The following is a 57,671-nucleotide window of genomic DNA, read 5'->3' on the forward strand; positions in this document are numbered from 1 at the left end:
TTGTTCAGTGGTTTCCTATTCCTTGGGTGGCGCTCGGGGGGCCGGGGGGGGGGGGGGGGGGCGGGGGGGGGGGCCCCCCCCCCCCGCGGCCCGCCGTCCGTGCCGGTCCGGCGGCGGGGGATGGTGCCGGACCGGCGGGCCGACCGGGGCGGGAACGCCCCTGGATCAGTCGGCCGTCAGCGGGGTGAGCAGATCGCCGATGATCCGCACACCGTCCTCGGTCAGGATCGATTCCGGGTGGAACTGCACCGAGCGGAACCCCGGTCCGCGCAGTCCGTGCACCTCGCCGGTCACCGCGTCCCGGCTCACTCCCACCGGTGCCCCGATGAGCTCGGACCGCACGGTGTCGGTGGCACTGCGTGCGGCGAACGTGTTGTAGAAGCCCACCTGTTCGGGCTTGCCGAACAGGTCGATCTTCCGCTGCACGCCCTGGTTGGGCCTGTCCCTGCGGACCAGGTCGAGCCCCAGGACGGTGCTGAGCACCTGGTGGCTCAGGCACACCGAGAGGAACGGGATGCCCCGCGCCAGCAGTTCGCGGGTCGCGCCGTGCAGGTGGGCGATCTTCGGGTGGTCCACATCGCGCGGATCGCCGGGGCCGGGCCCGAGCACGACCAGGTCGCAGCCGTCGAAGGTGTACTCCTGGTCGAAGCGGCGGACCGTCACCTCCATGCCCAGTGACCGCAGTTGGTGCGCCAGCATGCCCGTGAAGGTGTCCTCGGCGTCCACGACGAGGACCTTCCGGCCGGCCAGCGCGGGCACCGCGCGGTGGCGCGCGCCCGGCTCCTGGAGCCAGTACGCAGAGATCGACCGGTTGCGCTGGTCCAGCGCGGCCAGGACGTCGGGGTGCCGGGCCAGCCCGGACTCCGTCGCGCCGAGCGCGGCGAGCAGCCCGGACGCCTTGGCCCGCGTCTCGGCCACCTCGGACTCGGGCCGGGAGTCCCTGACCAGGGTGGCGCCCACGCCGATGGTGACCCGCCCGGTGGCGGAGATCTCCGCCGTCCTGATCATGATGGCCGAGTCCAGGGTCGGGCCGCCCTCCGCGTCCCGGCCGATGAGGGCCAGCACGCCGCTGTAGTAACCGCGGCCCTGGGGCTCGTACTTGGCGATCACCTTCGCCGCGCTCTCCAGCGGGCTGCCGGTGACCGTGGGGGCGAACATGGTCTCGCGCAGGATCTCCCGCGGGTCGCGGGTGCTGTGGCCCTCGATGAAGTACTCCGTGTGCGCGAGGCGCGCCATCTCCTTGAGGTACGGGCCCACCACGCGCCCGCCGCCGTCGCAGATCCCGGCCATCATCTTGAGCTCTTCGTCGACCACCATGTAGAGCTCGTCGGCCTCCTTGGGGTCGGCGAGGAAGGCGGTCACGCCCTCCAGCGTCGGCCCGGTCGGGGGATAGCGGTAGGTGCCGCTGATCGGGTTCATCACGGCGGTGCCGCCGTGCAGGCTCACATGCCGCTCCGGGCTGGCGCCGACGAACGTGCGGTCGCCGGTGTGCACGACGAACGTCCAGTACGCGCCGCGCTCGCCCACCAGAAGCCGCCGGAAGAAGGTCAGCGCCGCGTCCGGCGACCAGTCGCTGATGTCGGCCACGAAGGACCTGCGGATGACGAAGTTGGCGCCCTCGCCGGTGCCGATCTCGTCGGCGAGGATCTCCCGCACGGTCTGCGCGTAGTCGTCGTCGCCGACGTCGAAGCGGCCTTCCGACACCGCGATGGGCCGGTCCGGCAGCCGGTCCAGCAACTCGCCCAGGCTCACCGAGTCCTGGTCGCTCACGGACAGGGTGATCAGCGGGGCGCCGTCGTCGGCCGCCGCGTACCCGCGCTCGGTGATCTGCCGGTAGGGGACGACCACCAGCACCTCGTGCTCGGCGCGCCCGGTGCCGGCCGTCCGCACGCCCCCGCTGGAGGGCACGTCCGCGAGAACGGCCGGGGTGGCCAGCTCTCCGACGATCACGTCGACCCGGTCGGCGCCCGCCGCCTCGGGGCGGTGCAGCAGGGCGAAGGGGGGCGGGTCCGCGGCGAGGACCAGATCCAGCAGTCCGTGGTCGGTCATCGCGTCCCTCGGCTCTCCGCCGGAGCCAGCTGGTCCAGCACGGTCTTGGTGGTCACGGTCATGGCGCAGCGCTGCGCCGCGTACTCCAGCGCCATCCGGTGGTACTCGAGCGAGAAGTCCGCGATGGCGTCGCCCACGAGGAAGGGCTGGATGTCGTGGGTGAAGGCGTCCGTGATCGTCATGAGGACGCCGACGTGCGCGTACACACCGCAGACGATGAGCTGGTCGCGTCCGCTGCTGCGCAGCAGGTCGAGCAGTCCGGTGCGGAAGAAGGCGCTGTAGCGCCACTTGGTGAAGACGGTGTCCCCCTCGGCGGGGACGAGTCCGTCGACGACCTTCTTGTGCTCCGGCTCCACGGTCATGCCCGGACCCCAGAAGTCCTTGAGCAGGCCGCGCTCCTCGTCGGTCATACCGCCCGGCTGGGCGGTGTACGTCACCGGGATGCCGAGCTCCGCGCAGCGCTCCCGCAGGGCGGTGGCGTTGCGGACCAGGTCGGTCACCGGTGACTCCCCGGCCGCGAACGGCCGCAGGAAGTACTTCTGCATGTCGTGGACCAGCAGGACCGCTCGTCTCGGGTCCACGGTCCACTGCGCGATGTTCTCCGGCATGTCCCCCTGACCGGGCATCGGGTAGGGGCTGATCGTGGGCAGAGCCATCCGGGATCTTCCTCTCGGCTGATGGGTACGGGGCGGTCAGTGGCCGAGCGAGGCACCGCCGTCCACAGTGAGGTCGTGCATGGTGATGTGCGCTGCCCGGTCGGACAGGAGGAACAGCACGGCGTCGGCGATGTGCGAGGGCTGGGCCAGCCGTCCCATCGGGATGCCGACGCGGAAGGCGCCGGCAACGCCGTCGATCGAGGAGCGCGCCGCGCTGCCGTCGTCCCACAGGGAGGTCAGCATCGGGGTGTCGGTTGAACCGGGCGCCACCACGTTGCAGCGGATGCCGTACCGCGCGACCTCGAGGCCGAGGACCTTGGTGAACATGGTGGACGCGGCCTTGGACGCGGAGTATGCGGACATGTCCACGCGGGCCGTGCCGGCGGCGTTGGAGGCGATCGTGACGATCGCACCGGAGCCGCGCTCGACCATGCGGTTGACGACCGCGCGGGACATGAAGAACACGCCGCTGGTGTTCACCGCGAAGGTCGTGGCCCAGTCCTGGTCGGTGAGGGCCTTCGCCTTGCCGAGGCGGAGCACGCCGGCGCCGTTCACCAGGTACTGGATGCCGCCGAGCTGCTGCTCGACCGCGTCCACCACGGCATCGACGTCCGCGCTGTCCGTGACATCCGCGGGGTAGGCCTCGGCCACCTGCCCCACCGCGCGCAGTTCCTTGGCCAGTTCCTCCAGTGGCTCCAGATTGCGGTCGACCATGGCGACAGCGGCGCCGTCGGCCGCCAGAGCACGCACCACTGCTTCGCCGATGCCGCCGGCCGCACCGGTGACGAGGGCTACCTTCTTTTCCGTCTTGTCGACATTCATCGTGGTCCCAAAGCTCGGGGATTGCGGCGGCCGGGGCCGCCGGGATTCCGTGGGCTGTATTGCCGCACCACGAAATCCCGGCGGCTCGCCGCCATTTCCTGCTGCGGATGTACGGGTGTGGCTGCCGCACGAATTCCGGACCCGTGCGGTTTCTCGTGAGGCGTGTCGGCCGTTTCCGTCACGTCGTGCGGGTCGCGCCGTTCCTCGTGCCGTTCGCCTAGACGTGCCAGGCGGCGGCGACCTCCAGGGCCTGTCGGGGGTTGAGCCGCGGGTCGCACAGGCTCGTGTACTTGTCCCCGACCCGGTCCAGCAGCGAGGCATCGTGGACGCACTCGGAGACCGCGTCGGGTGTGGTCTCCAGATGCAGTCCGCCCGCCGTGCCGCCGGCGTCGGTGACGGCCTTCTGGAACTCCTCGACCTCATGGATCACCGTGGTGACGAGGCGGGTCTTGAAGCCGCCGGGCGATCCGAACGTGTTGCCGTGCATCGGGTCGCACAGCCAGATGACCGGGTGTCCGGCCTCCCGCACCGCGGAGACGAATGCGGGGAGCCGCTCGGCGACCCGGTCGGCGCCCATCCGGGAGATGAGCGTCAGCCGGCCCGGCGTACGGTCCGGGTCGAGCCGCTCGCACAGCGCGAGCAGCCCGTCGCGGTCCATGCTGGGACCGACCTTGCACGCCACCGGGTTGGCGACGGAGGCCAGCAGGTCGACATGTGCGCCGTCCAGCTGCCTGGTCCGGTCGCCGATCCACGGCCAGTGCGTCGAGGTGAGGACCAGGCGGCCCTCCTCGTCGCGGCGCAGCTGCGGGAGCTCGTAGTCGAGCACCAGCGCCTCGTGGCTCGTCCACACCGGTGCGTCGACCGGCGAGAGCGAGCGCACGGACCGCGACCGCAGGGCGTCCATCGCCGTCGCCGCCGCGTCGTGCCCGGACAGCAGCCGGCCCGGGTCGGGCCTGCGCAGTTCCGGGTCGGCCTCCGGGCTGTTGACCAGGTGGCCGCGGTAGACCGGCAGTTCGACCCCGCCGACGACCTCGGTCGAGCTGGAGCGCGGCTTGCCGAACTGCCCCGCCATCCGGCCCACCTGAAGGACCGGACGCAGCGAGTTCAGCGACATGACGCCGGCGAGGGCGTCCAGCAGCGCCGTCTTGCGTATGACGTGCTCGGGCTGGCATTCGAGCGGGTCCTCGGCGCAGTCGCCCGCCTGGACCACCTGGAGCAGCCCCTCGGCCACCTCTGCCAGCAGATAGCCGAGGGTCCGTATCTCCTCCACCGCGACGAGTGGTGGTCGGAGGGAGAGCTCGCGCACGGCCTGGGCAGCAGCCCCGGCGTCCTCCCATTCGGGCTGCTGCAGAGCCGGCAGCCTGCGCCAGCGCTGCGTTTCGCTCTCAGGAAGCACTTCTCCGAATCCGGTCGGCCTTTCCGAGATTGTTTGACTCGTCACCCAGGACCTCCATCGTGAGAATTTTCCATCATTGCTACGGCTCCGGCGTATCGACTCCCATCCCGTCCCGGATTTCCGAGAATCGAACCCCAACTCGAGTTTCGGGGTGGGAATTTGATGGGTCAAAACCGACCTTCGCACTTCGTCACGTGATGCAGGCGCCCTATTTTCACGACAAAGTCGGCCCTTTTTTGTGTCAGGTGGCGGCGAATCCAGAAAGTATCGGCACTACCTGGTCAGGTCGCGCGGACACAAAAAAGCCGCCCGTCCTTTTTCCTTCGGGAAAGAGGACGGGCGGTATTTTTCGCCGGAGAGCGGGTCAGGCCACCGGCACCGTGGTGCGGCGCATGCGCAGCGCGCCCTGGCCGAGGACGACCCGGTCGGCCGGCAGCACCAGCAGCATCTGGTCGGTGATATGGCCCGTGAGCGTCACACCGATGCGCTCCAGTTCGAGCACCGGCACCTGGCCGCGCAGACCGAAGCGGGCCCGCTCCTGGGCGTACGGCATCCGGCAGCGCAGGTCGTCGACCAGCTGGAGCGGCTCCTCCCAGCGGCGCAGCGGCCACAGGGCCGGGACCTGCGGCACGGACACCGCCCGCGGCAGCCAGATCCGCGCAGTGCACAGCAGGGTGCCGCCGATCCGGTAGCCGAGGCCCAGCCGCAGGCCGAGTCCGCCCCCGCTGCCGTCCTCGTCGTCGCCGACGGCCCACTCGGGCGCCGGGCCGACCTCGGCGTCCAGCGCGTCGACGGACACGTCGTACCCGGCCGACTCCAGCGCCTCGGCGACCGGGTCCGTCCGTACGGCGCGGATCCACGCCGCCTCGTCGAGCGGCAGCCGGACCGTGCTCTCTTCCATCCGCATCATGTTCTTCTTCCCCGTGGACGCGCGGCGGCTGCCGGACGTACCGGAGCCCGGCCGCCCCCGCAGGACGGCCGGACCCCGCGGCCACAATTGGTGACGAACGATCAACATACTGTGGAGCGAGGCGTGTTGGCGAGGAGGATCGACATCCCCTGAGGGCCTGGTCGGTCAGGCCCCGGCCCGCCCACGGAAATCGGCGGTGCTTCGTGCGCAGCGACTCTGCCGGTGGCCGCGCGCCGCGGACAACACACGGCGGCCGACCTTGTCATATGCCCGGGGGCGCGGGCGGTCCGCACGCGCCCCCGGGCGGCCGTCACCCCCGCGGCAGCCACTTCTCGTCGAGCGCGATGGCCCTGAGCTGCTCCATCGTCAGCGCCGGCAGTTCACGGCCGGCGTCCTGTCCCTGACCGGGCGCGTTGAACGCCATGATCACGACGCGGAACCCGTCGGGCCGCAGCGTGTCGACGGTCCAGCCGACCGTCCCCCCGCCGCCCTTCCCGTCGGGATCGGCCTCCTTGCTCTCCAGCACCCGCGTGCCGTCCGGCAGGGGCGTCGCATCGGCGAAGTGCGAGGAGAGGTCGCCCATGCCCGGCTGGACGTTGATCTGGACGAAACTCCTGCCCCTGCCGTCGTCCACGACGACGAAGCCGTACCCCGCGTCACCGTCCTCGTCGGTGACCTCCAGGCCCTTCGGCAGCAGCTCGGTGAGCGTCCTGGTCACCTCTTGGCCGGAGGGCTCCCCGGGCCTGGTCTCCTCGGGCCGCGCGGCGCCCGCCTCGGCACGGTAGTCCTTCATCAGCGGCTGCCAGGAGGCGTCCGTGACCAGGGCCTTCATCTGCTCGGCGGTGAGCGGCGGCGCCGACCGGGTGATCTCGCCGCCCTTCTCGGCCGGCGAGTCGTACTCGCTCGCGTCGACCAGGACCCCCTGCGGGGTGATCATGGTCGCCCGCCACTGCTTCGCGCCCTCGTCCCTGCCGGACACGAAGCCCTTGAGCACCATGTACCGGGAGCCGTCCGCGAGGGTCCCGGCCGTGCAGGAGTCGTGGTCGACGAGAGCCGTGGAGGGGCAGGTCACGTAGTCCTCCTCGCCGCCCTTCGGGTCGACGGTGTTCAGGCTGAGCGAGATCCGCGCCTCGCCCTTCCCGTCGTCGAGGACGACGGCGGCGTACGGCATCGAGCCCGGGCCCTTGCTGCTGCCGCGGCCTCCCTCCTGGACGACGTCTCCCTCGGGCAGCAGCGCCTTGAGCGCGGCGATCATCTCCTCGGCGCTGATCACGCCGTCGGTCTTCTCGACCGTCAGGCCGGTCGCCTCCCCCGCTGAGGCGACCGAGCCCTTTCCGCCGCCGGTGTCCCGCTCCCCGAGCACACCGGTGGCGTACGTGCCGGCCAGGCCGACCGCCGCCAGCGCCAGCGCGCCGCCGGCCACGGCCGCGCGGCGCACGACCAGGCCGCGGCGGCCCCGGCGCAGTCCGCCCTCGACCAGCGCGGGCCGGTCGGCGGGCCGGATGCCCTCACAGGCGCGATGCATCGCATCGCCGAGTTCGTCCTCGAAAGGCATGGGGAACCACACTCTCTGCTCGACGGTGGGGAGGAAGTGTTCGGGGAGTGCGCCCGCACGTGCGGCGCACCGGTGCTCAGCGGGCGGCGAGGTCCACGAGGCTGCCGCCCAGGTGTCCACGGAGCTTGGCGAGCGCGCGCACCGCCCGGGTGCGTACCGCTGCCGGGCTGACGTTCATGGCGTCCGCGGTCTCCTCGATGCTGCGGTCCTCCCAGTACCGCAGCACCACCACCGCGCGGTCCTTCGGGGACAGCCGGCCGAGCGCGCCGAGCAGGGCGAGCCGCAGCTCGGGATCGTCACCGGACGGGCGTGCGCTGTCGGGGAGTTCGCCGACGGGACGCTCGGCGGCGGAGCGCCGGCGCTTGTGCGTGAGGAAGCAGCGCACGAGCACGGTCTGCGCGTAGGCGGCCGGATTGTCGATGCGCGAGACGCGTCCCCAGAGCATGTACATCCGGCCGAGCGTCTCCTGCACCAGATCCTCGGCGAGGTGGCTGTCACCGCTGGTCAGCAGGCACGCGGAACGGTAGAGGTGCGTGGCGCGACTCGCCGCGAACTCTCTGTACCCGTCCGCTCGCGACGCCCTCATGTCCCTGACCACTCCCCCTCGGTGACGCCTTCACACTCCACTGACGCGACGGCACACGGGATATGTTTCACCGGAGATCTCAGGCCCCGTCCGCGAAGCGGTGGTCGGCCTCCGGCTGCGGGGCCCACGGTGCGGGCGCGTCGGGCTCCGACGCCGTCAGGCGCAGCAGTTCGCGCAGTTCGGCGAGTGTCTTCTGGTGCGCGCCGTCGAACGCCTCCAGCGTTTGCACCGCGGCCCGCCACTGCTCCCGTGCCTCGCCCACGCGCCCCGCCGACCGCAGCAGCAGCCCCCGCTGGTGCCGGGCGAGGCCCACCATCTGCGCGTCGGCCCGCGCCTGCGCGCTCTCCAGCAGGCGCGCGCACTCCACCGCCGCCTCGTCGTCGCGCCCGAGCCCCCGCAGGGCCCGGACGAGTCCCACACGGCCCTGGGACTCGCCGTGCCAGGGCCCGTCGTCGCCGAGGATGCGCAGGCACTCCTCGAAGTGGCGCAGGGCGGCAGCCGGTTCGCCGAGCGTGAGATGCGCGTAGCCGATGTTGCAGTGCGAGGTCTGGACGAGCACGTCGCCGCCGAGCCGCACGCCGATCTCCAGCGCCCGCTCGTGGTGGCCGATGGCGGCCCGGGCGTCCGTGTGCTCGTAGAGGTTGCCGAGCGCGATGAGGACGATTCCCTCGGCGTACGCGTCGTCCATGCGGTGGACGATCTCCAGGCTCTCCCGCAGGACCTCGGCCGCCTCCTCGTACCGTCCCAGGGCCTCCAGCAGGAGCCCCTGGTTGCTGAGGCTGCGCTGCATGCGGCGCTCGTTGCCGAGTGCGCGCCAGGCCGCGAGCGCTCCCTCGTTGAGCGGCAGGGCACGGTCCGGACGGCCGCTGAGGAAGTGCAGTCCGGCGAGGTCGCTCAGCGCGTTCGCCTCCGACTCGGCGTCGCCGTGGGCGCGGGCCGCGTCGAGGGCGATCCGGCCCACGACGGCCAGCTCCTGGAGCCGGCCGCGGTGCCGCAGCAGGAGGGACCAGGCGCGGACCAGGAGGGGGACGGTCCGCGAGGCGAAGGCGTACCGCTCGGTCAGCGCGACCGCGTTCGCCACTTCGGAGTCGCACCAGGCCAGCGCCGTGTCGCCGCAGGAGAAAGGTTCCGCCTCGCCGATCGCCTCGGGCAGGCGCAGTTCGGTGTCCGAGCCGACCGGGGACAGCGTCAGCGCCGCCTGCCGGGCCCGTTCGCCGTACCAGCGCAGCACGCGCTCGACCGCCGCCTCCGTACCGCCGGCCCGCTCGGCCAGCTCTCGGGCGTAGTCCCGTACGAGGTCGTGCGGGACGAACCGGCCGTACGACACCTCCTGGAGCAGTGCCACCTCGACCAGCCGGTCCAGGGCCGCCGCCGCCCGCGGCTCGTCGGTGTCCATCAGCCGGGCCACGGCGGGCACGCCGTACTCCGGCAGGTCCACGGCGCCCAGGCCGCGCAGTGCGAGCGCCGCGTCGGGGTCCAGGCCGTCGTGGGCGACGGCGAGCGAGCCGCGCACGCTCAGGTCGTCGTAGTCGAGGTGGTCGAGCCGCCCGGCCTCCGCGTCCAGCAGCCCGGCGAGTACGTCGGGGGTGAGCGCGCTGCGGGCGGCGAGCCGGGCGCCGACGACCCGCAGCGCCAGCGGCAGCCGCCCGCACAGCTCGACCAGCCGGTCCAGCCGCTCGCCCGGACCGCGCCCGGAGACCGCCCGCACCAGCTGCTCGCTGTCGCCGGCGCTCAGCGGAGCGAGGGGGAAGCGCTGGGCGCCGTCCAGCGCGGTCAGCGGGGAACGGCTGGTGACGACGACCGCACACCCCGGCCCCGCGGGCAGCAGCGGCCGCACCTGCGCGGCGGACGCCGCGTCGTCGAGCACGAGGAGCGTGCGGGTGGGCGCGAGGACCGAACGCAGCAGTGCGGTCGCCGCATCGGGCGCCTCCGGCATCTGACCCGGTCCGACGCCCAGGTCCCTGAGCAGCGCGGCAACGGCCTGGGGCGCCGCCAGCGGAGTCATGCCGGGGGTCGCGCCGTGCAGATTCAGGTACAGCTGCCCGTCGGGGAACTCCTCGCGGAGCGTGTGCGCGACATGGGCGGCGAGCGCGGACTTGCCGACCCCCGCCATACCGGAGACGACGACGACAGCTCCGCCGCCGGCGAGCGCGGTGCGCAGAGACGCGACGGTCTCCGCGCGACCGGTGAAGTGGGCGGGGCCGGGCGGCAGTTGTGCGGGCGGCCGCCGCTCGGGGACCTGGGGCGGGATCGACTGCGGGGGCGGGGACTCCGCGACCGGGCCGCGCAGCACCTCCTCGTGCGCCTGCCGCACCGCCGGTCCGGGCTCCACGCCCAGCTCCTCCACCAGCGTGCGGCGCAGCGCGCGGTACACGTCGAGCGCCTCGGCCTGCCGGCCCGTGCGGTGCAGCACCAGCATCAGCTGCCGGTGGAACGCCTCCCGCAGCGGGAACTCCCCGACCAGTGCCGCAAGTTCCGGCCCCAGCCCGTCGTGCCGGCCGAGCGCCAGCTCGGCGTCGTAGCGCCACTCCAGGAGCAGCAGCCGCGACTCCCGCAGCCGCCGCACGAGCGCGGGCTCGGCCTCGTCGGGACCGTAGACGCCGGCCAGCGGACTGCCCCGCCACAGCGCGAGGCCGTCCCGCGCGGCAGCCACGACAGCGGCCCATTCCCCGCGGCCGTACGCGGCACGCGCGGTACGCACCTGCTCCTCGAACACCTCGGTGTCCAGCTCTCCGGGCGCCACCCGCAGCACGTACCCGGGCGCCACGGCCCGCAGGCGGCCCTCCTCGGCGAGGATGCGGCGCAGCCGGGTCACGTGGTTGTGCAGGGAGGCGTGGGCGGACGCGGGAGGTTCGTCGCCCCACAGCGCTGCCTTCAACTCGTCGACGGGGACGACCTTGTTCGGGCGCAGCAGCAAGGTGGCGAGCAGCGCGCGGATCTTGGCGCTGCCCAGGTGCTGCGGCTCACCCGCGGCATCGTGCACGGCGGGCGCGCCGAGCAGGCCGAACCGCATCGTCTTCCTCCCCGTACCCGCCCGTCCGTGGGCGCCGGGCCCATGTTAGCGATCTGTTGGAGAGGGCTGTTTGGATCGGTTCATCGGATCCGGCCCGCTGGTGCTCGGCGTGGGGAAGCCACACTCGGGGGAGTGTCGCCGCCGCGGCCGGATTCGCGGACAGAGAGAGCCCCGGTCACCTCGGGTGCCGGGGCTCTCGTCCGTTCGTCCTCGGCTCAGGGGGACGCCGGGCCGGGCGGATCGCCCGCGGTCCTCATGAGTTCCGCGACGAAGAGCAGGCTCCTGGCGGCGAAGTACCCGCCACGGTCGTCGTGCCACGCCGCGGGCAGCGTCCTCGGCTCCAGCCGTTCCACGCACGACGCGAGCACCGCACGGCGGTGCGGGTCCAGCTCACCCCCGGCCGCCACGCACTCCGCGGCCAGCCGGTCCATCTCCCGTACCAGCCCCTCGCGTCGGGTCCCGCCCCGTCGCAGCCCGCGCCGCCAGTGGTCCAGCGCGTGCAGAGCGGCCTCGCGTGGGGCGCCGTACCAGTAAGCGGGTACGAGGGGATTCACCTCGCCGGGCCGGGGACTGCGCAGTCCCCGGCGCTTGGCCTCGCCCCGCTTCTCCGCGTACGCCCGCACATCCGCCTGCCACAGCGACCTGCTGCCTCGGATGACGCCGAGGGCCCGCAGCAGCGCCGCCTCGTCGTGCCGGAACGGCCCGGCCTTCGCCTCCAGGTAACTGACCGTCGCCTGGAAGCCGATCGGCCGGTACAGCTGCGCGCACGACCGCAGGGACACGACCCGGTGCCCGTACGGCAGCGACGCGTCACGGACCTTGCGCGCGAAGTCGTTGAATCCCCTGGAGCCGCCCCCCTTGTGCCACGTGGCCGCCTCACGGCAACAGCTCCAGCGGTTCGTACTGGTGCGGCCTGCCACCCGTCCATTCCACCCACGTCGGGTCCTCCAGCACCACCGCCCCGGTCTCCCCCGAGCGGCGGACGAGCTCCAGGACCTCCTCGTCGGAGTGGGCCAGACCCATGATCCGTCCGCGCACGGTGACACGCCGGCCGCCCGAGGGGGAGATCCGGTGCACGACGATCGGCGGGTTCCCGGCCATGGCTCCAGCGTGCTCCGACCGCCGCGCCCACGCCAGGTCCGCGCCCACGCCAGGTCCGCGGCACCGCGCGCGACTACCGTGGACAGGGGGCCGCCGCTGCCGTTGACAGGGGTGGCCGCCGTTGCTTGGATGCGCGGCAAGCGCTTTCCCGGCTGACCCTGGAGCCCAGGTGCATCTTTCGCGTCGCGCCCTGTTGTCGGTGTTCCCCGCGGTGGCCCTGCCGGCCGCGGCACAGTCCCGGGCGTCGGCCGCGCCTCGCCGGGCCCCGGGAAGCGCCGATGCCGTCTCCGACCACGCCACGCTGCTCCGCAACACCGCCGCGGTGTTCGCCGGAACCGCCGAGTCCAACGCCCGGCCGGAGGTCGCCCCGAAACTCGCCTCCATCGAGTCCACGGCGCGGGCCCGGCTCGCCGCCATGGACGACGCCGGACCGGGCGAGCTCTTCAAGGGCGTCCCGCTCGGCACGAGCGACCCGAACCTGAACAGGTCGTTCCAGTACCTGTACGAGATCGCGCTCGCCACCCGCACCCCCGGCCCAGCCGCCTCGGACCTGCGGGACGATCCGGCGGTGCGGCGGCGGGTGGTCGACGGCCTGGTCCACCTCCACGAGAGGTACTACGGCGACCAGTCGACGGGCTACTACGGCAACTGGTTCACCTGGGAGATCGGCATCTCCGCCCATGTGAGCAAGATCCTCGTCCTCCTCGGTGACCACATCACGGCCCTCGCCCCCGGTCTCCCGGCCGCCTACGTCGCCTCGATGGACGCCTACCTGCGCAACGGCAAGGACGGCGACGTCGACCTCGACTCGCGGTTCCACACCGGCGCCAACCTGGCCGACATCACGACGAACCGGATCCTCCAGGGCGCCGTCCTCGGCGACGACGCACGCATCCGCAAGGCCGTCGCCGACCAGCTGACCGTCTTCGCGACGATCGACCCGTACGACCTGCGGCACGGCGTCACCGACGGGTTCTACGCGGACGGCTCCTTCGTCCAGCACGACTCCGTCGCCTACACCGGCTCGTACGGCAAGGGCCTGCTCACCCGTGTCGTCCAGACCGTCAAGATCCTCGACGGCACGGCCTACGCGCCCGGCGAGGACCTCACCGGCACGGTCCGGCGCTGGGTGACCGACGGCTTCGCCCCGGTGATCTTCGAGGGCTGGATGATAGAGATCGTCAAGGGCCGCGGGGTCTCCCGGACCACGACCGGCTACAGCGACGTCGCCGCGGTCGTCGAGGCCGTCGTCGACCTCTCCTCGTACGCCACCGGTGCCGACGCCGCCGCGCTCGCGGCCTACGTCAAGCACGTCCACCGGTCCTCCAAGTCCCCCCTGGACCCCACGAGTTTCGTGTCGCCCGTCAGCATCGCCCGTCACGCGGACATCCTCGCCTCACCGGTCCCCCCGAAGGACCTGACCCCCGCCGCGCACCACACCGCCTTCAACGCGATGGACCGGACCGTCCACCGCCGGCCCGGCTACGCCTTCGCCCTCGCGCGCAGTTCGGCGCGCATCAGCAAGTACGAGTACATGAGCGGCGAGAACCTGATGCCCTGGTTCCAGGGCGACGGCGCCCACTACCTCTACCTCTCGGGCGAGGACCAGACCGGGGCGTACGGCGTCGACTACTACACCGCCGTCTCCCCCTACCGCCTCGCCGGTGTCACCGCCCCCGTGGAGGCCCGCCGTACGGTCCCCGAGCTCTACGGCGGCCTCTGGTACGACAACCCGGCCCGCGGCTTCACCGCGTCGTCGACGTCGCAGAACACCTACGTCTACTTCCCCCGCGCCACGAACGCCTTCTCCGGCGGCACCCGCCTCGGCGCCTACGGCACGGCCGGCATGGTCCTGGCCGACGACGTCCCGTGGACCGCGAAGCAGGCCGGCGCCCTCCCCGACGACTTCGTGGCCTATCGCGGCGCCCGCGCCACGAAGTCGTGGTTCCTGCTCGACGACGAGATCGTGGTGCTCGCGGCGGGCGTGGGCGACCCGGCGGGCCGCGCGGTGACGACCACGGTCGACGCCCGGATCGCGGCCCCGTCGGACACCGTCACCCTCACCGGCGGCCTCCGCGACGGCGCCCCGTGGTCGGGCGCCGGCACGGCGCCCCTGGCCTGGCTGCGGTACGCCAACACCACCCGCGGCACCGCGATCGGCTACGCCCTCCTCGACGGCCCCGACCCCACGGCAGCCCTGGAGCCGGTGACCCGCAGCCGCCGCGTGGTCCGCCAGGCGAATCCGGCGGCTCCGGTGACGAAGCAGGTCTTCACGCTCTCGCTCGACCTGCCCGCCGGGGCCCCGCCCACGGCGATGGCCTACGCCATCCTCCCCAACGCCACCGCCCGCCGGACGGCCTCCTGGGCGAGGGGTCCCCTGACCGTCCTGGCCAACACACCCGAGGCCCAGGCGGTCAAACACGCGCACCTGGGCCTCGTCGCCGCGAACACCTTCGCCCCGGGCACCCACCACGTGGAACACCTCGCGATCGACGGCCCGGCCTCGGTGCTCGTCCGCAGGAACCCGGACGGCACCACGGCGCTCGCGGTCTCCGACCCGACGACCGAGCGCCGGACGATCACGCTGACACTCCGCGGCCGCACTCTGCGACCGGTCAGCGCGGACGAGGGCATCCGGGTCGCCCCCGCCCCCGGCGGAACCCGCGTCGAGGTGACGACACATCAGGCGTACGGGCGCAGCTTCGTGGCGACGCTGCGGTGAGCGGCGCCGGGGGCGCTACGGGATCCTCCGGGACCGGCCGTCGCCGTCGGGACCGACGAGCGCCGCGATGTCCTCGGCCGCCCAGTGGCCGGCCGCACCGGGACCTGCGTACTGGTGAAGAGGCAGGGTTCAAACCCTGCGCAATTCGCTGGTGTGGGGCCCGTGTGACGCCTGCCTCGCCCCGCATTGCCCTCGGGTGCCCCCGTGCGTGCGGCTGCTGCGACGGATGGAAACAGCGTGCTGCAACGACGCGCTGTTGCTACTCTCGGACGCATGATCACGCCTTCGCCTCAGCACCGGATGATGCCCCGTCGACGGGGCTGCTGAGTACGGACGCGTACCGAATCCGAGGCCCCGGGACGGGGCCTCGATGGTTGTGCGATCAGGCCTCGCTACCCGGTAGGAGGACCGATGAGCGCACGACGGCACTACATCACCACGACCATTCCGTACGTCAACGCCCGCCCTCACCTGGGCTTCGCCCTGGAGCTCGTCCAAGCGGACACGTTGGCCCGTCACCACCGCCGCCGAGGCAAGCAGGTCCGGCTGCTCACCGGAACCGACGACAACTCTTTGAAAAACGTCCTGGCCGCCGAAGCAGCCGGCGTCGACGTGCAGTCGTTCGTCGACCGCAACGCCGACGCGTTCGCCGCGTTGCGTGGTCCCCTGGCGCTCTCATTCGACGACTTCATCCGCACCAGCAGCGACCCGCGTCACCGCGTCGGAGTCGAACGACTGTGGCGCCGGTGCGCCGCGTCCGGCGACCTCTATCGCAAAGAGTACGAAGGCCTGTACTGCGTTGGCTGCGAGCAGTTCTACACCCCCGACGAACTGATCGATGGACGGTGTGGCGAGCACGGCACCGAACCTCAACTCGTCGCGGAGGAGAACTGGTTCTTCCGGCTGTCTCGCTACGCCGACCGCCTCCATCAGCTGATCTCGAGCGGTGACCTGCGCATCGAGCCTGTCGCCCGCCGCAACGAGGTCCTCGCCCTCATCGAAACCGGCCTGCACGACTTCTCCGTCTCCCGTTCCCACACTCGCGCCCGAGGCTGGGGCATCCCCGTGCCGGACGACCCGAGCCAGGTCGTCTACGTGTGGTGGGACGCCCTTGGTAACTACGTCACCAGCCTTGGATACGGCACCGGTGACACCGCCTACGACCAGTGGTGGGCAACCGGCGAGCGCCGCGTCCACCTGGTCGGCAAGGGAGTTGTGCGCTTCCACGCCGTGTACTGGCCGGCCATGCTGCTGTCGGCCGGACTCCCACTGCCCACCGACATCCTGGTCCACGACTACCTCACCGTCGACGGGCGCAAGATCAGCAAGTCCGCCGGAACCGCCGTCGACCCGGCTGCGCTGGCCGCGACCTATGGCACCGACGCGGTGCGCTGGTGGCTCCTGCGCGATGTACCCCGGCTCGGGGACGCCGACTTCACACCCGACCGCCTGACCACCCGCGCGGATGCGGACTTCGCCGGAGGCCTGGGCAACCTCGTCCACCGCATCGTGACCATGGTTCACCGCTTTCGCGGCGGAACTCTCCCCGCCTCGGCCACTGCACCTTCCAGTGGGCCGGCGCTGGTGGAGATCTACCGGAAGGTGCCTGGCCTCGTCGATGCCGCCTTGGCCGACTTCGACTTCCGGCGCGCCATTCGCGCCGTCTGGAACATCGTGGAGGAAACCAACCGATGCATCGATGCCACCCGGCCATGGGAACTGGCTCGGGAAGAGCGGCAGGGCGACGGTGAAGCAGCGAAGCGGCTCGACACTGTCCTCGTCACGCTGGTCACCGCATGCCGCGTGCTGGCCGATGAACTACGCCCGTTCATCCCTGATGCCGCGACGCGCATCACCGGACAGCTGACACCGGTCGAGGGGCGTCTGCCCGCAGCACAGCCGCTTTTCCCGCGCCTGCAGGAGGGCACGCAGCCAGCATGACACCGGTGCTGCATGAACCTGGCCGCCCACCTCTCGATCTTTGTGCAGCTTCGAGAGATGGGCGCCCAGGGCGCTGGTCGGTGGGGTCGTCCTGGCGGCACGGTTGGTGACTCAGGCGCCGCGACGGATGAGCAGGGACACTCTCGCAAAGTCACGGGGACGGAGCGCAGGTGCGCGGCCGTGTCCCGGCATCCCGGGTACGTACGCGCGCCCCCGGGAGTTCACCCACCCGCGAGGTAGCAGTGGAGGCGGACACCGCATCGGTCGTGCGGTGACCCAGGACTCTCGCGACCCGTTTCCGGCGTCCTCACGGTCGTCCGACATGTCGGGCCGCGACAGGCCGCATCACCGGCCACCCCCGCGCGCGACCACGCCGAAGCGTCCATCGGCGCAGGGGCGTTGACGCTGCCCGGGACACGGTGACGAGGGTTCGCTGCCGCCTGCTCACCCGAAAGGCCATCAGCCGGTGAGCCGATTCAGCAGGTGCTGTGTTTCCTTGATGCGCTCGACGCACAGCACGTGAAACGTGTCCACGGAACGTCCCGCGGCCGACTGGAACAGGTCGACGGCCAGTTTCAGCCAGCTCGGCTTGCCTTCCGGCTTCCACGCCAGGGGATTGGCCGTTCCGGCCAGCCGGGCGGCCTGCCGGATGGCCTCGGCCCGCTGGAAGCAGTTCACCAGGTGCTCCTTGCCGAACCGCGCCTCCAGCAGCACCCGGCACGCGTCGAAGCAGTCGTACGCCCGCCGCGCGGCCACGGCGGCTTCGTGCTGCGCATCCGGGGCGCCTTCGGGGTCCCACAGCTCGGCCTGCCGCAGATAGAGCTGCCCGAGCCCGTCGATGAGGTCGATGTCGGTGAAGTTGTCGTAGAGCAGTCGCGTGAGGTCCTGCGGCTCGTCGTCCCGTCCGCTCTCCCCGTCTTCGGCGGCCGGTTCCGTGCGCGTGTAGCGCCTGCTGTGCAGGTATCTGCCGATGCTCGTCGCGTAGTCGAGACCGATGAGCTCCTCGAACGCCGCGTCGATGCGCTCCTGGTCGACCGACGCGCCGGACTCCAGACGGACGCGCTCGCGCAGCACAGCCACCCGCTGTGACTGGAAGCGATGGTCGAGCGGCTCGACCAGGTGCGCGGCGGCCCGCTCGAGCGCGGCCTCGCGCTCTGACGGATCCGGCGATCCGTGGCGGACGTAGCGGAGCAGGACATCCGCCATGTCTATCTGCGCCTGGCGCCGCTCCTGCCCGCTGCGAGTGCTGCGGATCACCGATTCCAGGATCGCGGCCGCCTCGGCGTACTCCCACAGGTAGCGGTGGAGCCGCGCCCGGGCCAGCCGGATCTCGGTGCTGTGCGGCCACAGGCTCTCCGCCCGGTCGAGGACCGCCCAGGTCGGTCCGTTGTCGACGCGGCGTCCCGCCTTGCCGGCTCCGGGCTGGTGCGCCGTCAGGAGGCGCCGGTACTCGCGTTCCAGGTCGCAGCGCAGCACAGCCGTGCCGATGGTCGGCCCGTACCGCTTCTCGTGGCCCTCGAGAGTCCGGAGCCGCTCCGCGTACACCCGCCGCAGCAGATCGAGCCGGACGATGGGGTTCCCGTCGTTCGCCTCCACTGCCGCCCTCCACAGGCTGCGCCCGCGCAGGTGCCACTCCTCCACGATGCACAGCCGGGCCAGCTGGGCGTGCTGCGCGGTCCTGGCCTCCTGGGTGGCGAGCCACTCCTCGGTCCTGTTGACCGCGCGGCGCAGGTCCCGTCGCGTGGCCGAGTCCTCCGGGCCGTACTCCAGCTGCTCGCGATGGCGCAGGCACTCCAGCCACACGCGGTAGGCGTGGGCACTCGGGGCACTGTCCACGGCCCGGACTGCGTACCGCTCGGCTCTCCTGGCCTCCACCGCGGCTTCACGCAGACGCTCGTTCTCCTCCAGCGCCCACGCCGTGAACCCGGCCGTCCGGGCGAGCTCCAGCAGCCCGCCGGTGTCGCCGGCGTCGGCCTGCTGCACGAGGGCGTCACCGTACGGCAGGAGCAGGTCCATCGCAGCCTTCGCGCCCTCCAGCCGGAGAGCCGGATCGGCCTGACGCCGGTGGACGCTGCGCAGAAACCTGGCGACGGTCAGGCGAACGGGCAACCCCCAGGCCGTCACCGGCCCGTACGAGCCGGTGAGGCTGTCCATGACGAGATCCACCAGGGCGGACCGCTCCTCGTCCGTCCGCAGCTCGAACGCGTGGTGCTTCGCCGCCTCAAGGAACCGCCGGGTCCACAGATGCCGGAGTGAAGTGGTGGGCGCGCAGCGCTCGAGGGCCACGCGGCCGAGGCGCACGGCCTCCGCCAACGCCTCCAGCCGCTCCGGCCCGTTGTCGACTGCCCTCGCCCGCGCCCGGCTGGCGCGCATGCGCAGGCCCAGCTGCGTGGCCTCACCACCGGTCGTGTTCGGCGGGGGCAGCAGCTCCAGCAGGTCGTGGACGAGTCCGACACTGGACTGGCCTTCGGAGATCTGCTGTCCGTCCAGTTGCAGATCCGCGGTGTTGAGCAGCCATGAGATGGTCCAGGCGAGCCGGCTCACCCGCCCCTTGGCGATCAGTTGGGCGTCCTCGCTCAGCATCCCGGCGGCACCGGCGCGGATCCGCAGCATGTCGGCGTCGCACCCGTAGCGGCGTCCCCCGAAGTACAGGGCGCTGTCGATCGACCGCAGCATCTGCGGGGGCAGGCCGGGCGCGCAGCCGCGCAGGGCGTCCACGGCCTGCGCGCAGGCCGCGACGAACCGGGCCTCGGCCTGTGCCGTCACCGGCTCGCGCATCCTCACGTTCAGCTGCGACACGGCCCGGTACAGGGCCTCGTAGCCGTCGTTCGGACGACTGTCGCCGTCACTGCCGACGACGGAGGCGACTTCGCGCTTCGGCTCCTCCTCCCGCTGCGCGCTCGGCTCCACCGGCAGGACGATCGCTTCCATGTCCAGCGTGTTGGCGATCTCCTCCACCTGCAGGCTCAGCCGTGGCAGCAGGCCGCCGGCCCGGGCCCGCAGCCAGCTGGCCGTGCACTCCACGGCGAACAGGAGCGACCGGTGTTTCTCGTCGCTCTCCTCGTCCTCGAAATGGGAGCGTGCGGCATCGAAGACCCCGAGCGCCCCTCCTTGCAGCGTCCTGTCCAGCAGCTCCGCGTCACGGGCGGCCGGACCGAGCGCGACGGCCTCCGCCGGCTTGAGACGCCGTCCCACGTCAATGCCCAGGGCAACCAGCGTCATGTTCCGCAGCGCCTCCCGGGTGGCACGGCTCAGTTCGTAGCGCGGCGGCCCCGGTGGATCCACCGACGGCTGCCGCTCCAGGAGCACGCCGTGGGCGGCGAGCCGCCGGAGCAGTGCCGGGCCGACCCCGGCGGCGACGAGGACGTCATGCGGCAGCGGGAGGCGCTCGGCCATCGCCCAGACGATGAGCGGGGCGAGGGCACCGGGAGAGGCCGAGTCGTCGAGCAGCCGGCATTCGGCTTCCTCGAACACCTTGGTGATGGTCACGCGGCAGGCGTCGAGAAGGTCCACGGCGACCGCCATCGGTTCCGGGTCGTGCGGGCCGTCGTCGCCGTACTGGCTCACGTGCTGGTCGACGCCGAACAGAAGGATCACGGGCCGTTGGACGAAACTGTCGTCGGCCTCGTCGATGACCCGGTGGGCATCCACGCGGACCTCGCGCTCGCCCAGCTCGTACGAGAGGAGCTCGGCAGCCTCCTCCCGGGTGAGCGGGCCGAGCCGGACCGGGGGCATGTGGCGCAGTTGCTGGCCCCCGTCGGCCGGCAGATGTGTCGCGCTGGCGATCAGGACCACCGACCGCCGGAACGCGGAGTTGCCGAGGACCTCGTCGAGATCCGCCTCGAGATCGGCGGTGTCCTCCCCGAAACGGGCGCAGTCGATGACGGTCACGATGTCGTGCCCGCGCGCGGCGCCCGAGAGAGTACCCAGCATGTGCTTGATCTTGCGTTCGGTCGATGTCGTGTCCTCGCCGTACTCCTCCTCCGTGAACAGGTTGACGTTGAGCTGCGTGGCCAGCGCCCGGGACACGGGGTACCGGCTGCTGCACCCGGGCACGTCGAGTTCCAGCAGCCCCCAAGGGCGGTTGTCCCCCAGTGCGCGGCGGAAGTCGTCGTCCCCGACCAGCCGCCCGATGAAGGCGGACTTGCCCGTGTGCTCGGGCCCGACGACCGAGAGGACCCTCCCTCCCGAGACCAGGGAGCGCGCGTTCCGCAGCTCCGCCTCGCGCCCCACGAACCTGCCCGAGGGGCCGGCCGGAAGCGGGGAGAGCCAGGAGGGCAGGGCCGGCCGCGGCGCCGCCTCCGGCGCCGGACGGGCCTCGATCACTCTGAGGGTGGCCGGTGGCACCACGCCGTGCTCGCGCAGGAGCTCCGTGAAGTCGCGGTCCGTTACGAAGGTGTGGGTGGGGCAGGCATGCAGGCGATGGTTCCGGAACGCCTCGTCGTCGTGGATGACCACACCGACCAGGTGGTCGTCGCAGAAGACGGCGGCGCCGGAGGCACCGGCCCACGCCTGTTTGCCGTCCTCGCGTTCCCCCGGGGCGACGGCCTGGTTCAGGACGTACAGGTCATGGACACCGCGACCGCCGGCCAGCGGGGGCAGGGTTCCGTACAGCTGCTCGACCTTGCGGTGCCCGTCGGCCGTCCGCGTCGCGAACGGGAAGGCGAGACCGCCGTAGGACAGCACGGACGTTCCACCGGCGCGGCCCCACAGCACCTGTCCGGGCACGTCCACAGCGGAGTTGAGCTCCAGCAGGGCGACGTCCCGCCCACCGGGATGCGTCCAGCGGACTTCTGCCGTCCGGTGCTCGACGGGGCCGGAGGAAGGAAGGCCGACATGCACGTTGATACGCGGCCACAGCAGTCCCGAGCCTTGTTGCCTGGTGACGTGCCAGGCGGTGAGCACCAGGCGGGGCGCAATCAGGTAGCCGCTGCCGTACCCCTGCGTCTGTTCGGCGTCCCCGGCACGGACGTCGACCAGCCTCAGCGGGTCCATCTCAGTGGTAGTCCCAGGAGCCGGCTTCCTCGTGGCTGATCTCTGGGTTGCTGCCGCCGGCCGCCTTGTCCTTGATCTTGAGGTTCAGGGTCAGCCTGTGCGTCCGGGCGGAGGTGGTCGTCCGGTCGAGGCCGGCGTCGGCCACCCCGAAGCGGAGCTTTCCGCCGAGCTTGTCGTCCTTGCGCAGTTCCAGCAGCAGCTCCAGCTGCGCCTCTTCGATCTCGAAGCGGAACTGCTGACCGGCCCCCTTGTCCTGCGCGGCGTACAGCTCCTCGCGCAGCTCCTCGATCGCCGCGGCCAGCCCCATCTCGGCCTTGTCCGCCATCCCCGCCCCCAGCTTCGCCACCGGCTCCGGACCCTCCGAACCCGAAGGGTCAGTAGTGTGCCAACTGCCCACGGGTTTGCCAAAACCCTGCGCGCAGAAGGGTGTTGCTGGTTCAACGGGATTCGGGGGGCGGCAGTTCCCGTGTCTCCGTCGACGAGGGCTACGTCGTCCGCATCGAACGGGCTCATGCCCGTGCGGTCCGTCGATGGACGTGACGGCACGTCCCCCCATGGGACGCGTCACGGAAGTGAAGTGGTCACAGCGGGAAGGCCCATGCGCCGCGCAACAGAAAACCCCAGGTCGGAGCGGATCCGACCTGGGGTTTCGATGGAGCCGCCTTCGGGATTCGAACCCGAGACCTACGCATTACGAGTGCGTTGCTCTGGCCAACTGAGCTAAGGCGGCGCGCTACGGGACGATATACCCGTCCCCGCGGGGACACGCTCTCATCAGCAGCGGCGCCAAGTCTACAGGGTTCTTCGGGGTGCCCCGAACCACCTCCTGCCGCACCCCGGACCGGCGCCCGTCCGCGGGCTCAGCAGCGCTTGCCGTCGGTCGGCGGTGTGCCCTCCAGGAGGTAGGTGTTGATCGCCGTGTCGATGCAGTCGCTGCCCCGGCCGAACGCGGTGTGGCCGTCGCCGTCGTAGGTCAGCAGCCGGCCCGAGGAGAGCTGGTCGGCGAGGCTCCTGGCCCACTTGTACGGGGTGGCCGGGTCGCGGGTCGTGCCGACCACCACGATCGGGGCCGCGCCCTTCGCCTCGATGCGATGGGGCTTGCCGGTGGCCTTCTCGGGCCAGTAGCCGCAGTTCAGAGAGGCCCAGGCGAAGCCCTCGCCGAAGACCGGGGAGGCCTTCTCGAACTCCGGGACGGCCGGTTCGACGGCCTCGGGTGTGCGGAAGGCAGCCGGGAGGTCGAGGCAGTTCACGGCGGCGTTGGCGAACATCAGGTTCGCGTACGAGCCGTCCGCCTCCCGCTCGTAGTACATGTCGGCCATCGCCAGCAGCGAGGCGCCGTCCCCCTCCTGGGCCGCGGCCAGCGCCCCCCGGAGCTGGGGCCACACGCCCTCGTCGTACATGGCCGCGATGACGCCCGTGGTGGCCAGCGACTCGGTGAGCTTGCGGCTCTCGCCGGTCGGGGCGGGGGTGGCGTCCAGCTTCTCGAACAGGGCCTTGAGGCGTGCGGAGGCGTCCGCGGCGGACTTCCGGCCCAGGGGGCAGTCGGCCCGCTTGACGCAGTCCGCGGCGAAGGACTGGAACGCGGTCTCGAAACCGGCCGTCTGGTCGCGGTTCATCTCGCGGGCGGGCAGCGAGGGGTCCATCGCGCCGTCCAGGACGAGCCGGCCGGTCCGGTCGGGGAACAGCTCGGCGTACGTCGCGCCGAGGAAGGTGCCGTACGAGGCGCCGACGTAGTTCAGCTTCTCGTCGCCCAGTACGGCGCGGACGAGGTCCATGTCCCGCGCCGCCTCGACCGTGGAGACATGCGGCAGGATCGTGCCGGAGCGCTTCTCGCAACCCGCGGCGAAGTCCTGGTAGGCCGCCGCCAGCTTCGCCGTCTCGCCGGCGTCGTCCGGGGTCTGGTCGGTCTGCGTGAAGGCGTCCATCTCCCGGCCGGAGAGGCACTCGACCGGTGCGCTGCGGGCGACGCCGCGCGGGTCGACGGCGACCATGTCGTAGCGGGCGCGGACCGGCGCGGGGTAGCCGATGCCCGCGTAGCTCTGGAGGTAGCCGATGGCCGAGGCGCCGGGCCCGCCCGGGTTGACCAGGAGGGAGCCGAGCCGCTTGCCCGGGCCCGTGGCCTTCTTGCGGGCGACCGCGAGGTCGACGGACTCGCCCTCGGGGTCCGCGTAGTCGAGCGGGGCCTTCACCGTCGCGCACTGGAAGCCGGGGACGCCGCAGGAGCGCCAGGCCGGCTTCTGCGTGTAGTACCGCTCGAGGTCGGCGGAGGGCGCCGCCCGGCCAGACGGCGAGGAACCGGGAGACGAACCGCCGCCGCCGCTGCTGCAGCCGGAGACGAGCAGGCCGAGCGCGGCCAGGGGGAGGGCGAAGGTACGGAGCAGGCGCCTGGAGTCCATCCCCGGAGCGTAATTCCAGCAGAGCGCCGATGCCCGTCCCTGCTCGTACGGGTGACCTGGTCAACCCACCGTGGAGGTGACGCCCCGGCGCCCGGTCGGCCCACGGCGTCAGCCCGCGCGCAGCGCCATCGTCATCGCCTCGACCGCCAGCAGCGGGGCCACATTGCGGTCCAGGGCCTCACGGCAGGCGACGACCGCCTCTATGCGGCGCAGGGTGCCCTCGGGTGTGGAGCCGCGGGCGATGCGGTCGAGCGCGTCGCGCACGTCCTCGTTGGCGAGCTGGACCTGCGAGCCCATCTGGAGCGCGAGGACGTCGCGGTAGAACCCCGTCAGGTCGGTGAGCGCGAGGTCGAGGCTGTCGCGCTGCGTCCGTGTCCTGCGGCGCTTCTGCTTGTCCTCGAGCTCCTTCACGGCACCGGCCGTCCCGCGCGGCATGCGGCCGCCCGCCGACGCGCCGAGCGCCGCCTTCAGGTCCTCGGTCTCCTTGACGTCGATCTCCTCGGCGACCTGCTTGGCGTCCTCCGCCGCCGCGTCGACCAGCTCCTGCGCGGCCTTGAGGCAGCCGCCGATGTCCTCCACGCGCAGCGGGAGCTTGAGGACGGTCGCACGCCGGGCGCGGGCGCGCTCGTCCGTGGCGAGCCTGCGCGCGCGGCCGATGTGGCCCTGCGTGGCCCGCGCCGCCGCCGCGGCGACCTCGGGCTCGATGCCGTCGCGCCGGACCAGCACGTCGGCGACTGCGGAGACCGGGGGCGTACGGAGCGTGAGGTGGCGGCAACGGGACCGGATGGTGGGGAGCACGTCCTCCAGGGAGGGCGCGCACAGCAGCCACACGGTGCGCGGGGCGGGCTCCTCGACCGCCTTCAGCAGGACGTTCCCCGCGCCCTCGGTCAGGCGGTCGGCGTCCTCCATGATGATCACCTGCCAGCGGCCGCCGGCGGGGGAGAGCTGCGCGCGGCGCACCAGCTCCCGGGTCTCCTTGACGCCGATGGACAGCAGGTCCGTGCGGATCACCTCGACGTCGGCGTGCGTCCCGACGAACGTGGTGTGGCAGCCGTCGCAGAACCCGCAGCCGGGCACGCCGCCGAGCGCGCGGTCGGGGCTGGTGCACTGCAGGGCGGCGGCGAAGGCACGGGCGGCGGTGGCCCGCCCGGACCCGGGGGGCCCGGTGAACAGCCAGGCGTGCGTCATCTTCGAGGCGGCGGGGGCGGGGGCGCGCTGGGCCTGGGCGGTGACATGGGTGTCGGCGTCCCGCGCGGCGGCGCAGAGCTGCGTCTGGACACGCTCCTGGCCGACCATGTCGTCCCAAACGGCCATCTGCCGTCACCGCCCTTCCGTGCTGCGGTCTCCCATTGTGGAGGAGCCCTCTGACATCCCGCCCCGACCGGGCCCCGGGCATGCGCCGCCCTCGGGCGGAAGGGCGCCGTCACACCTGCGGGCCGGACCGGGCGTGGGCCCGTCCGAGGCACCGGACAGCCCCGGTCCCGCCGGTGGGCCCGCCCGGGCGCGGCAGCACGTCAGGGGAGCTCCGCCGCACCCGCGAGCCGGGGCATGAGGCCACGCTCGCACCCGCGTGCGGGCCACACCTGGGAACCGCAGCCCTGGCGGAACGCTGCTCCAGGCTGCGTGGCGGGGGCCACCGTACGCCACTGCTGCGTCCGTCCCCGCCCGCCCGGGCCCCGGGCGCAGCAGCCCTTGCCTACGGAGGCCGCGTGCCGCGCCCTACCGGCGCGTCACGCGCTGGAACGCCTGGGCGGACCGGTTGCGCCCGGCGAGCGGAACGCGTCGGCTCCCAGGCCAAGGCCTGCGAGCCGACGCGTTCGAAGCCCTCTCAGCGGCTGCGGCCTCGGCGGTCGTCGTCGTCGTCCTCGTGGGGGCCGAGCAGTTCGTCCGCCAGGGTCGGGAGGTCGTCCAGCGGCGTCTCCTCCGCCCAGTCCGGGCGGCCGCGCCGACGGGCCGGCTGGGGGTCGACCTGAGGCAGCTCCCGGGTGCGCTCGTTCCCGCCTTCGGCGCCCTCGGCGTTCTCCGGGCGCTCGTCACGGAAGAAGCCTGGCGGCACGCGGTCCGCAGGGTCCGCGTCCCGGACCGGCGGCAGCACCGCCGTCTCGTCGGCCGCCCGCCGGTCGTCCACGGACGGCGGCACGGAGGTCTCCTCCTCGGCCTGCAGGTCCACGGCCGGCAGGACGGACGTCTCCGCCTCGTCCGGGACCTTGCGCAGCAGCCTCGTCTCGTCGTCCCCCGCGACCGCGTCCGGCCTCGGGACCTCCTGCGTGATCTCGTCCGGACCGGCCGACGGCCCCTCCTCCGGCCGCACGACCGGCGTCGGCACCGTGACCTCGTTCGCCGACTGCGCGGACACCGCGGCCGCGGCCGCAGCTGCCGCCTCCGCGGCCCGCCGTGCCTGCTCGGCCTTCAGCAGCGCCTCTTCCGCCTTGCGCTGCTTCTCCAGCCGGCGCGCCTCGGCCTCGGCCCGCAGCCGGGCCTCCTCCTCTGCCTGGCGGCGCAGCCGCTCCTGCTCCTCCTGGCGGGCCTTCTCCTCGGCCTCGCGACGGCGGCGTTCCGCCTCCGCCCTCCGGCGCGCCTCCTCGGCGCGCTGCCTGGCCTCCTCGGCCTGGCGCTCGGCCTCGCGCTGCCGCGCCTCCTCCTCTTCGCGCCGCTTGCGCTCCTCCTCCTCGGCACGCAGGCGGGCGAGCTGCTCCTGGCGCTCGCGCTCCAGGCGCTCCTCCTCCGCCTTGCGCGCCGCTTCCTCCTCTGCTCTGCGGCGGGCCTCCGCCTCGGCCGCCCTGCGCGCCTCCTCCCGTGCCGTGATCTCGGCATCGGACAGGGGCAGCATCTGGTCGAGCCGGTGGCGTACGACGGTGGTGACCGCCTCGGGCTCCTGGCCCGCGTCCACGACGAGGTAGCGCCCGGGGTCGGCCGCGGCCAGGGTCAGGAACCCGGCGCGCACCCGCTGGTGGAACTCCGCAGGCTCCGACTCCAGCCGGTCCGGCGCCTCGGTGAAGCGTTCGCGTGCGGTCTCCGGGGAGACGTCGAGCAGCACGGTCAGGTGCGGTACGAGTCCGTCCGTCGCCCAGCGAGAGATCCGCGCGATCTCCGTCGGCGACAGGTCGCGGCCCGCGCCCTGGTAGGCCACGGAGGAGTCGATGTAGCGGTCGGAGATGACGATCGCGCCGCGCTCCAGCGCCGGGCGGACGACCGAGTCGACGTGCTCCGCGCGGTCGGCGGCGTACAGCAGGGCCTCGGCCCGATTGGACAGTCCGGCGCTCGACACGTCCAGCAGGATGGACCGCAGCCGCTTGCCGACGGGGGTGGCACCCGGCTCCCGGGTGACGACGACCTCGTGGCCCTTGGCGCGGATCCACTCGGCGAGCGCCTCGACCTGGGTGGACTTCCCGGCGCCGTCGCCGCCCTCGATGGCGATGAAGAAGCCGTTCGCCGCGGGCGCCTGGGCCGGGTCCGCGCCGCCGCGCACCGCGTCGCGCAGATCGCGGCGCAGCGGCACACCGGACCGGTCGTCGGTCTTGGCCAGCACGACCGCGGCGACGGGCAGCAGCAGCGCGCCCGCGAGCATCAGCGTGAACGCGGCCCCGCCGTGCGCGAAGACGAAGTCGCCGCTCGCGAGCCGGTGCGGTCCGATCGCCGCCGCCAGCAGCGGGGCCGCGATCGCAGTGAGTCCGATGGCGACGCGGACGACCGCCTGGAGGTGCTCGGTGATGCGGGCGCGGCGGAAGTCCTCGGTCTCCTGGTCGATCAGGCCGTGCCCGGTGTTCGCGGCCACACCGGCCGCGAAGCCGGCGAGCGCCGCGATGAACAGCACGGTGGCCGTGTCCGGTACGAGACCCATGGCGAGCAGCGCCACGCCGGTCACGGTGAGCGCGAGGGCGAGCAGCCGGCGGCGCGACAGGGAGGGCAGGACGGCTCCGGCCGCGCGGATCCCGGCTCCCGTGCCGCCGATCAGGGCGAGGACGAGCAGCGCGAACGCCGCCGGGCCGCCGCCGAGGTCGACGGCGTGGAGCACGGCGACGGCCGTCCCGGACGCGATGGCTCCGGTGACGGCGGCGCAGGCGAGCACGAACAGCGGGATGCTGCCGGTGCGGCCCTTGTCCACGCCGTTCCCGGTCGACGGGCGGCGCAGGCCCTCCAGCGGCGAACGAGGCCGGGGCGTCTGCGCGGCGGGCAGCTCGACGAAGTACAGCGTCGACACGGACGCGGCGAACAGGCCGGCCGCGAGGTAGGAGGCGAGCGCCGCCTGGTGCAGCGTGAACCACTCGATGCCCGAGCCGAGCAGGTTGCCGATCAGCGTGGCGACGAGCAGCACGGCGGCCGCGGCGGGGATGACCGCGAAGCCGGTGCGCAGCCACAGCCGGCGCAGCGCGTCGAGGTGGTCGGGCAGCGGCCGTACCGCCGCGCCCTCCAGCGGCGGCGCGGGCAGCAGCGCGGGCGCGGCGCCGTCACGGGCGACCGTCCAGAAACGTTCCGCGACACCGGACACGAAGACGGTGATCAGCAGGATCGCGAGTGCGTTCGCGGGGACCCAGTCGATCCACAGCGGCGCGACGACCAGCAGCGCGACGCGCACGCCGTCCGCGCCGATCATGGTCCAGCGCCGGTCCAGCGGGCCGCTCGGCGCGGTGAGGGAGGTCATCGGGCCGAGGAGTACGGCCCCGAACAGCAGCGTGGCCAGCACGCGCGCGCCGAGGACGGCGGCGACGGCGAAGGCCGCCCCGCGGTAACCGGTCCCGAACGTGCCTGACTCGACCGCCGCCTGCAACGCCAGCAGCATCAGGACGAGGACACCCAGTGCGTCCCCCGTCCCGCCGACCACTTGGGCGTTCCAGAGCCGCCTCAGCGGCGCGTGACGCAGGAGGGCGCGCACGGCGCGCTCCCGCGAGTCCGCGGCGAGTGCGTCGGAATCAGATGCGTCGGAAGCAGTCTCTGCAGCGGTACTCATGACCGCCTGCTGCTCGGCTGGCTGCTCGGCTCGCGTCATCCGCCCAGCCTATCCGGAGCGGGTCGCTCCCCGGAGGGGTGTCCGAACACACGGGCGCTTTGTCACACGAGTGTGAAGGTCCCGTGCGGCAAAGCGCCTGTGCCGGTCCGGCCGGGAGGCGACTCCCGGCCGGTCCTCTACTCCTCGCCCGCGGTCGCGGAGGCGTTGGCCGAGGCCGCCGTCTTCTTCGTGGTGGCCTTCTTCGCCGGCGCCTTCTTGGCGGCGGCCGTCGTCTTCTTCGCGGCCGTCGTCTTCTTGGCCGCCGTCGTCTTCTTTGCCGCCGTCGTCTTGGCGGCCGTCTTCTTCGCCGCGGTCTTCTTGGCCACGGTCTTCTTGGCGGGCGCCTTCTTGGCCGTCTTCTTGGCCGGTCCCTTGGCACGCTTCTCGGCGAGCAGTTCGTAGCCGCGCTCCGGCGTGATGTCCTCGACGCTGTCGCCGGTGCGCAGCGTCGCGTTGGTCTCGCCGTCGGTGACGTACGGGCCGAAGCGGCCGTCCTTGACGACGACGGGACGCTCGCTGACCGGGTCGGTGCCGAGCTCCTTCAGCGGCGGCTTGGCCGCGGCCCGCCCGCGCTGCTTGGGCTGCGCGTAGATCGCGAGGGCTTCGTCCAGCGTGATGCTGAACAGCTGCTCCTCGTTCTCCAGCGAGCGCGAGTCGGTGCCCTTCTTCAGGTACGGGCCGTAGCGGCCGTTCTGCGCGGTGATCTCGACGCCTTCGGCGTCGGTGCCGACCACTCGCGGCAGGGACATCAGCTTCAGCGCGTCCTCGAGCGTGACGGTGTCGAGCGACATGGACTTGAACAGCGACGCCGTGCGCGGCTTGACCGCGTTCTTGCCGGTCTTCGGCGTGCCCTCGGGCAGCACCTCGGTGACGTACGGGCCGTAGCGGCCGTCCTTGGCGATGATCTGGTGTCCGGTCGCCGGGTCCGTGCCCAGCTCGAAGTCACCGCTCGGCTTGGCGAGCAGCTCCTCGGCGTACTCCACGGTCAGCTCGTCGGGCGCGAGGTCGTCGGGGACATCGGCGCGCTGGTGGCCCTCCGCGTCCTTCTCGCCGCGCTCGACGTACGGGCCGTAGCGGCCGACGCGCAGCACGATGCCGCTGCCGACGGGGAAGCTGGAGATCTCGCGGGCGTCGATGGCGCCGAGGTCGGTCACCAGCTCCTTGAGGCCACCGAGGTGGTCGCCGTCGCCGTTGCCCGCCTCGGAGGCCGCGCCGGCGGCGTCGCCCTCGCCGAAGTAGAAGCGCTTGAGCCACGGCACGGCCTGCGCCTCGCCCCGTGCGATGCGGTCGAGGTCGTCCTCCATCCTGGCGGTGAAGTCGTAGTCGACGAGCCGGCCGAAGTGCTTCTCCAGCAGGTTCACCACGGCGAAGGAGAGGAACGACGGCACGAGCGCCGTCCCCTTCTTGAAGACGTAGCCGCGGTCCAGGATCGTGCCGATGATCGACGCGTACGTCGACGGGCGGCCGATCTCGCGCTCTTCCAGCTCCTTGACCAGCGACGCCTCGGTGTAGCGGGCGGGCGGCTTGGTGGCGTGGCCGTCCACCGAGATCTCCTCGGCGGACAGGGCGTCGCCCTCCGCGACCTGCGGGAGGCGCCGCTCGCGGTCGTCCAGCTCCGCGTTCGGGTCGTCGGCGCCCTCCACGTAGGCCTTCATGAAGCCGTGGAAGGTGATCGTCTTGCCGGACGCGGTGAACTCGGCGTCGCGGCCGTCGGAGGCACGGCCGCCGATCTTCACCGTCACGCTGTTCCCGACGGCGTCCTTCATCTGGGAGGCGACGGTCCGCTTCCAGATCAGCTCGTAGAGACGGAACTGGTCGCCGGTCAGACCGGTCTCGGCAGGCGTGCGGAAACGATCGCCCGACGGCCGGATCGCCTCGTGTGCCTCCTGCGCGTTCTTGACCTTGCCGGCGTAGGTACGCGGCTTGTCGGGCAGGTAGTCGGCGCCGTACAGCTGCGTCACCTGTGCCCGGGCCGCCGCGACGGCGGTCTCGGACAGCGTGGTGGAGTCCGTACGCATGTAGGTGATGAAGCCGTTCTCGTACAGCTTCTGCGCGATCTGCATGGTCGCCTTGGCGCCGAAGCCCAGCTTGCGCGAGGCCTCCTGCTGCAGCGTCGTCGTGCGGAACGGCGCGTACGGCGAGCGGCGGTAGGGCTTGGACTCGACGGAGCGGACCGCGAAGGACGTGTCCTGGAGCGCTGCGGCCAGGGCACGGGCGTTCACCTCGTCGAGGTGGAGCACCTGCGCGCTCTTGAGCCGGCCGTCCGGACCGAAGTCGCGGCCCTGGGCGACACGCTGCCCGTCGACCGTGTTGAGACGGGCCGTGAGGGTCGAGGGGTCGGACGTGTCACCGGCGCGGCCGGTGGCGAAGGTGCCGGTCAGGTCCCAGTACTCGGCGGAGCGGAACGCGATGCGCTCGCGCTCCCGCTCGACGACGAGCCGGGTCGCGACGGACTGAACGCGGCCTGCGGACAGCCGGGGCATGACCTTCTTCCACAGGACCGGCGAGACCTCGTAGCCGTAGAGGCGGTCGAGGATGCGTCGGGTCTCCTGGGCGTCGACCATGCGCTTGTTGAGCTCGCGCGGGTTCGCGACGGCGTCGCGGATCGCTTCCTTGGTGATCTCGTGGAACACCATGCGGTGGACGGGAACCTTGGGCTTGAGCACCTCGAGGAGGTGCCACGCGATGGCCTCGCCCTCGCGGTCCTCATCAGTGGCGAGGTAGAGCTCGTCGGACTCGGCGAGCTGCTCCTTGAGCTTCCTGACCTGGGCCCGCTTGTCTGCGTTGACGACGTAGATCGGCTGGAAGTCGTGTTCGACGTCGACGCCGAGGCGGCGCACCTCGCCGGTGTACTTCTCCGGCACCTCGGCGGCGCCGTTCGGCAGGTCACGGATGTGCCCGACGCTCGCCTCGACGACGTAACCAGGGCCGAGGTAGCCCTTGATCGTCTTCGCCTTGGCAGGCGACTCGACGATCACGAGTCGGCGGCCGCCCTGTGCGGTCTCGCTGGTCGGGGACAACTTCGCTCTTCTCTCCGGTCGACGCTCGATGGGCGCTCACTGCGGTGCGGTACGCGGTGGTGCGGCGTTACGGCACTGCTGTGGCGCTGCTGTCGCTGCGGAGTGTGACGGTACAACCCGCCCCCGTGTCAAACGGCAAAAGACCGCAACGGCCACTCGAACGGTAACCCGAGTCCAGCCTTTTATGCGGCCCGGACCGGCACGTGGGGGCCTGTACGCCGCCTCAGATACGAGTGAAGCACCACACGCCGAGCGTGAGGAAGGCCGCACCGAAGAAGATCCCGAAGGCGCCGGCCGTGGCGGGGCTCACTCCGTGCGCGACGGGTGCGCGGTGCGCGAGCCGTGTCCCCGTCCACAGCAGCAGCCCGGCTCCGAACAGCGCGAATGCCGTTCCGGCGAAGATCGCTGGCCCGCTCTCCATGCCCGTATCCGGTCCTTCCCTGGCGCCATGGATGTCCGGGTGCCGAGGCTGGCACGCCTGGGCGTCGTCCGCGCGAATTCCGGGTGAACGGCGCGTGGGTTCACTCACGCGGTCGCGTCGGCACATTTTCCGGAGGGATCTCCTCCCCTTCCTCTGTCCTCATCGATCACTCCCCTTTGATCCTTCTCGGGTCCGGCCGCGGGAGCGGGGTAGCGCTGACCGAACATTGGCCGGTTTGCCCGTATCGGGCGGCGCAAACCGTGCAGGCGCCTATGCCGTCGTGCCCGGATCGGCCGGTTCGAGGAAGCCCTCCTCCACCAGCAGTCGTAGCGCCTGCGGCGTCCGGTCGCGCAGGAGCACCGGGTCCTCGTCGATCAGCTGGGCGATGGCGTCCAGAATCCGTCCGGCGCTCAGTGTCCCGTCGCACACACCCGCGAAGCCCGCGCCGACGGTGTCGACCTCGGTCGCCCGCCGCATGCCGCGGTTCTGGCGGAGGACCACGTGCTCCGGGTCCTCGGCGCCCGGCAGGCCGACCTGCTCCTGCACCACCTCGGGCACCAGCCGGAAGTGGTCGGAGAGCAGCGCCGCGTCGTCGTGCGTCCGCAGGTAGTCCTGCCGGTCGAAGTGGGCGCGCACGGCGTCGCCGAGTGGCTGCTCGACGGGGTGCGGCCACTCCTCCGCAACGATCGACGGCCGGTCCGCACCGGACTTGCGCAGCGTGATCCAGCCGAAGCCGACCGCCTTGGTCTTCCGCGCCTCGAACTCGTCCAGCCACGCGTCGTAGCGTGCCGCGTACTGCGCGGGATCGCTGCGGTGGTCGCCGCTGTCGCGCAGCCACAGCTCCGCGTACTGCGTGATGTCCTGCACCTCGCGCTGCACGATCCAGGCGTCGCAGCCGCGCGGCACCCAGGAGCGCAGCCGCTCCTGCCAGTCCTCCCCCTCGACGTGCTGCCAGTTGGCGAGGAACTGGGCGAAGCCGCCCTCGTTCAGCCTGTCCCCCGCCTGCTGGACGAGGGAGCGGCACAGATCGTCCCCGCCCATCCCGCCGTCCCGGTAGGTCAGCCGGGCCCCGGGGGAGATGACGAAGGGCGGATTGGAGACGATCAGGTCGTACGTGTCCGAGGCGACCGGCTCGAACAGCGAGCCCTCCCGCAGATCTGCCTCCGGCGCGCCGGACAGCGCGAGCGTGAGCCGGGTGAAGTGCAGGGCTCGGGGATTGAGATCGGTGGCGGTGACCCTCGTCGCATGCTGCGCGGCGTGCAGCGCCTGGATGCCGGATCCCGTGCCGAGGTCGAGCGCGGACGCGACAGGCGTACGCACGGTGATGCCGGCGAGCGTGGTGGAGGCGCCGCCGACACCGAGGACGACCCCTTCGCCCTGTCCTCCGGCTCCCCCCGCGCCGCCGACCGCGCAGCCGAGGTCGGACACGATGAACCAGTCCTGGCCCTCCGGCCCCCCGTAGGGCCGGATGTCCACGGTGGCCCGGACCTCGTCGCCGTCGCGCACCACCCAGCCGTCCGCCAGGCATGCATCGAGCGGCAGCACGTCACGCGCCCGCCCGTACGCCACGGGCCGCTGCAGCAGGAACAGCCGGACGAGCGTCTCCAGCGCTCCCTCTCCACGGGTGGCACGCAGGGCGGGCACGGTCTCGCTGCGGGCGAGCGCCGCGTACGCCGGGGCTCCGAGCAGGTCGAGCAGCCCGTCGGCGGTGAAACGGGCGGCGAGGAAGGCGTCGCGGAGTCGGGGGGCGTGGTCAGGCACGGGAAGGCTGGTCGTACTCACGAACCCATTGTGGCGGCCGCCCCTGACAATCGCCGCACGGCCCGGCCCGGGTCGGGGTCGGGCCGTGCGGTGTGCCCCTGCGTGGCGGCACGCATCGGCCGCGGGCCGAGTGGGGCCTCACACAGTCTTGTTGCCCTGCGAACGGGCGCCGGTCACGCCTTGCTGGGCGACGCGGACGCGCCCGAGGCGGGGCTCGACGTCTTCGCCCTCTGGCAGCCCGGCTGCTTCGCCATCGCCTGGCCCAACTCACCGGCCTGGAGCTTGGCCAGCGCGTCCTGGTCCATGCGCTCGATCTTCTTCAGACCGTCCGCGACCTCCTGCAGGCCGTCGGCGAACTTCTGCTGGTCCTTGGCGTCGAGGGCGTCGACCTTCTGCTTGAGCGCCAGGTATTCCTTGGCGGTGGCCTCCAGCTCGTTCACCGCGTCGGTGCGGAGCTTCTCGCCGTTCTCGACCGGCGGGACACCGGCGTCCCTGACGGCCTTGGCAAGTGCCTTGTCCGCTGCGGCGATGTCCGCGAAAGCCTTGGAGTCGGCGGCCTGGATGTCGGCGGGCTTGCCGTCCGCGGCCGTCGAGATGATGGCCTGCTGGGCGTCGGCTCTCTTCTGGATCTGCGGCTGCGCCTGGTCACAGACCTTCTTGGCCCAGCTGTTCACCTTCTCCTCGCTGTCGTCCCCGCATCCCGACAGCGCCAGTACCAGTACCGCACCGCCGGACAGTGCGGCCGCAAGCTTCTTGTTCACCGGATTGGTCCCTTCCAAGGCTCTCTCGGCCCCGGAACATACACGCCAAGTGGGCGACAAACGCGTGTCGTGCGCCCGGTTCATCACCTATTGAAGCCATTTGCACCAAGGGAGACAAGACTCACCCACACGCGCGAATGGACGGACGCCGCGTCAGTGCGCAGCGCCCGCCCATGGGTTGATCCGAGACGTCAGGACACCGCCGCGGGATCGGCCGACTTCGCGCCGCGCTCGGCCCGGCTGTCGCCGTCGTCGCCCACCGCGATTCCACGCCGCTTGGAGATGTACACGGCACCCACGATGACCACCATGGCGATCACCGCGACCAGCGCGCGCACGCCGGCGTTGGAGTCGTCCCCGAAGCTGAACTGGACGACCGCCGGCGCGATCAGCAGCGCCACCAGGTTCATCACCTTCAGCAGCGGGTTGATCGCCGGACCGGCCGTGTCCTTGAACGGGTCGCCGACCGTGTCGCCGATCACCGTCGCCGCATGGGCCTCGCTGCCCTTGCCGCCGTGGTGACCGTCCTCGACGAGCTTCTTGGCGTTGTCCCACGCACCGCCGGAGTTGGCGAGGAACACGGCCATCAGCGTTCCGGTGCCGATCGCTCCCGCGAGGAACGCGCCGAGCGCGCCGACCCCGAGCGAGAAGCCGACAGCGATCGGCGTCATCACCGCGAGCAGACCCGGCGTGGCCAGCTCCCGCAGTGCGTCCTTGGTGCAGATGTCGACGACGCGCCCGTACTCCGGCTTCTCGGAGTAGTCCATGATCCCCGGGTGCTCGCGGAACTGCCGCCGCACCTCGTAGACAACGGCTCCCGCCGACCGGGACACGGCGTTGATCGCCAGCCCGGAGAAGAGGAAGACGACCGCGGCGCCCAGGACCAGCCCCACCAGGTTGTTGGGCTGGGAGATGTCCATCACCAGGTTCATCGGGGCGCCGTCGCCCAGCTTCTCGCCGACGTCCCGGGCCGCGGTGCCGATGGCGTCGCGGTACGAGCCGAAGAGCGCGGCCGCGGCGAGCACGGCCGTGGCGATGGCGATGCCCTTGGTGATGGCCTTGGTGGTGTTGCCGACGGCGTCCAGGTCGGTGAGGACCTGCGCGCCCGCGCCGGTGACGTCGCCCGACATCTCCGCGATGCCCTGGGCGTTGTCGGAGACCGGCCCGAAGGTGTCCATGGCGACGATGACGCCGACCGTGGTGAGCAGGCCGGTTCCGGCGAGCGCCACGGCGAAGAGGGCGAGCATGATCGACGTGCCGCCGAGCAGGAACGCCCCGTAGACGCCGAGGCCGATCAACAGCGCGGTGTAGACGGCCGATTCGAGACCGATCGAGATGCCGGCCAGCACGACGGTGGCGGGGCCGGTCAGCGACGACTTGCCGATGTCCCGGACCGGACGCCGGTTCGTCTCGGTGAAGTAGCCCGTCAGTTGCTGGATCAGGGCCGCCAGCACGATGCCGATGGCGACGGCGACGAGCGCCAGGACACGCGGGTCACCCTCGTGCGCCCGGACAGCGGCGTCCCCGACACCGTCCAACTCGGCGTACGAAGAGGGCAGGTAGATGAACACCGCGATGGCCACCAGGACGATCGAGATCACCGCGGAGATGAAGAACCCCCGGTTGATGGCCGTCATCCCGCTGCGGTCGGCGCGCCGCGGGGCGACCGCGAAGATGCCGATCATCGCGGTGACCACGCCGATCGCCGGGACAATCAGCGGGAAGGCGAGCCCGGCGTCGCCGAAGGCCGCCGAGCCGAGGATGAGGGCCGCGACGAGCGTGACGGCGTACGACTCGAACAGGTCGGCCGCCATGCCGGCGCAGTCCCCGACGTTGTCGCCCACGTTGTCGGCGATGGTCGCGGCGTTGCGGGGGTCGTCTTCGGGAATGCCCTGCTCGACCTTGCCGACGAGGTCGGCGCCGACGTCGGCCGCCTTGGTGAAGATGCCGCCGCCGACACGCATGAACATGGCGATCAGCGCGGCGCCGAGGCCGAAGCCCTCGAGCACCTTGGGCGCGTCGGCCGCGTAGACGAGCACGACGCAGGAGGCACCGAGAAGCCCGAGGCCCACCGTGAACATGCCGACCACGCCACCGGTACGGAACGCGATCTTCATGGCCTTGTGCGCGACGGCCGTCAGATCCTTTTCCGGCTCTCCTTCCTGCGGTGTCGCTTCCCGCGCGGCCGCCGCCACCCGGACATTGGCCCGCACCGCGAGACGCATGCCGATGTATCCGGTGGCCGCCGAGAAGATCGCGCCCACCAGGAAGAACACCGAACGCCCCGCACGCTGCGACCAGTCGTCCGCAGGAAGAAGCATGAGCAGGAAGAACACCACCACGGCGAAGACGCCGAGGGTGCGCAGCTGCCGTGCGAGATAGGCATTCGCGCCTTCCTGCACCGCCGCCGCGATCTTCTTCATGGAATCGGTGCCCTCGCCTGCGGCGAGGACCTGGCGCACGAGCAATTGGGCGACGACCAGGGCCGCCAGTGCGACGGCTGCGATGACCACGACGATCATCCGGTTGTCGTCCGTGAGTACCGCAGCCGCGTAGGAAGTGGGATGATCGGTCATTTGTGGGTTGAAGAGCCCCGCCATTCGTCCTCCTTGACGTTCAGAGCTCAAGATGTGGACGGATTGTAGGTAGCGGAACCTGATCAAAACAGGGTGCGGCAAATGCAATTGACCTTGACCGGCTACTCAGCAAATGATCGCGTTCCGAAAACATGCCCGAAAGAGGTAATGGGGCAAAAGCATTGACCCGTGATCGATGATCTATAAAATGTGAAAGAGGCCCTGCTCAGCAGGGCCTCTTTCACAGAACAACGAGATGAGAATCGGAAGATCGATCACCCGGACGGCGGTCAAGCACGGACAGGGCGCCGTCCGCCGAATCTGGCCGGTCCGCCACGACGGCCTCCCGGCGCCCGGACAGGCTCGTCGATTCGGTCGGCCCGCGTTGGGCCGAACGGGTCATGGCGAGGCCTGGTCGGCGGAGGAGCGGGGCGGAGGGACGGTCGGCCCGGACGGATCAGGTGGCCACCGCAGGCGGTGCTGCGGGCCAGCTCATCCGGATCACGCCGCCGTCCTCGGAGGACAAGACCTCCATGTCGTCGACGAGGCCGCTGATCACCGCGAGCCCCATCTCGTCCTCGCCCTCGGCGTCGGCTTCCTCGTCCGCGGCTCGCCCGCCCGGACCGGCACCGCCGCCCGAGCCGGGAACCTCGTCCCCGACCTCGATCGAGAAGGTCTTCTCCTCCTCGGACAGCAGCACCCGCACGGGCGCCGTGAGGCCGTGGCTGCGGTGCAGCCCGACCGCGCGGCTGCACGCCTCGCCCACGGCGAGGCGGACCTCGTCCAGCACCGCCTCGTCGACCCCGGCCCTGCGTGCCACGGCAGCGGCGACCAGCCGGGCCGTCCTGACGTGCTCGGGCTGGGCGCTGAAGCGGAGCTCAACGGTGGCCATGCAGATCCCCCTCGGGCATATGGGCGTGCCTCTCAGGGGCCCGGGCTGGATGCCCGGTGCCCCTCACTGCTTCCGGCGGTCTCCGGCCGAGTGTCAGTCGGTCGCCGCGACGGCTTCGTCGACCGTGGTGTGGATCGGGAACACCTTGGTCAGACCCGTGATCCGGAAGATCTTGAGAATGCGCTCCTGGTTGCACACCAGGCGCAGGGAGCCCTCGTGCGCGCGCACGCGCTTCAGGCCGCCGACGAGCACGCCGAGGCCGGTGGAGTCGAGAAAATCCACGCCTTCCATGTCGACGACCAGGTGGTAGCTGCCGTCGTTCACCAACTCGACCAACTGCTCGCGCAGCTTGGGCGCGGTATACACATCAATCTCGCCACCGACCTCGACGACCGTACGGTCGCCACCAGGGCCGGACACATTGCGAGTCGACAGGGACAGGTCCACGGATCCTCCAGCACCTTGCTATCGAGCGGCCGTCCCCTCAGGTCTCCCCGACGGAGCCGGAAGACGGTCGCCAGCCGCGATGGCATTCAATCACTTACCAGCAGCCATGCACGACGCCTTGGGACCATTGTCCGTCACGCCAGTGACACACTCGGTGCCGATGGCCAAGAATCACCGTCCCAGACGACCTCCCGAGAGCGGGGAAACCCGCCCCTCCCCCGGTGCGGTCCTCGACCGGCTCACCACGGGGGCGAACCGGGCTGCGCGCATCACTCATACGGAGCACTTGCCCCCGCGACCGGGCAGGCATGCCGTCTGGCCCGACCGCATCCGCGCGGAAGTGATCGCCGCCGTCCAGGAGGCCGGCATCGACCACCCCTGGGCCCACCAGGCGGCCGCCGCCGAGCATGCCCTGGACGGCGAGTCCGTGGTCATCGCGACCGGCACCGCCTCGGGCAAGTCCCTGGCGTACCTCGCCCCCGTCCTGAGCACCCTCCTCGACGGCGCCGAGGCCCCGAACGGCCGCGGCACCACCGCCCTGTACCTGGCCCCCACCAAGGCCCTCGCCGCCGACCAGCTCCGCGCTGTCCGGGAGCTCGCCGCGCCCCTCGGCACCCGCGTCCGCCCAGCCGTCTACGACGGCGACACGCCCGTCGAGGAACGCGAATGGGTGCGGCAGTACGCCAACTACGTCCTCACCAACCCGGACATGCTGCACCGCGGGATACTCCCGTCCCACCCGCGCTGGTCCTCCTTCCTGCGCACCCTGCGCTACGTCGTGATCGACGAGTGCCACACCTACCGGGGCGTCTTCGGCTCCCACGTCGCCCAGGTGCTGCGCCGCCTCCGCCGCCTGTGCGCCCGCTACGGGGCGCACCCCGTCTTCCTGCTCGCGTCGGCCACCGCCGCGGCCCCGGCCGTCGCCGCCGGCCGTCTCACCGGCCTGCCCGTCCGGGAGGTCGCCGACGACGCCTCCCCCCGCGGCGAACTCGTCTTCGCCCTGTGGGAGCCGCCGCTGACCGAGCTCCACGGCGAGAAGGGCGCGCCGGTCCGCCGCACCGCGATCGCCGAGACCGCCGACCTGCTGACCGACCTGACCGTGCAGGGCGTGCGGAGCGTCGCCTTCGTACGCTCCCGCCGGGGCGCCGAGCTCATCTCCGTGATCGCCAAGGAGCGCCTCGCCGAGGTCGACCGCTCGCTGCCGCAGCGCATCGCCGCCTACCGCGGCGGCTACCTACCCGAGGAACGCCGCGCCCTCGAACGCGCCCTGCACTCCGGCGACCTCCTGGGCCTCGCCGCCACCACCGCCCTCGAACTCGGCGTCGACGTCTCCGGGCTCGACGCGGTCGTCATCGCCGGATACCCGGGCACCCGTGCCTCCCTGTGGCAGCAGGCCGGCCGCGCGGGACGCTCGGGTCAGGGCGCCCTGGCCGTCCTCGTCGCCCGCGACGACCCGCTGGACACCTACCTCGTCCACCACCCCGAGGCGCTGTTCCGGCGGCCGGTCGAGTCCACCGTCCTGGACCCGGACAATCCCTACGTCCTCGCTCCCCACCTGTGCGCCGCCGCGGCCGAACTCCCGCTCACCGAAGGCGACCTGAAGCTCTTCGGGCCCGCCACCGCGGAACTCATGCCCCAGTTGGAGACCGCCCGGCTGCTGCGCCGGCGCGCGTCCGGCTGGCACTGGACGCGCCGCGAGCGGGCCGCCGATCTCACCGACATCCGCGGCGGCGGCGGGCGCCCCGTCCAGATCGTCGAGGCCTCCAGCGGCCGCCTGCTCGGCACCGTCGACGAGGCGGCCGCCCACACGGCCGTCCACAACGGCGCCGTTCACCTGCACCAGGGCCGCACCTACCTGGTCGCACAGCTCGATCTGGAGGACTCGGTCGCCCTGGTCGAGGAGGCCAATCCTCCGTACTCGACCACCGCACGGGACACCACCTCCATCTCCGTGCTCGACACCGACATCGAGGTCGCGTGGGGGGACGGGCGCCTGTGCTACGGCTCCGTCGAGGTCACCAACCAGGTCGTCTCCTTCCTTCGCCGCCGGCTCGTCACCGGCGAAGTGCTCGGCGAGTCGAAGCTCGATCTCCCGCCCCGCACCCTGCGCACCCGGGCCGTGTGGTGGACGGTCACCGAGGACCAGCTCGACGCCGCACGCGTGGGTCCTGAACAGCTCGGCGGAGCCCTCCACGCGGCCGAACACGCCTCGATCGGCATGCTGCCGCTGTTCGCCACCTGCGACCGCTGGGACATCGGCGGTGTGTCCGTCCCGCTCCATCCCGACACGCTGCTCCCCACGGTCTTCGTGTACGACGGGCATCCGGGTGGCGCGGGCTTCGCCGAGCGTGCCTTCCACACGGCCCGCGAGTGGCTCACCGCGACGCGCGAGGCCATTGCCTCCTGCGAGTGCGAGGCCGGTTGCCCCTCGTGCATCCAGTCCCCCAAGTGCGGCAACGGCAACGACCCGCTGCACAAACGCGGCGCGGTTCGCCTGCTCACCGAACTGCTCCGTAGCGCTCCGGCCCAGGCGCCGGGCGAATGGGGCCCGGGCGAGTCCCGGGGTGCGGCTGCCCGGGAGACCGCGGGCGAGCCGGCGGAGGAACAGGCGCACGAACCGATGGATGACTCGGTGGGCGAGCGAGCAGACGGTCCGTCCGCCCCGTCGGCGGACGGACCGGCGGAGGCACCGGAGGGCGAGCCTGAGGGTCGGCCTGCCGCGGAAACGACCGGACCGGCGACGCAGGGAGCGCCACCCGGCGCCCCGTCGTAGGGCGACCCTGCGGGGCCCGGCGGCGGGACGGTGCGGGCGGTCGGGTCCGTGTCGCGTGGGTCTCTCCGTCGGCCGCCCCCTCGGGCGGCCCCGCCCTCGACCTGACTTCGGGTGTGTACGGCCCGAAGCGGGAGCGGGCGGTCACGTCGGCGATCTCGCCCCGCACCACGCACCTGGTGACCTCCGCCTCCTGCGCCCGGGCGACCTCGGCCGCCTTGGCGCACGCCGCGGCCCGGCCGCTCAGGGCGTGGTCGGCCGCGGCCAGGGCTGCCAAGTCGGCGGCCCCGCCCGCCCGATGCCGTGCCACGACCGCCTGGCCCATCGCCAGCACCAGCGCGAAGACCGCGCACAGCACCGTGGTGGCGGATGCCACCCAGACGGTGGCCGAGCCCCGGTCCCGGTTCATGGCGCCACCGCCGTACCGCCCGGCACAGCGGCTCCGGCCCAGGCCGCAGCACGCACCGCGGTCGCCCGTACCCCGTCGAGCCGTACGGCTGCGGCGCCGCCGGCCGAGGCGTCGTCCGTGCCCTGCCCCACCGTGTCCTCGGCCAGGGCCGCCGCCTCCGCGCTCAGCGTCAGCGCCAGCGCACCGGGTCCGGGCGTATCCGCCTGCACCCGGACCCGCCACAGGTCGCCTGTCCTGGACAGGGTGACCCGTGCGCCGGAAGGGGCCGCGGAGCGTGCGGCGGCCAGCGCCGCCGCACGCGGCTCCGATCTGGCCGCCGCCCGTGCCCCGGCCCGCGCCGCGTCCACGCACTGGATCTGCGCGGACGCGGCCATCAGCGCCCAGACCAGGGCCATGGCGAACAGAACCAGCGCAGGAACCGCCACAGCCGCCTCGGCGGTCACCGACCCCCGGTCGCCTCGCCCGGCCGGATCCGCGCCCGGCCTCTCAGAACTGGGCATCGAGGGCCTTGCCGATCAGCGCCTGGAGCCCCTTCGACACGGCGTCACTCGTGACGACCTTGTACAGAACGGCCGCGAAGCCGCAGGCGGCGATCGTCCCCACCGCATACTCGGATGTGGTCATGCCCTTGTCCGTCCGCAGTCCTGCCAGCCGGCCGCGCAGTCCTCCGAGCCGGCCTCCGAGCGGCCCGCGTCCGTCGGCCCCGCTCTCGCACAGCCGGTGCCACAACGTCTTCCACATGTTCGACTCCCTGGTTTCGTAGTGCTCTTGTACGGGTGAGAAATCGGTGCGGTCAGTCGGCGGCCAGCAGTCCGCCGGCCAGCCCGATCACCACCGGTGCGACGCCGACGGCGAGAAAGGCGGGCAGGAAGCACAGGCCCACGGGTGCCGTGATCAGCACCTGTGCCTTCCGGCCGCGCGCCGCCACTTCTCGGGCGCGGTCCGCGCGAAGCCTCTCCGCCAGCCGCGTCACCTGCTCCGCGGCCGGGGCGCCCGTCAGGTCGGCGCGCTCCAGGCAGCGGGCCAGCGTGCCGGCCCCTGCTGTCGCGCCGAACCGGCCCCAGGCGTGTGCCGGCTCGCCACCGAGCCTGAGCTCGGCCGCGGCCCTGGCGAGTCGTTCCCCGAGCTGACCGCCCAGCGACTCGCCCACGGCCTCCGCCGCCTCACGCGGTCCCGCGCCGGCCGAGATGCAGGCGGCCAGGAGGTCGGCGGCGAGCGGCAGTTGTCGTGCCGCCTCCTTCCCGCCGTCGGCTCCCTCCGTCTCGGCCACCACCGCCGCGGCACGCTCCCGGCGCAGGAGCCAGTGCCGTACGCCAAGTGCCGCAGCGATCCCCACAGTGGCGCCCACCGCGCCGCCGATCAGGACGTAACAGAGAGCCGCCGCGCCGAACGGCGCCGCCCACTTCCTGGCCCGGGCCGCCAACTGCGCTCTGCTGCGGCGCTGTTCCCGCTCCACCGACAGCAGCGCCTCGATCCGTCCACGCACCGCCCTGCCACGGCGGTGCGCCGCGATCAGCGAGCCGAGACAGCTCACCGCCGCCAGGCCCGCCAGCACCGCCCCCAGCCTGTGGACGACGTCCGGGCTCATGTCTCCTCACCCGCCCGCACGATCCGCCCTGCCCAGAACAGGCCGGCCGCCTCCAACAGCCCTCCGGCGACCAGGCAGGCGATACCGCCCGGCGTGTGGAACAGCACGTCCAACGGGTCCGCGCCAAGCGCCCAGCCCATCCCCAGCCCGGCGACGGGCAACAGCGCGAGGAGCACGACGGTCGACCATGCGCCCGCCAACTGTGCGGCCAGGTCCTCCCGTTGGTCCCGCTCCGCCCGAAGCGCCGCCTCCAGCCGGTCCAGGCCGGCGGCCAGCCCCGCACCGCTGTCCACAGCGACCCGCCAGCAGGCGGCGAATCCGGCCAGCCCCGCCGCGCCGGGCTGCCGAGCCGCGGCCTTCAGCGCCCCGGGGACATCGCCTCCGAACCGCGCCGCCGCCAGGACGGCGGCCTCCTCCTGACCGAGCGCCTTGGTGGACCGGGCGCCGAACAACAGCGCCTGCCCCGGCTGGAGGCCCGCCCGCAGCTCCCCCGCGACCGCGCCGCACAGCGCGACCACCCTCTCGGCCCTGCGGTCCTCCTCCTTCCTGTGCTCCCGGGCCCGCAACCGCCGCCGCACCAACGGCACCGCCGCCGCCCCTGCGACGAGGGGCACGACGGACTTCCCGAGCACGGCGACCACGAGCGCCACCGGCAGGCACAGCCACTCCCTGCGCAGCCGCACCACCGGCAGCAGGCGCTCCCACGCCCACCACGGCGGTTCGGCGACGGCACCCCCGCCCGCGAAGAGCAGCCTCGCCCGGCGCAGTCCCTGGTCCTGGCCCGTGATCAGCCAGGCGGCGGCCCCGGCGCAGACAGCCGCCGCACACATCGACTCGGCGGCCCTCACAGCGCCTCCCCGATCAGGGCGCGAAGCCGCGGCCAGCCCTCCTGGCGCGCGAATGCCTCCGCGCCCCACCTCAGCGCCGGAACCGTCACCACCAGCCCGGCCGCATCCCGCTCCAGCACGTGTACCTCCGCGATGCGCCGCCGGCCGTCCGCGTCCCGTGCGAGATGGACGACGACGGACAGGGCCGCGGCCAACTGGCTGTGCAGTGCCGCCCGGTCGAGCCCCGCCGCGGTCCCCAGCGCCTCCAGTCGCGCGGGCACGTCCGCCGCCGCGTTTGCGTGCACGGTGCCGCAGCCTCCCTCGTGACCGGTGTTGAGCGCGGCCAGCAATTCCGTGACCTCGGCGCCCCGGACCTCTCCGACGACCAGCCGGTCGGGCCGCATCCTCAGTGCCTGGCGAACCAGATCCCGCAGGGTCACCCGTCCCGCGCCCTCCTGGTTGGCGGTGCGCGATTCGAGCCGCACCACGTGGGGATGGTCTGGCCTCAGCTCGGCCGAGTCCTCGGCGAGCACGATGCGCTCCCGCTCCCCGACCAACCCCAGCAGACTGCTCAGCAGGGTCGTCTTCCCCGAACCGGTCCCGCCGCTGATCAGGAAGGAGAGCCGGGCCGTGATGAGCGCCCGCAGCACGCGGTCCCCGTCCGGCGGAACCGTCCCGGCCACGACCAGCTCCCGCACCGAGAACGCCCGCGGCCGCACCACTCGCAGCGACAGGCACGTCGAGCCGACGGCCACCGGTGGAATCACGGCGTGCATCCGCGTCCCGTCCGGCAGCCGGGCGTCCACCCAGGGCCGGGCGTCGTCGAGCCTGCGCTCCGCCACCGCCGCGAGCCGCTGCGCCAGCCTGCGCACGGACGCCGCGTCCGGGAACGTCACCTCCGTGAGTTCCAGGCCCCTGCCCCGGTCCACCCACACCCGGTCCGGCGCGGAGACCAGCACATCGGTGACGGACGGGTCGGACAGCAAGGGCTCCAACGGTCCCGTGCCCACCAGCTCACCCCGTAACTTCTCCGTACCGCCCAGAACTTCGGCATCCCCCAGCAGGCGCCCCTGCGCCCGCAGGGCTGCCGCGACCCTGGCCGGTGTCGGCTCGGCGCCGCTCTCCGCCAGCCGCTGCCGTACGGCCTCCAGCAGTCCGGTGCTCATGAGACCGTCTCCCCGGCGAGCGCCTTCTCCCAGAACGCCGTGCAGAACCTGGCCAGCGGCCCTCGTCCGCTCGCTCCCGGCGGCGCTCCACCGTCCTGGTCCGCCGACAGCCCCGCCTCCACGGGCAGTTCTCCTGCGAGCGGCAGACCGAGCGCGGCCGCCACCCACTGCTCGTCCAGCCCGGAGGCGTACGGGCCGCGGACGACCACGCGCAGGTCCGAGAGGACCATGCCCACCACTGAGGCGACCCGGTTCGCCGCGGCGACCGCGCGGAGCTCGCCGGGCACCACCAGCAGCCCCAGGTCGAGCTGGGCGAGCGCCTCGGCCACACCCTCGTCGACACGGCGCGGCAGGTCGACGACGACCACCCCGCCCCGGCGGCGCGCCGCCGCGAGCACCGACCTCATCGCCTCGGGCGGGACGACGACGGAATCCCCGCGGTCCCAGCTGAGCACCCGCAGCGCGTGCAGCTCCGGCAAGGACTCCTCCAGTGCACCGCCGGCGACGCGACCCTTCGAGGCGGCGAAGTCGGGCCATCGTCTGCCCTCGGTCTGCTCGCCGCCGAGCAGGACGTCCAAGCCACCGCCGAGCGGGTCCCCGTCGACGAGCATGGTGCGCCGGCCGGCGCGGGCGGCCGTCACGGCGAGGGCGCAGGCCAGCGTCGACGCCCCCGCGCCGCCCCGTCCGCCGATGACTCCGACCGTCAGGGCCTGCCGTCCGACGCCCTCGGCGACGTCGGCGATCCGGTCGACGAGCCAGCCCTCCCCGTCGGGCAGGCGAAGAACACTGTCGGCACCGATCTCCACTGCCCGCCGCCAGACGTCCGGGTCGTCCTGGTCGCGACCCACGAGCAGCACCCCGCGCCTGCGGGTGGCCCCGCGGCACCGCTCGGCCGCGTCGTCCCCGACGAGGACCAGCGGCGCGCCCTCCCAGACACCCTTGCGATCGGGCACCGTGTGGTGGACGTCCGGCTCGGCCCCCGCCGCCGCGCAGAGCCGCAGCAGGTCGTCGAGCAGGTCCACGTCCTCGGTGACGATCAGCGGTCCCGCGCGGCGCTCCTCGGCAGTGCGGGGACGCTCCGATGTGATGGATCCGGCCACGATCTCCACCCCTCTCCCGGCGATCTCGCACACGGCGAGATCCGTGATTCCCTCGGTCCGCGAACTTCGCGGCTGGAATCACGGTGCAGCTCGCCGAAAAACCGTGTGGATCTTGCCGAAAAACTGTGGACAACCGGCCACTTGTGAATATCTCCGTAGCCCGAACCGGTGAGAGACCGAAAGGTCTCGGAGCGCAGCACGACAACTACCCATAGTGACGAATCCGGGGGTGTGCCTTCCATGTCTCCCGAGGGCGACGAGGCGGGCGGCAGGCGGCAACGGCCGCGAAGATGAGGGGAAACCCCGTCCGGACATGCGACGACCCCCGCCGGGGGGGAGAGCGGGGGTCGTCTCTCCGGCCGACTCGGGGGGGGAGGAGCCGGACCGGGTTAGCACGGTCGCGAACGATCCGTGACTTCCATGGTGTACCCGAGAGCCTTCTCAGGCAAACCCACGCGCCCAGCGTACGCCGAATGGCGGGCACATATGCTCACCCCGTGGAAAACCACTCCTTGCCGCGCACAGCCGCCTTCTTTGATCTGGACAAGACGGTCATTGCGAAGTCTTCGACGCTGACCTTCAGCAAGTCCTTCTACCAAGGCGGGCTGATCAGTCGGCGTGCCGCGCTGCGCACCGCCTATATCCAGTTCGTGTTTCTCGCGGGCGGCGCCGATCACGACCAGATGGAACGGATGCGCAAGTACCTGTCCGCGCTCTGCAAGGGCTGGAACGTGCAGCAGGTCCGCGAGATCGTCGCCGAGACGCTGCACGATCTCATCGACCCGATCATCTACGACGAGGCCGCCTCCCTCATCGAGGAGCACCACATGGCCGGCCGGGACGTGGTCATCGTGTCCACGTCCGGCGCCGAGGTCGTGGAGCCCATCGGCGAGCTGCTCGGCGCGGACCGCGTCGTGGCCACCCGCATGATCGTCGGCGACGACGGATGCTTCACGGGCGAGGTGGAGTACTACGCGTACGGTCCTACGAAGGCCGAGGCGGTCCGGGAGCTCGCCGCGTCGGAGGGCTACGACCTGGACCGCTGCTACGCGTACAGCGACTCGGCGACCGACATCCCGATGCTCTCGGCGGTGGGCCACCCCTACGCCGTGAATCCGGACCGCGCGCTGCGCCGCGAGGCGGCGGTGCGGGGCTGGCCGGTTCTCGCCTTCAACAAGCCGGTGCGGCTGAAGCAGCGGCTGCCGGCCTTCTCGATGCCACCCCGTCCGGCTCTGATGGCCGCCGCGGCGGTCGGAGCGGCGGCCGCGACCGCCGGGCTCGTCTGGTACGCCAACCGCCGCCGGGGAGCGGCGCGCGCGGCCCGCGCGACGGCCGAACTCGGCACCCGGTTCGCCCGTATTTGAACCTAAAAGTAAAGAAGTCCGCGCAGGCCTTTCCCTTCCCGGCCTGCGGTAGTACAAAGGACTTAACGGCCCGCGAGACCGAGGACATCCGAAAGGATCACCTTTAAACGCAGAGAAGGCCCCACGGACCGAAGCATGGAAGCCGAGCACCCACGCGACGTCGACCCGTCGATTACGGGCCAGCTACACCAGGTGACGGGCAAAGTTCCCGACCTGATGGGCAACATTCGAGGACGCATGGTAACTGGGCGGACATGCCAGCGGCGGTACCAATTGGTACCGCCGCAACCCTTTTCGTCAGGACTCCGGGCGTTCCGCCCTCAGGGGCGTCCCCTCAGGCCGCACCGCGCTGCAGCGCTTCGCACACCGCCGTCGACTCCCTGACACCCAGCTCCACGGCCCGCCCGCAGTGGGCGATCCAGGCCGCCATACCCTCCGGCGTCCCCGACAGGTAGCCCTCGAAGGCCGCGGTGTAGGCAGCGCGCCCCTGCTCGGCGTGCCCGACCTCGGCCGGGCAGATCGACTTCGGGTCGAGGCCGCTGCCGATGAGCACGATCCGCTCGGCCGCCCGCGCGACCAGACCGTTGCGGGAGACGAACGGGCGCAGCGCCAGCAGCTCGCCGTGCACCACGGCCGCCGTTACCAGTGCCGGTGCGGAACTGCCCCTGATGATCAGCTCCGCGAGCCCGTCCAGACGCCCCGCCACCTCGGCCGCGCCGGGCAGAGGCGCCTCGATCAGCGGCTCGTCGACCGGTTCGCCGGACAGGCGCGGCCTGCCCACCGCCTCGGCGGTGTCGCTGCCGCTCGCCGCGACCAGATGCAGCCTGGCCAGCACCCGCAGGGGCGACTGCCGCCAGATCGACAGAAGCTGGCCCGCCTCCGCGGTCAGCCGCAGCGCCGCACCCACGGTGCGCGCCTCGGGCTCGCTGCCGAAGTCGGTGCGCCGGCGCACCTCCTCCAGCGCCCAGTCGGCACCGGACAGGGCAGCGGAGGCACGGGCTCCGCGGAGGGCGGCCTCCGACGTGATCTCGTTGCTGCGCCGCCGCATGACCCGGTGCCCGTAGACCCGGTCGACGGCTTTGCGTACGGAGTCCACGGAGTCGGCGACGCCCGGCAGCGTGCCGAGGGTGGCGAGAGGGTCGGCCGGCGAGGCGTTCGTACTCATAGGTAGCGAGGCTACGCGCCGACCGGCCGTTGCCCCACCTTGGAGTGGTCTTCTTCACGCACCTTGACAACGGACAGCACTCGTAGCACTACCCTAGGTGAACATGAAGATCGCTTTCGTAGGGAAGGGCGGCAGCGGCAAGACGACGCTGTCCTCGCTCTTCATCCGCCACCTGGCCGCCGCCGAAGCCCCTGTCGTCGCGGTGGACGCCGACATCAACCAGCACCTGGGGGCCGCGCTCGGTCTCGACGACGCGGTGGTTGCCGCCCTGCCGGCGATGGGCGCGCACCTGCCGCTGATCAAGGAGTACCTGCGCGGCACGAACCCGAGGATCACCTCGGCCGAGACGATGATCAAGACCACGCCGCCCGGCGAGGGCTCCCGGCTGCTGCGCGTCGTCGAGGACAACCCGGTGTACGAAGCGTGCGCCCGGACCGTCCGGCTCGACGACGGCGAGATCCGGCTGATGGCGACGGGGCCGTTCACCGAGTCCGACCTCGGCGTCGCCTGCTACCACTCCAAGGTCGGCGCGGTCGAGCTGTGCCTCAACCATCTGGTGGACGGGCCCCAGGAGTACGTCGTCGTCGACATGACCGCGGGCTCGGACTCCTTCGCCTCCGGCATGTTCACCCGGTTCGACATGACCTTCCTGGTGGCCGAGCCGACCCGCAAGGGGGTGTCGGTCTACCGCCAGTACAAGGAGTACGCCCGGGACTTCGGGGTGTCGCTGAAGGTCGTGGGCAACAAGGTGCAGGGCCCGGACGACCTGGAGTTCCTGCAGGAGGAGGTGGGCGACGACCTGCTCGTCACGGTGGGGCACTCGGACTGGGTCCGGGCGATGGAGAAGGGCCGGGCGCCTCGGTTCGAGCTGCTGGAGGCCGCCAATCGGACGGCGCTGCAGACCCTGCAGGACGCGGCGGAGGACTCGTACGCACACCGGGACTGGGAGCGCTACACCCGTCAGATGGTGCACTTCCATCTGAAGAACGCGGAGAGCTGGGGCAACGCGAAGACGGGCGCGGACCTGGCGGCCCAGGTGGACCCGGCGTTCGTGCTCGGTGAGCACGCGCTGGTGCCACAGCCGGGCTGATCCGCGCGACGAGGGCGGACCGGCCGGTCCGGACCGCCCTCGCGTCGCGCCGCGTTCAGCGCTGCGAGGCGCGTTTCCCGGCGTCCCGCCCGGCGGACGGACCGGCCGGGGCCACCGGCGGCTTGGAGAGGAAGTCGGACCAGCCGCCCTTGGGCGCCTCACCGACCTCCAGTTGCCGCAGCTTCTCGAGAACCAGCGGGTCCTGGGCGTCCAGCCAGTCGGCCAGCTGACGGAACGACACGCACTTCACGTCGCTCTTCACGCACACCTTGGCGATCGTCTGCTCGATCGCCTTCATGTAGGTCCCGCCGTTCCAGGACTCGAAGTGGTTGCCGATGATGAGCGGCGCACGGTTGCCCTTGTAGGCGCGGTCGAATGCCTTCAGCAGGCCGTCGCGCATCTGGTTGCCCCAGTACTCGTGCATCGAAGGGTTGCCCTTGGACGTGCCCGACTGGTTGACCATGAAGTTGTAGTCCATGGACAGCGTCTCGAAGGCGCGGCCGGGGACCGGGACCATCTGGAGGGCCAGGTTCCACAGACCCAGTTCCTTCTTGGGCCAGACCTGCTCGCTGATCCCGCTGGTGTCGTAGCGGAAGCCGAGGTCGCGTGCCGCGCGCAGGAAGTTGGGACGGCCTTCGAGGCACGGGGTGCGGGCCCCGATGAGTTCCTTGTCGTAGTCGAAGGGGAGCGGCTCGGCCGAGGCGAGACCGGCGTTCGTCCTCCAGTTCTTCACAAAGGACTTGGCCTGGCGGATCTCGCTCTTCCACTCCTTGACGGACCAGGTGTTCACTCCCTTCTTGCCGCAGAAGTGCCCGTTGAAGTGGGTGCCCACCTCGTTGCCGTCCTGCCAGGCGCCGCGCAGCTCTCGCACGGTGTCCTTGATTCCCTGGACGTCGTTGAAGCCGATGTCGGAGCTGCCCACCGCGCGCTGGGGCGGGGCGTACAAGTGCCGCTTCTCTTCGGGGAGGAGATAGACGCCGCTGAGGAAGTACGTCATCGTCGCGTCGTACTTCTTGCCGACCTTGCGGAAGTGGGAGAACAGCTTCTGGCTGTCCTCGCCGGCGCCGTCCCACGAGAACACCACGAACTGCGGTGGTTTCTCACCGGGCTTGAGCCGCTGAGGCTTGAGCAGGCCCGGCTGGGCGCCGGTGAAGGCGGTGGAGCCGTCGCCGATGAGACGGACCACACCCTTGGTCTTGGGAGCCGGAGCGCCGTGCTCGGTGTCCGCGTCGCCCGAGCCCTGAGCGCCACCGCCCGAGCAGCCGGTGAGTCCTGCGATCAGTGCCGTGGCGACCGCACCGACGACGGCGGCGGCCTTCTTCGTGGCGGCCAGCATCCGCCCACCCTCTTTCGTATGGCAATACGACTATCCGACTGGGGATGGAGTCGACACGGTCGCTCGCCAGGAGTGAGGGGAGCGGCCCGACAGGCCGCAATGAAATGATTAATCACTGAATCGGGTGATTGATTGCCCTATTTGCCCAGAAAATCGTGCCAGAGTCTTTACTCTGCATTACGATCCATTTACTTACTGTTGAGCGCTCGTGCGATTCGAGCATCCCGCCGCTGCATGCCGTGCCCCACGGCCGCGTCCCCCACGTTCCGCGACCGCGCCACCTTGGAGGAGACGGGAATGTCCTGCGTCCCCACCCGCACCGACGATGCCGATCACCCGCCGATGTCCCCGGCCGCCCGCTTCCAGGCCCCGCACAGTCCACCTCCCACCGGACCACGGCGGCGCTTCCATATCGCGGGCGCCGACCTGTCCGCATCCATCTCCGTCTTCCTGATCGCCCTGCCGCTCTCCCTCGGCATCGCCCTCGCCACCGGGGCGCCGCTCCAGGCCGGCCTCGTCGCCGCCGCCGTCGGCGGCATCGTGGCGGGCCGGTTCGGCGGATCCGCGCTCCAGGTCAGCGGCCCGGCCGCCGGACTGACCGTCGTGACCGCGGAGTTGATCCAGCGGTACGGGTGGCGCACGACCTGCGCCATCACGGTCCTCGCCGGCCTGTGCCAACTCGGCCTCGCCGCCTTGCGGGTGGCGCGCTCCGCCCTCGCCGTCAGCCCCGCGATCGTCCACGGAATGCTGGCCGGCATCGGCGTCACCATCGCCCTGGCACAGCTGCACATCGTCCTCGGGGGCACCCCGCAGAGCTCGGCTCTCGCCAACGTGGGCGCGCTACCGGATCAGTTGACGCATCTGCACCCGGCCGCACTGTCCGTCAGCGTCCTGACGGTCGCCGTCCTGCTGGCGTGGCCGCGTATCCCGGGGCGAGCGGGACGGATCCTGCGGACCGTTCCGGCGGCCTTGGCCGCCGTCGCCGCGGCGACCGCGCTCGCGACGTTCGCGCAGCTCCACCAGCCGCGTGTCGACCTGCCCTCCTGGCGCTCGCACGCGCTCCCCGAGCTTCCCGAGGGGCCCGTGCTCGGGCTGCTCGCCGCCGTCCTCACCATCACGCTCGTCGGCAGCGTGGAGTCGCTGCTGTCGGCCGTCGCCATCGACAAGCTCGCCGCCGCCCGCAAGAAGCCGGACGTGCGCATCCCCCGCACGGACCTCGACCGCGAGCTCACCGGACAGGGCGCGGCCAACGTGGTCTCCGGCGCGCTCGGCGGACTGCCCATCACCGGCGTCGCGGTCCGCAGTTCGGCGAACGTCTCCGCCGGAGCGGTCAGCCGCCACTCCACCATGCTCCACGGCCTGTGGATCACGGTGGCCGCGCTGCTGCTGGTGCCCGTCCTCGACCTGATCCCACTGGCCACGCTCGCCGCGCTGGTCATGGTGGTCGGCGTGCAGATGGTCAACATCACGCACCTGCGCAGCGTCAAGCGCAACCGAGAGATCCTGGTCTACGCGGCGACCATCAGCGCTGTCGTCCTCACCGGCGTACTCGAAGGCGTGTTGATCGGGATCGCGGTCGCCGTCACGGTCGCGCTGCACCGGCTCACCAGGACCCGGATCACCGTCGAGGAGGACGGCGCCTTCCACCGCGTGCGCGTACGCGGGCAGTTGACGTTCCTGGCCGTTCCCCGGCTGAGCCGGGTCCTCGGACAGGTACCGCACGGCGTCGACTGCGTGGTCGAGCTGGACGGCTCCTTCATGGACCACGCGGCGTACGAGGCGCTGCACGACTGGCAGACGTCGCACAGTGCGCAGGGCGGCACCGTGGAGTTCACGGGCCGGTCCGGGGCGCGGATCAGCGAGCCCGCGCAGGAGGCGCACGGCTGCTGCCGACCCTGGACGCCCTGGCGAAACCACCACTGCGGCGAGCGCCCCCAGCCGGCCGAGGCGCATCAACTGGCCACCGGGCTCAGCGCGTTCCAGCGCAACACCGCTCCCCTGGTCCGCGACGAGCTGGCGCGCCTCGCCCGTGAGGGCCAGCAGCCGTCACAGCTGTTCCTCACCTGCGCCGACTCCCGGCTGGTCACCAGCATGATCACGGCGAGCGGCCCCGGCGACCTGTTCACCGTGCGCAATGTGGGAAACCTGGTTCCACTGCCTGGCGAGGAGAGCGGCGACGACTCCGTCGCGGCCGCCATCGAGTACGCGGTGGACGTGCTGGGGGTGGAGTCCATCACGGTCTGCGGCCACTCGGGCTGCGGGGCGATGCAGGCCCTGCTGAACAGCCCGCCCGACGGCGCGCCGACCCCGCTGCGCCGCTGGCTGCGGCACGGCCTGCCCAGCCTGGAGCGCATGCGCAGCCGTCGGCATGCGTGGGCGAGGATCTCGGGACGGATGCCCGCGGACGCCGTGGAGCAGCTGTGCCTGACCAATGTGGTCCAGCAGCTGGAGCATCTGCGGGCCCATGAGCCGGTCGCCCGCCGGCTCGCCGAGGGCACGCTGCAACTGCACGGCATGTACTTCCATGTCGGCGAGGCCCAGGCATATCTGCTCACGAGCGCGACCGGCCACGACGTCGAGCAGGTCTTCGACCGGGTCGCGCCCACCCCGTCCGTACTGGAGAAGGCCCGCGTCTGATCACGTGGACCCATGCACGTCGGACCCGGAGTGCACGTCGCGTGACCGAGCGCACACCGCGCGGCTGAACCGCCGCTGTGCGGTGTCCGTGGGAACGTGTGGCTCCTCTTCCCCGCCGCCCGGGGTCGAGGGGCCACCCCCCACAGGTCTAAACCAATTTCCCGAAGGCCCTTGTCACCCGGCCTTCTGGCTGATGAGCTATGACCTGGGACACATACGCACAGAAGGCGCCCTGGGAAAGGGAGATGTCGTGAGCAACGAAAGCCTGGCCAACCTTCTTAAGGAAGAGCGGCGGTTCGCACCTCCGGCCGAGCTGGCCGCGCACGCCAACGTGACCGCGGAGGCGTACGCACAGGCCGCCGCGGACAGGCTTGGCTTCTGGGCCGAGCAGGCACGGCGGCTCGACTGGGCCACCGAACCGACCGAGACCCTCGACTGGACCAACCCGCCCTTCGCGAAATGGTTCGCGGACGGCATGCTCAACGTCGCGTACAACTGCGTGGACCGCCATGTCGAGGCGGGCCACGGTGACCGCGTCGCCATCCACTTCGAGGGCGAGCCCGGTGACAGCCGCGCCATCACCTACGCCGAGCTCAAGGACGAGGTCTCCAGGGCGGCCAACGCCCTGACCGAGCTCGGGGTCCGCAAGGGCGACCGCGTCGCCGTCTACATGCCGATGATCCCCGAGGCCGCGGTCGCCATGCTGGCCTGCGCACGGATCGGCGCCGCCCACTCGGTCGTCTTCGGCGGCTTCTCGGCCGACGCGGTCGCCTCCCGGATCCAGGACGCCGACGCCAAGCTCGTCATCACCGCCGACGGCGGCTACCGCCGCGGCAAGCCCAGCGCGCTCAAGCCCGCGATCGACGAGGCCGTCTCCCGCTGCCCGCAGGTCGAGCACGTCCTGGTCGTGCGGCGCACGGGCCAGGAGACCGCGTTCACGGAGGGCCGCGACGTGTGGTGGCACGACGTCGTCGGCCGTCAGTCCGCCGAGCACACCCCCGAGGCGTTCGAGGCCGAGCACCCGCTCTTCATCCTCTACACCTCCGGCACCACGGGTAAGCCCAAGGGCATCCTGCACACCTCCGGCGGCTACCTCACCCAGGCGGCCTACACGCACCACGCCGTCTTCGACCTCAAGCCCGAGTCCGACGTCTACTGGTGCACGGCGGACATCGGCTGGGTCACCGGCCACTCGTACATCGTCTACGGCCCGCTGGCCAACGGCGCGACGCAGGTCATGTACGAGGGCACGCCGGACACCCCGCACCAGGGCCGGTTCTGGGAGATCGTGCAGAAGTACGGCGTCACGATCCTCTACACGGCGCCGACCGCGATCCGCACGTTCATGAAGTGGGGAGACGACATCCCCGCCAAGTTCGACCTCTCCAGCCTGCGCGTCCTCGGCTCGGTCGGTGAGCCCATCAACCCCGAGGCCTGGATCTGGTACCGGGAGCACATCGGCTCCGGGAAGACCCCGATCGTCGACACCTGGTGGCAGACCGAGACCGGCGCGATGATGATCTCGCCCCTGCCCGGCGTCACCGAGACCAAGCCCGGCTCCGCGCAGCGCCCGCTGCCCGGCATCGCCGCCACCGTCGTCGACGACGAGGCGCACGAGGTGCCCAACGGGGGCGGCGGCTACCTCGTGCTCACCGAGCCGTGGCCGTCGATGCTGCGCACCATCTGGGGCGACGACCAGCGGTTCATCGACACCTACTGGTCCCGTTTCGCGGGCAAGTACTTCGCGGGCGACGGAGCCAAGAGGGACGACGACGGCGACATCTGGCTGCTCGGCCGCGTCGACGACGTGATGCTCGTGTCCGGCCACAACATCTCGACCACCGAGGTCGAGTCGGCGCTGGTCTCGCACCCCAAGGTCGCCGAGGCCGCCGTCGTGGGCGCCGCGGACGAGACGACCGGTCAGGCGATCGTCGCGTTCGTCATCCTGCGGGGCACGGCGAGCGAGGACGACGGCCTCGTGAACGAACTGCGCAACCACGTCGGCGCGACGCTCGGCCCGATCGCCAAGCCCAAGCGGATCCTGCCGGTGGCCGAGCTGCCGAAGACCCGCTCCGGCAAGATCATGCGCCGCCTGCTGCGTGACGTCGCCGAGAACCGTCAGCTCGGTGACGTCACCACGCTCACGGACTCCTCCGTGATGGACCTGATCCAGTCCCGCCTGCCCAGCGCCTCCAGCGAGGACTGACCGGCGCGCAACACCGTCCGAGGGACCGGCTCGCCCCGGATCCACCGGGCACCGCAGGGCCCCGGCGCACCCGCGCCGGGGCCTTGCGCATGCCGTGCGCGGCCGACCGCGGCCCGTCGCCCGCGACGGGCCGCAGGGTCTTTAGGTAGAGTAAAGAACGCGTCAATGGCGCAGCGAAGGATCTCAGGTGCGCCGGGAAGTCTGGTCGGCAACAGTTTTGTCGTGTCCGACCGACCGGAGGTTACGCACCGTGGCCGCGCTCAAGACCACTCCCAAGCTCTTCGGCCGTCCGTCGCTGCCCGAGCGGAACTTCGTCGCGGACGCGCTGCGCGCGGAGACGGTCGGCGGTGTGCTGCTCCTGCTCGCCGCGGTGGTGGCACTGATCTGGGCGAACACCCCTCTCGGCGACAGCTACGCCTCCGTGCGCGACTTCCACGTGGGGCCCGCGTCGCTCGGCCTCGACCTGTCGGTCCAACACTGGGCGGCGGACGGTCTGCTGGCCGTCTTCTTCTTCGTCGCCGGCATCGAGCTCAAGCGGGAACTGGTCGTGGGAGAGCTCCGCGACCCCAAGGCCGCTGCCCTGCCCGTCATCGCCGCGCTCTGCGGCATGATCATGCCCGCCCTCGTCTACCTGACGGTCACGACGCTCGGCGACGGTTCCGCGGCCGGATGGGCGGTCCCCACCGCCACGGACATCGCCTTCGCCCTCGCCGTCCTCGCGGTGATCGGCACTCAGCTGCCGTCCGCGCTGCGCGCGTTCCTGCTGACGCTGGCGGTCGTCGACGACCTCTTCGCGATCCTGATCATCGCAGTCTTCTTCACGAACGACCTGAACTTCCCGGCGCTCGGCGCCGCGTTGGCCGGTCTCCTCCTCTTCTGGCTGCTGCTGCGCACGGGCGTGCGCGGCTGGTACGTATACGTGCCGCTCGCCCTCGTCATCTGGGGGCTGATGTACAACAGCGGCGTCCACGCCACCATCGCCGGTGTCTCCATGGGCCTGATGCTG

38 protein-coding genes, 1 tRNA gene and 1 pseudogene (1 of these 40 running past the window's edge) are annotated in these 57,671 nt (G+C 71.9%); 8 read left to right on the forward strand and 32 right to left on the reverse strand.

What is annotated here, in order from left to right:
• Window positions 1–165: 165 nt before the first annotated feature.
• The 10 genes from ACWD0A_RS19465 to ACWD0A_RS19510 form a co-directional block, all read right to left on the reverse strand.
• Complete coding sequence (locus ACWD0A_RS19465) at window positions 166–2,049, reverse strand: anthranilate synthase family protein (RefSeq protein ID WP_451299671.1); 1,884 nt, start codon at window positions 2,047–2,049, stop codon at window positions 166–168.
• Window positions 2,046–2,705, reverse strand: coding sequence for an isochorismatase family protein (locus tag ACWD0A_RS19470; RefSeq protein WP_451299673.1), 660 nt, complete (start codon window positions 2,703–2,705; stop codon window positions 2,046–2,048). The genes ACWD0A_RS19465 and ACWD0A_RS19470 overlap by 4 nt, the downstream gene beginning before the upstream one ends.
• A 36-nt stretch (window positions 2,706–2,741) precedes the next feature.
• Entirely contained in the window at window positions 2,742–3,527 is a 786-nt protein-coding gene (locus tag ACWD0A_RS19475; RefSeq protein ID WP_307714229.1) for a 2,3-dihydro-2,3-dihydroxybenzoate dehydrogenase, read from the reverse strand.
• Window positions 3,528–3,744: 217 nt separating this feature from the next.
• Window positions 3,745–4,923 carry a 3-deoxy-7-phosphoheptulonate synthase gene (locus ACWD0A_RS19480; RefSeq protein ID WP_451299675.1) on the reverse strand — a complete coding sequence of 393 codons (1,179 nt, stop codon included), beginning with the start codon at window positions 4,921–4,923 and terminating at the stop codon, window positions 3,745–3,747.
• Between the two features lie 364 nt (window positions 4,924–5,287).
• The gene (locus tag ACWD0A_RS19485) at window positions 5,288–5,824 is read right to left on the reverse strand and encodes a hypothetical protein (RefSeq protein WP_451299677.1); all 537 of its coding nucleotides are present in this window, start codon (window positions 5,822–5,824) and stop codon (window positions 5,288–5,290) included.
• A gap of 319 nt (window positions 5,825–6,143) precedes the next feature.
• Complete coding sequence (locus ACWD0A_RS19490; protein ID WP_451299679.1) at window positions 6,144–7,388, reverse strand: hypothetical protein; 1,245 nt, start codon at window positions 7,386–7,388, stop codon at window positions 6,144–6,146.
• Between the two features lie 76 nt (window positions 7,389–7,464).
• Entirely contained in the window at window positions 7,465–7,974 is a 510-nt protein-coding gene (locus ACWD0A_RS19495) for a SigE family RNA polymerase sigma factor (protein ID WP_307714233.1), read from the reverse strand.
• A gap of 79 nt (window positions 7,975–8,053) precedes the next feature.
• The gene (locus ACWD0A_RS19500) at window positions 8,054–10,987 is read right to left on the reverse strand and encodes a BTAD domain-containing putative transcriptional regulator (protein WP_451299681.1); all 2,934 of its coding nucleotides are present in this window, start codon (window positions 10,985–10,987) and stop codon (window positions 8,054–8,056) included.
• Between the two features lie 215 nt (window positions 10,988–11,202).
• On the reverse strand, window positions 11,203–11,907 hold the full coding sequence (locus ACWD0A_RS19505; protein WP_451299683.1) for a hypothetical protein: 705 nt from the start codon (window positions 11,905–11,907) through the stop codon (window positions 11,203–11,205).
• Entirely contained in the window at window positions 11,864–12,088 is a 225-nt protein-coding gene (locus ACWD0A_RS19510) for a hypothetical protein (protein WP_177149596.1), read from the reverse strand. The genes ACWD0A_RS19505 and ACWD0A_RS19510 overlap by 44 nt, the downstream gene beginning before the upstream one ends.
• A 169-nt stretch (window positions 12,089–12,257) precedes the next feature.
• Between ACWD0A_RS19510 and ACWD0A_RS19515 the strand changes: the two genes are divergently transcribed.
• Entirely contained in the window at window positions 12,258–14,810 is a 2,553-nt protein-coding gene (locus ACWD0A_RS19515) for a polysaccharide lyase family 8 super-sandwich domain-containing protein (protein ID WP_451299685.1), read from the forward strand.
• A 411-nt stretch (window positions 14,811–15,221) separates the two neighbouring features.
• Entirely contained in the window at window positions 15,222–16,751 is a 1,530-nt protein-coding gene (locus ACWD0A_RS19520) for a methionine--tRNA ligase (protein ID WP_451299687.1), read from the forward strand.
• 459 nt (window positions 16,752–17,210) lie between these two features.
• Here the strand turns inward: ACWD0A_RS19520 and ACWD0A_RS19525 are convergent, their stop codons facing one another.
• The 13 genes from ACWD0A_RS19525 to ACWD0A_RS19585 form a co-directional block, all read right to left on the reverse strand.
• Entirely contained in the window at window positions 17,211–21,746 is a 4,536-nt protein-coding gene (locus tag ACWD0A_RS19525; RefSeq protein ID WP_451299689.1) for a trypsin-like serine protease, read from the reverse strand.
• Window position 21,747: 1 nt separating this feature from the next.
• Window positions 21,748–22,092 (reverse strand): trypco2 family protein, encoded by a 345-nt coding sequence (locus ACWD0A_RS19530; protein ID WP_451299691.1) that lies wholly within the window; start codon window positions 22,090–22,092, stop codon window positions 21,748–21,750.
• A gap of 307 nt (window positions 22,093–22,399) precedes the next feature.
• A tRNA-Thr gene (locus ACWD0A_RS19535) sits at window positions 22,400–22,476 on the reverse strand.
• Window positions 22,477–22,606: 130 nt separating this feature from the next.
• Entirely contained in the window at window positions 22,607–24,142 is a 1,536-nt protein-coding gene (locus tag ACWD0A_RS19540; protein ID WP_451299693.1) for an alpha/beta hydrolase, read from the reverse strand.
• Window positions 24,143–24,250: 108 nt separating this feature from the next.
• Complete coding sequence (locus ACWD0A_RS19545; protein WP_451299695.1) at window positions 24,251–25,456, reverse strand: DNA polymerase III subunit delta'; 1,206 nt, start codon at window positions 25,454–25,456, stop codon at window positions 24,251–24,253.
• A gap of 514 nt (window positions 25,457–25,970) precedes the next feature.
• Window positions 25,971–29,129: a dTMP kinase gene (gene tmk / locus ACWD0A_RS19550; RefSeq protein ID WP_451299697.1), complete on the reverse strand. Its 3,159-nt coding sequence runs from the start codon at window positions 29,127–29,129 to the stop codon at window positions 25,971–25,973.
• 137 nt (window positions 29,130–29,266) lie between these two features.
• Window positions 29,267–32,149 (reverse strand): type I DNA topoisomerase, encoded by a 2,883-nt coding sequence (topA, locus tag ACWD0A_RS19555; RefSeq protein ID WP_451299699.1) that lies wholly within the window; start codon window positions 32,147–32,149, stop codon window positions 29,267–29,269.
• A gap of 223 nt (window positions 32,150–32,372) precedes the next feature.
• Window positions 32,373–32,570, reverse strand: a complete 198-nt coding sequence (locus ACWD0A_RS19560; protein WP_177149604.1) for a hypothetical protein — start codon at window positions 32,568–32,570, stop codon at window positions 32,373–32,375.
• Window positions 32,571–32,840: 270 nt separating this feature from the next.
• On the reverse strand, window positions 32,841–34,352 hold the full coding sequence (locus tag ACWD0A_RS19565; protein WP_451299701.1) for a DUF7059 domain-containing protein: 1,512 nt from the start codon (window positions 34,350–34,352) through the stop codon (window positions 32,841–32,843).
• Window positions 34,353–34,504: 152 nt separating this feature from the next.
• Complete coding sequence (locus ACWD0A_RS19570; RefSeq protein WP_451299703.1) at window positions 34,505–35,092, reverse strand: small secreted protein; 588 nt, start codon at window positions 35,090–35,092, stop codon at window positions 34,505–34,507.
• 191 nt (window positions 35,093–35,283) lie between these two features.
• The gene (locus ACWD0A_RS19575) at window positions 35,284–37,692 is read right to left on the reverse strand and encodes a sodium-translocating pyrophosphatase (RefSeq protein ID WP_451299705.1); all 2,409 of its coding nucleotides are present in this window, start codon (window positions 37,690–37,692) and stop codon (window positions 35,284–35,286) included.
• Between the two features lie 433 nt (window positions 37,693–38,125).
• Window positions 38,126–38,560: an ATP-binding protein gene (locus ACWD0A_RS19580; RefSeq protein ID WP_451299707.1), complete on the reverse strand. Its 435-nt coding sequence runs from the start codon at window positions 38,558–38,560 to the stop codon at window positions 38,126–38,128.
• A 93-nt stretch (window positions 38,561–38,653) separates the two neighbouring features.
• Window positions 38,654–39,007 carry an STAS domain-containing protein gene (locus tag ACWD0A_RS19585; RefSeq protein ID WP_003967428.1) on the reverse strand — a complete coding sequence of 118 codons (354 nt, stop codon included), beginning with the start codon at window positions 39,005–39,007 and terminating at the stop codon, window positions 38,654–38,656.
• Between the two features lie 79 nt (window positions 39,008–39,086).
• On the opposite strand from ACWD0A_RS19585, the gene ACWD0A_RS19590 reads away from it, so the two are divergent.
• Window positions 39,087–41,780, forward strand: coding sequence for a DEAD/DEAH box helicase (locus ACWD0A_RS19590; RefSeq protein ID WP_451299709.1), 2,694 nt, complete (start codon window positions 39,087–39,089; stop codon window positions 41,778–41,780).
• 145 nt (window positions 41,781–41,925) lie between these two features.
• On the opposite strand, the pseudogene ACWD0A_RS19595 reads toward ACWD0A_RS19590, so the two are convergent.
• From ACWD0A_RS19595 to ssd, 7 genes and pseudogenes are all read right to left on the reverse strand, one after another.
• Window positions 41,926–42,186 (reverse strand): annotated as a pseudogene (locus ACWD0A_RS19595) (Rv3654c family TadE-like protein); the annotation flags it as partial.
• The gene (locus ACWD0A_RS19600; protein WP_451299711.1) at window positions 42,183–42,686 is read right to left on the reverse strand and encodes a TadE family type IV pilus minor pilin; all 504 of its coding nucleotides are present in this window, start codon (window positions 42,684–42,686) and stop codon (window positions 42,183–42,185) included. The pseudogene ACWD0A_RS19595 and the gene ACWD0A_RS19600, both read right to left, overlap by 4 nt.
• Window positions 42,673–42,927, reverse strand: coding sequence for a DUF4244 domain-containing protein (locus ACWD0A_RS19605; RefSeq protein ID WP_451299713.1), 255 nt, complete (start codon window positions 42,925–42,927; stop codon window positions 42,673–42,675). The genes ACWD0A_RS19600 and ACWD0A_RS19605 overlap by 14 nt, the downstream gene beginning before the upstream one ends.
• 52 nt (window positions 42,928–42,979) lie before the next feature.
• On the reverse strand, window positions 42,980–43,774 hold the full coding sequence (locus tag ACWD0A_RS19610) for a type II secretion system F family protein (protein WP_451299715.1): 795 nt from the start codon (window positions 43,772–43,774) through the stop codon (window positions 42,980–42,982).
• Window positions 43,771–44,604 carry a type II secretion system F family protein gene (locus tag ACWD0A_RS19615; RefSeq protein ID WP_451299847.1) on the reverse strand — a complete coding sequence of 278 codons (834 nt, stop codon included), beginning with the start codon at window positions 44,602–44,604 and terminating at the stop codon, window positions 43,771–43,773. Before ACWD0A_RS19615 ends, ACWD0A_RS19610 begins: the two co-directional genes overlap by 4 nt.
• 14 nt (window positions 44,605–44,618) lie before the next feature.
• A complete protein-coding gene (locus tag ACWD0A_RS19620; RefSeq protein WP_451299717.1) occupies window positions 44,619–45,767 on the reverse strand; it encodes a TadA family conjugal transfer-associated ATPase in 1,149 nt (382 codons plus the stop codon).
• Window positions 45,764–46,867 carry a septum site-determining protein Ssd gene (gene ssd, locus ACWD0A_RS19625; RefSeq protein ID WP_451299719.1) on the reverse strand — a complete coding sequence of 368 codons (1,104 nt, stop codon included), beginning with the start codon at window positions 46,865–46,867 and terminating at the stop codon, window positions 45,764–45,766. The genes ACWD0A_RS19620 and ssd overlap by 4 nt, the downstream gene beginning before the upstream one ends.
• Window positions 46,868–47,340: 473 nt before the next feature.
• Here ssd and ACWD0A_RS19630 point away from each other — a divergent pair, with 473 nt between their 5' ends.
• On the forward strand, window positions 47,341–48,231 hold the full coding sequence (locus ACWD0A_RS19630; RefSeq protein WP_451299721.1) for an HAD family hydrolase: 891 nt from the start codon (window positions 47,341–47,343) through the stop codon (window positions 48,229–48,231).
• Between the two features lie 334 nt (window positions 48,232–48,565).
• Here the strand turns inward: ACWD0A_RS19630 and ACWD0A_RS19635 are convergent, their stop codons facing one another.
• Window positions 48,566–49,396 carry a Fic family protein gene (locus ACWD0A_RS19635; RefSeq protein WP_307714262.1) on the reverse strand — a complete coding sequence of 277 codons (831 nt, stop codon included), beginning with the start codon at window positions 49,394–49,396 and terminating at the stop codon, window positions 48,566–48,568.
• Between the two features lie 103 nt (window positions 49,397–49,499).
• Here ACWD0A_RS19635 and ACWD0A_RS19640 point away from each other — a divergent pair, with 103 nt between their 5' ends.
• The gene (locus ACWD0A_RS19640; protein WP_451299724.1) at window positions 49,500–50,486 is read left to right on the forward strand and encodes an ATP-binding protein; all 987 of its coding nucleotides are present in this window, start codon (window positions 49,500–49,502) and stop codon (window positions 50,484–50,486) included.
• Between the two features lie 55 nt (window positions 50,487–50,541).
• Here the strand turns inward: ACWD0A_RS19640 and ACWD0A_RS19645 are convergent, their stop codons facing one another.
• Window positions 50,542–51,822, reverse strand: coding sequence for a hypothetical protein (locus ACWD0A_RS19645; protein ID WP_451299726.1), 1,281 nt, complete (start codon window positions 51,820–51,822; stop codon window positions 50,542–50,544).
• A 297-nt stretch (window positions 51,823–52,119) separates the two neighbouring features.
• On the opposite strand from ACWD0A_RS19645, the gene ACWD0A_RS19650 reads away from it, so the two are divergent.
• The 3 genes from ACWD0A_RS19650 to nhaA all read left to right on the forward strand — a co-directional run.
• Window positions 52,120–54,459 (forward strand): SulP family inorganic anion transporter, encoded by a 2,340-nt coding sequence (locus ACWD0A_RS19650; protein ID WP_451299728.1) that lies wholly within the window; start codon window positions 52,120–52,122, stop codon window positions 54,457–54,459.
• Window positions 54,460–54,709: 250 nt separating this feature from the next.
• A complete protein-coding gene (gene acs / locus ACWD0A_RS19655) occupies window positions 54,710–56,665 on the forward strand; it encodes an acetate--CoA ligase (protein WP_451299730.1) in 1,956 nt (651 codons plus the stop codon).
• A gap of 250 nt (window positions 56,666–56,915) precedes the next feature.
• Window positions 56,916–57,671, forward strand: partial view of a Na+/H+ antiporter NhaA gene (gene nhaA / locus ACWD0A_RS19660; protein ID WP_451299731.1) — the 5' portion only. It continues 639 nt past the right edge of the window; 756 of the gene's 1,395 nt are visible here — the first part of the coding sequence; it begins with the start codon at window positions 56,916–56,918; its stop codon lies beyond the right edge, outside the window.

This window comes from Streptomyces sp. NPDC002867, assembly GCF_053591895.1.

Bases quoted from the DNA above. Each gene is read 5' to 3' on its own strand.
- ACWD0A_RS19465 (WP_451299671.1), bottom strand. From the start codon at position 2,049: ATGACCGACCACGGACTGCTGGATCTGGTCCTCGCCGCGGACCCGCCC.
- ACWD0A_RS19470 (WP_451299673.1), bottom strand. From the start codon at position 2,705: ATGGCTCTGCCCACGATCAGCCCCTACCCGATGCCCGGTCAGGGGGAC.
- ACWD0A_RS19475 (WP_307714229.1), bottom strand. From the start codon at position 3,527: ATGAATGTCGACAAGACGGAAAAGAAGGTAGCCCTCGTCACCGGTGCG.
- ACWD0A_RS19485 (WP_451299677.1), bottom strand. From the start codon at position 5,824: ATGGAAGAGAGCACGGTCCGGCTGCCGCTCGACGAGGCGGCGTGGATC.
- ACWD0A_RS19490 (WP_451299679.1), bottom strand. From the start codon at position 7,388: ATGCCTTTCGAGGACGAACTCGGCGATGCGATGCATCGCGCCTGTGAG.
- ACWD0A_RS19495 (WP_307714233.1), bottom strand. From the start codon at position 7,974: ATGAGGGCGTCGCGAGCGGACGGGTACAGAGAGTTCGCGGCGAGTCGC.
- ACWD0A_RS19500 (WP_451299681.1), bottom strand. From the start codon at position 10,987: ATGCGGTTCGGCCTGCTCGGCGCGCCCGCCGTGCACGATGCCGCGGGT.
- ACWD0A_RS19510 (WP_177149596.1), bottom strand. From the start codon at position 12,088: ATGGCCGGGAACCCGCCGATCGTCGTGCACCGGATCTCCCCCTCGGGC.
- ACWD0A_RS19520 (WP_451299687.1), top strand. From the start codon at position 15,222: ATGAGCGCACGACGGCACTACATCACCACGACCATTCCGTACGTCAAC.
- ACWD0A_RS19525 (WP_451299689.1), bottom strand. From the start codon at position 21,746: ATGGACCCGCTGAGGCTGGTCGACGTCCGTGCCGGGGACGCCGAACAG.
- ACWD0A_RS19540 (WP_451299693.1), bottom strand. From the start codon at position 24,142: ATGGACTCCAGGCGCCTGCTCCGTACCTTCGCCCTCCCCCTGGCCGCG.
- ACWD0A_RS19545 (WP_451299695.1), bottom strand. From the start codon at position 25,456: ATGGCCGTTTGGGACGACATGGTCGGCCAGGAGCGTGTCCAGACGCAG.
- tmk (WP_451299697.1), bottom strand. From the start codon at position 29,129: ATGACGCGAGCCGAGCAGCCAGCCGAGCAGCAGGCGGTCATGAGTACC.
- ACWD0A_RS19560 (WP_177149604.1), bottom strand. From the start codon at position 32,570: ATGGAGAGCGGGCCAGCGATCTTCGCCGGAACGGCATTCGCGCTGTTC.
- ACWD0A_RS19575 (WP_451299705.1), bottom strand. From the start codon at position 37,692: ATGGCGGGGCTCTTCAACCCACAAATGACCGATCATCCCACTTCCTAC.
- ACWD0A_RS19580 (WP_451299707.1), bottom strand. From the start codon at position 38,560: ATGGCCACCGTTGAGCTCCGCTTCAGCGCCCAGCCCGAGCACGTCAGG.
- ACWD0A_RS19590 (WP_451299709.1), top strand. From the start codon at position 39,087: ATGGCATTCAATCACTTACCAGCAGCCATGCACGACGCCTTGGGACCA.
- ACWD0A_RS19600 (WP_451299711.1), bottom strand. From the start codon at position 42,686: ATGCCCAGTTCTGAGAGGCCGGGCGCGGATCCGGCCGGGCGAGGCGAC.
- ACWD0A_RS19605 (WP_451299713.1), bottom strand. From the start codon at position 42,927: ATGTGGAAGACGTTGTGGCACCGGCTGTGCGAGAGCGGGGCCGACGGA.
- ACWD0A_RS19610 (WP_451299715.1), bottom strand. From the start codon at position 43,774: ATGAGCCCGGACGTCGTCCACAGGCTGGGGGCGGTGCTGGCGGGCCTG.
- ACWD0A_RS19615 (WP_451299847.1), bottom strand. From the start codon at position 44,604: ATGTGTGCGGCGGCTGTCTGCGCCGGGGCCGCCGCCTGGCTGATCACG.
- ACWD0A_RS19620 (WP_451299717.1), bottom strand. From the start codon at position 45,767: ATGAGCACCGGACTGCTGGAGGCCGTACGGCAGCGGCTGGCGGAGAGC.
- ACWD0A_RS19630 (WP_451299721.1), top strand. From the start codon at position 47,341: ATGGCGGGCACATATGCTCACCCCGTGGAAAACCACTCCTTGCCGCGC.
- ACWD0A_RS19635 (WP_307714262.1), bottom strand. From the start codon at position 49,396: ATGAGTACGAACGCCTCGCCGGCCGACCCTCTCGCCACCCTCGGCACG.
- ACWD0A_RS19640 (WP_451299724.1), top strand. From the start codon at position 49,500: ATGAAGATCGCTTTCGTAGGGAAGGGCGGCAGCGGCAAGACGACGCTG.
- ACWD0A_RS19645 (WP_451299726.1), bottom strand. From the start codon at position 51,822: ATGCTGGCCGCCACGAAGAAGGCCGCCGCCGTCGTCGGTGCGGTCGCC.
- ACWD0A_RS19650 (WP_451299728.1), top strand. From the start codon at position 52,120: ATGTCCTGCGTCCCCACCCGCACCGACGATGCCGATCACCCGCCGATG.